This is a genomic window from Winslowiella iniecta, from assembly GCF_001267535.1.
Classification (GTDB): domain Bacteria; phylum Pseudomonadota; class Gammaproteobacteria; order Enterobacterales; family Enterobacteriaceae; genus Erwinia; species Erwinia iniecta.
Genome location: NZ_JRXE01000017.1, coordinates 1 through 57,671, shown reverse-complemented (window position 1 = coordinate 57,671; position 57,671 = coordinate 1). Strand labels below are relative to the sequence as shown.

Here is a 57,671-nt window from a genome sequence, read left to right as displayed (position 1 = left end):
ATCAGGCCGGTGCGGGCAGCGCAATGCTGTCCACCGTACAACAATCCGCGCTGGGGCTTGGCCCCTTGCTGATGGGAACGCTATTTAGTCAGCTGTTACAACATCAGGCGAATTATCAGCAGGCGATTATTGCCACCCTGGCCGTGGAATGGCTGGTAATGTTGCTGCTGGTGGCGACCGCCATCGCCACGCGCCGCCAGCTTCAGCCCCAGGCAGACGGCTGACGGCATCACGGGCCGCTGTCGCGGCCCTGTTTACCCTTTGTAAACAGAGAATAAAAAAATATCGATTTTGATGATTTTTAGGTTTATCTCATCGCATAAATAAAACACAATACCCGCCTAAATGTGATGGGCGTCACTTTTTTTCGCCCCTGTGGATTTCGCTGCGTCGAAATAATCTTTCCTTTCACTATTCTGTTAACTTCATGCAATCAACCACAGTTTCACGCAAAACGGCCTGGCTACGCGTCGTTCTGCTCTCTGTCGCGGCGTTTATCTTTAACACCACCGAGTTTGTGCCGGTTGGTTTGCTGTCCGATATTGCCAGCAGTTTCTCGATGAAAACCGCTGACGTCGGCATTATGTTAACCATCTATGCCTGGGTGGTGGCGCTGATGTCTCTGCCGCTGATGCTGGCTACCCGGCAGGTGGAACGGCGCTTACTGCTGATGGCGATTTTTGCCCTGTTTGTCCTCAGCCATGTGATGTCGGTACTGGCATGGGATTTTTGGTCGCTGGTGGCGTCACGCATCGGCATCGCGCTGTCGCATGCCATTTTCTGGTCGATTACCGCCTCGCTGGCTATCCGTGTTGCTCCGGCCGGTAAAAAAACTCAGGCGCTGAGTATGCTGGCGACCGGGACTGCGCTGGCGATGGTTCTGGGTGTACCGATTGGCCGCATTATTGGTCAGTATCTTGGCTGGCGTATGACCTTCGGCATGATTGCCGCTTCCGCCCTGGTTTTACTGCTGATGCTGGCAAAACTGTTACCTAAACTGCCAAGCGAACATACCGGTTCACTGAGCAGCGTACCGGTGCTGTTTAAACGCCCGGCGCTGGTCGGCCTCTATCTGCTGACCACCTTAGTGGTGACCGCGCACTATACCGCCTACAGCTATATTGAGCCGTTTATGCAGAGCGTGGCATCCATGGGCGAGAACTTCACCACCTTCTTGCTGCTGATTTTTGGCGCGGCGGGCATTCTGGGCAGTATCATTTTCAGCGTGTTTGGCAACAAATTCCCTTCCAGCCTGCTGATCAGCGCCATCAGTCTGATCACCCTGTGCATGGGATTATTGCTGTTTGCCGCCATTCATCCACAGGCAATTTCCGTGCTGTGCATCGTCTGGGGGATGGCGATGATGATGATTGGTCTTGCAATGCAGGTGCGCGTACTGTCGCTGGCACCGGATGCAACCGATGTGGCGATGTCGCTGTTTTCCGGGATTTATAATATCGGTATTGGCGCGGGCGCGCTGCTGGGTAACCAGGTCAGCAGCCATTTGAAGATGGCCGATGTGGGGAATGCGGGCGCAATACTCGGACTGGTCGCACTGTTGTGGTGTCTGTATATCTTCCGCCGCTACCCTCAGTTGCGTAGCAACGGTTAAAACAGAAAAGGCTTCGTCAGTCATTGGTGACTGGCGAAGCCCTCGTTCTGCGCGATAACTAATTAGTTATAGATGACTGCGGTGCCATGCAACTTGTTCTGACCAGAGGTCGAAGTGATGCGGAATGACTTTGCGCCCGCGGCTTCCGCTTTCTCTGCTAACTGGTTTTCCAGCGAGGTCAGATTGGAACTTCCGCTCGCGCTAATCACACCCATCTGCTGCTGATCGGCCGGGGTGACATCCACCTGCTGAGCGGCAAAACCGGCAAATGAAACGGTGCTAAGCATCAGGGCAGCCAGGGTAATTTTTACGTTTTTCATTATCATCTCTCTTAAAATCAGTTGAAGTTTTCGGCTGGTCGTTAATTAGTTAACGATCGATAACTAAATGCTAAACCTTCACCCCGCCTCTCGTCAAATCTATTTTTTAATGATCGTTAACTTAATTGACATGCGATTGATATCTAATGAATTAAACTTTTTATGTTCATGATGATCGTGCGCATTAAGCTGCGGTTACATGATTCACGCCCTGCGCCCTTGCATAATTTTTTAATGATCGGTAATTTAATTTGTAAGGTTTAAGAGTGTTAAGCGAGGAACCATGACTATCAATCAGGACGTCTGTGCCAAGAAAGGTCGCGGCAGGCCGAAACTTTTCGATCGTGAAACAGCACTGGATAAAGCGCTGGAGCTGTTCTGGGCGCATGGTTATGAAGCGACGTCGTTAGCCGATCTGGTGGCAGCCACCGGCGCTAAAGCGCCTACGCTGTATGCAGAATTCGAGAATAAAGAAGGGTTATTCCGCGCGGCAATGGATCGTTATATCGAGAAGTTTGCTGAGCAGCGTAAAGCCGCGCTCGCCTGCCCCGAACGCACGGTCGCTCAGGGTATTGAGAACTACTTCCGCTCGACTGCCGCCTGTTTTACCGACCGCACCAAACCGGCTGGCTGCTTCTTTATCTGTACTTCCACGGCGCTCTCTGCGGCGTCGGGTGAAGTGGCAGAAATGCTGCGCACACGTCATAACGCGCAAGAAGCGACGCTGCTGGAATTTCTGCAACAGCGCCAGCAGCAAGGTGAGATTGCCCGCGCGACCGATACCGATGGCGTGGCGAAATATCTCTCCTGTGTACTGCAAGGGATGTCAGTTCGTGCACGCGAAGGCGCATCTCGTGAAGAGCTGGAAGGAATTATCGATACCGTGATGCGGTTATGGCCGACGCTGGTGATGCCCGCCTGAAACTAACAGCTTATTGCTGGCTGCCGCTGCCAAAATCAGAGCGATGACGGGTTCAGCCGATGAGGCTGTCGGCAAGCGTGCATAACCCGAAAAACAGCCACATTCGTGGCTGTTTTTATTTCCAGGACGGGTCGTTTTCACCCGTCGTGCAATCTTTACGCCAGATGAAATACTTCGCATAAAGCATCGCTGACCGGACTACTGTCTGCATTCGACGGCATCAGTTCACGCATTGACTGCCACCAGCGCTGACAAACTTCGGTTTGCGCCACGGCATCCCAGCGCTCCTGTGACTCAATTTCCACATAAGCAAACAGCAGATTGCGCCCGGCATCGAGGAAAATGCTGTAGTTATGTGCACCATGCTGCCTCAGCGTCTGCTCCAGCTCTGGCCAGATCGGGGTATGCCGCTGCTGATAAGCCGCATGCGCCTCTGGGTAAACCTGCATCACAAAAGCTTTACGCAACATTGCGCTTACCGATGTCGAGTGCGGCTTGCCAAGGATGCACGCCAAAGCGCTCGCCCAGCGCCACCAGTTCATCCGTGCTGATAGTCTGCTTCATACCGCCCATTGAGATCACTTTGACCAGTACTTCAGAGGATTTTTCGGCAGTATCAATCAGACCAAAAGTCTCATCCAGCGTGGGGCCTGCGCCGAAGATCCCGTGGAATGGCCACAGTACCAGGCTATGTGATTTCATCTGTTCCGCGGTAGCTGCGCCAATGCCGTCGGTACCCGGCACCATCCACGGCACAATACCCACGCCATCCGGGAACACCACCAGACATTCGGTGCTGCCTTCCCATAACTGGCGGGTAAAGCTGGCGGCATCCAGTTCCAGCACATAGCTTAGCGCGATAAAATGAGTGGCGTGGCAGTGCATAATCACGCGGTCGCTACCGTTAGTCAGCTGCTTGCGCACTGAATGGGACTGGAAATGCGACGCCAGTTCCGAGGTCGGCACCCCGCCATTGACCAGTCCCCAATGGATGCGGAACGACAGGCCATCTGCGCTGACCTGCAATAACACCAGACTATCAGCGGGATCAAGCTGCACATTACGGAAAAACTTACCGGAACCGGTGACCAGGAACCAGCAGTTGGCCAGCGCCGGAGCCGGCTGGCTCAGTTCAAGGTGGCGCGGCTCAGCGTAAAAATCAGCGGCAAACGGTTTGACCTCTTCTTCCAGCAGTCGCAGGCTAATATTTCCGCCGTTGCGCTCATCCCAGCCTTTCAGCCACATATCACTGGTGGCTTTTACCATTCCCTGTACAAACCATGAAGAAAGAATGCTTTGCATAATAAATCCTTAGCGTTGACTGAGTATTTGTTGTTCGTAGTTGCGCACATCGCCCAGCCAGCTGGCATCAGCAGGTACATCATGGCGTAAGCAGTAGCTTTCCCATACCGCCTGCCACGGCAGCGATTTCTGCTCTTCCAGCAGCGCCAGACGCGCGGTGTAATCCCCTGCCAGCTCCAGTTCACGCAACTGATCGGATGGCTCGAGTAACGCACGCAGCAAGGCTTTCTTGGCATTACGCGTTCCGATAACCCAGGCGGCAATACGGTTTATTGAGGCATCGAAGAAATCCAGCCCGATATGAACTTTATCGAACAGACGCTGACGCACGATTTCACTGGCAATCGCCTGAGTTTCGTCATCCAGCAGCACCACATGGTCGCTGTCCCAGCGCACCGGGCGGCTGACGTGCAGCAGCAGGCGTGGCACATACAGCATGGCGGTAGAGATCTTGTCGGAAATCACTTCGGTCGGATGGAAATGGCCGGCGTCCAGCGTCAATGCGGTCTGGCGGCTGGCAGCATAGCCAAGGCAGAACTCATTGGAGCCGACGGTGTAACTTTCTGCACCAATACCAAACAGCTTGCTTTCAACCGCATCAATATGGTGTTCAGGGTTAAGTTTCTCTTTGATAATCTCATCAAGGGAATTCAGCAGGCGCTGACGCGGAGCAAGGCGATCCACCGTCAGATCCTTCATGCCGTCCGGCACCCAGATATTCATTACCGATGGTGTGCCCAGTTGCTCACCAAACCACGCGGAGACTTTGCGACTGGCCTGACAGTGCTCAATCCAGAACTGGCGGATTTCCGGGTTGCTGTGCGCCAGGGTAAAGCCGTCAGCACTTAATGGATGTGAGAAACAGGTCGGGTTAAAATCCAGCCCCAGCTTGTTGCGCTTCGCCCACTCCACCCAATTGGCAAAATGTTTTGGCTCGATGGCATTACGCTCCACCGGGCTGTCGCTTTCCAGGTAGATAGCATGCAGATTCAGCCGTTTAGGCCCCGGAATCAGTGACATCGCCTGATCGAGATCGGCACGTAACTCTGCCGCGCTGCGCGCCTTGCCCGGATAGTTACCGGTGGCCTGAATACCGCCGGTTAAGGCACCCTGCGGATTTTCAAAACCGCGTACATCATCACCCTGCCAGCAATGCATAGAGATCGGCAGTTGATCCAGTTGCGCCATGGCGGCATCGACATCCACGCCGATGGCTGAAAAACGCTGTTTCGCCAGTTCGAAAGCCTGTTCGATTAACCGGGTCATAGGCAAAGCTCCTTCGTAGGTTGACTGAGCGCCTGAAAACGCGGCCAGCAGGCCGTGAAAGCACTCTCGTGATAAGGTTTAACACTGTGCTGCGGGAAATTTTGCACCACCCGCTGACGGAACTGACCGACATCCGCCAGTTCGCCAAGCGCAATCAGCTGACAGCCGATATTTCCCAGCGTCGAAGCTTCGACCGGCCCGGCGCTGACCGGCAAATTGCAGGCATTGGCGCAGAGTTGATTCAGAAAATGGTTCTGACTGCCACCGCCGACAATGTGCAGCTGGCTGAAGCTTTTGCCGCGCAGCTGTGTCAGCTCGCCCATCACCTGGCGATACAGCAGCGCCAGGCTGTCAAAAATGCAGCGCGCCAGTTCGCAGGCGGTTTGTGGAATCGCCATCGACTGACCGGCGCAGGCATCCTGAATTTCACGCACCATACTGGCGGGGTTGATAAAGCGCTCATCGTTCGGGTTGATAATGGATTTGCAGGCCGGCAACTGCGCCGCCTCTTCAATCAGCTGGCAGAGATCGGCAATCCGCAACTCGTCACACACCCGCTGTAACAACCACAGTCCCATAATATTTTTCAGCACCCGGTAGCGCCCTTCTGCACCACCTTCATTGGTAATATTGGCCTGCATCGCGCTGCTGCCGGTGCACGGCTGGCGGCTTTCAAAACCCATTAATGACCAGGTGCCTGAGCTGAGATAGGCGCTATCGTCACCACTTAAGGGTGTGGCGAGAATTGCGCTGGCGGTATCGTGGCTGGCCACCGCAATCACCGGCACCTGGATGCCCTGAGCATTCTGCCACTCGCCCACTCTTTTTCCGGGCTGTGAAGCGCTGCCGAACCAGTCACGCCTGGCGCCAGCCCACTGCAACAGCTTTTCATCCCACTCACCGCTGTCGATATTCAGCAACTGCGTGGTAGTGGCATTGGTGTATTCCCAGTTCAGCTGACCGGTCAGCCGCCAGGACAAATAATCGGGGATCAGCAAGGCATGGGCGACACGTTCAGCCTGCTCAGGGTGCGCATCGCTAAAGGCGCGCAGCTGATAGAGGGTATTGAACGGTAAAAACTGAATACCGGTGCGCTGATAGATCGCCTGACGCCCCAGCTCACGTTCGGCTTTTGCCATCAGGCCGTGAGTGCGTTTGTCGCGATAGGAAACCGGCAAACCGACGCGGTTACCCTCGTCGTCAATCATCACCAGATCAACCCCCCAGGTATCGATACCGATGCTGTCCGGCACAATGCCTTCACTATCCAGTAGCGCCAGTCCGGCACGGATTTCAGCTTCCAGTGCATCGACATCCCAGCAATCGTAGCCTTCCACCATCAGCCGCTGATTGGCAAAACGACTGACTTCACGCAGCGTCAGACCGCCGTCTTCCGACTGATAACGCCCCAGCATCACACGCCCACTTGAGGCGCCAAGATCGATGGCTACAATATTGCGAATGGTCATGGATTTAGCTTCCTGGTGATTCAATGCCCCCAGTGTAAAATCCACCACGTTTGCCACCTTCCTGACACTGCCAGTGACCCGAGCTCGCTGGCAATCGCACAAAGATGAACGTGAATCAGCTCACAGTTTCGCTTTTCCGCCACCACATCAGCAGATGTGACGCATTACGCATTTCTGATTTTTTCCCAATGATTCTTGAAAAATTAGCGCGTTAAGCGAGTTTCCTCGTGCAAAATTCAAGGTAAGGTTGAACGGCGCTGATTTAGTATCGGTTACAGTCTTGTTAACAGAGGGCAAACCATGACCGTATTGCACAGCGCTGATTTTTTCCCCAGCGGAGGATTTCCGGTTGCCATTGAACCGCGCGCGCCGCAGGGCGCTTTTCCTGAACATCATCATGACTTCCATGAAATCGTGCTGGTGGAGCAAGGTTCTGGCATCCATGTGTTTAATGGCCAGCCACAAACGTTGTGCGGCGGCTGCGTCTGTTTTGTACGCGATCATGACCGTCATTTGTATGAGCAGACAGAAAACCTGCATCTGACCAATGTGCTCTATCGCGGGCCTGATGCTTTTCGTTTTCTTACCGGGCTGCGTGATTTGCTGCCGCAGGAGCAGGATGGACGTTATCCGTCACACTGGCGCATCAGTAATAAACTGATGACTCAGGCCAAAACGGTGATCGATCAGCTGGAAACACTGCCTGCAAATTACTCGCTGGAACAACAGGCTGAGCAAGAGCTGCGCTTTATGCAGTTGCTGATGCTGTTACGCCAGGGTTGCCGCGAACAACACAGTGACGATCAGGATGGTCGCTTGCGTCGCTTACTTGACTGGCTTAACGACAATTACAGCGATGATATCGACTGGGACACGCTGGCAGACAGATTCTCATTGTCGCTGCGCACCCTGCACCGCCAGATGAAACAACAAACCGGCAATACGCCGCAGCGCTATCTGAACCGACTACGTCTGTTACAGGCACGCCATCTGTTGCGACATAGCGATCACCGCATTACCGATATCGCATTTCAGTGCGGTTTCGGCGACAGTAACCACTTTTCGACGCTGTTTAAACGCGAGTTTGGCTGTGCCCCGCGTGCCGAACGTCAGCAATCACTGTAAGAGGAAGTTGCATGAGCCTTGTGCTGGCCAGAGCGGATTATTTACCTTCGGATGCCATGCCGGTGGCGGTTGCTGACCGCGCGCCGCAGCCGTCGTTTCCGCCGCACCGTCACGAGTTTTATGAAATCGTTATCGTCTGGCGCGGAAATGGTCTGCATGTGCTGAATGACCGCCCGTGGCCGGTCACCTGTGGCGATATTTTTTATATTAAAGACAGCGATTGCCACAGTTATGAGTCGGTCAACGACCTGGTGCTCGACAATATCATTTACTGTCCGGAGCGCTTTAAGCTCGGCCTGGACTGGTCACAACTGCTGCCGATGGATGACCCTGATCATCCCGCCTGCTGGCGGCTGACCACCCGTGGTATGGCCATGGCGCGCAATGTTATTGCGCAACTTGAACAGGAGAGTCGTAAAAGCGACCTGCTGTCGTTGCAACTGACCGAAGCTCTTTTTCTGCAACTGGCGCTGATTCTGCGGCGCTATCGTTATGCCGTCGATCGCGCTTATGAACAGCCGGAAGGAGAACAGCTGGACCTGCTGATGGCGGCGATTCAGGCCGACAGCGAAGCGCCTTTCGATCTGACGCAATTTTGTCAGCACAGCAATCTGTCTGAACGGGCACTTAAACAACTGTTTCGACAGCAAACCGGCATGACCATCAGCCACTATGTGCGGCAGCTACAGTTGTGCCGGGCAAAATATCTGCTGCGCTGTAGTGACTGCCTGATCGGTCAGGTGGCCGCACGCTGCGGCTTTGATGACAGCAACTATTTCTCTGTAGTATTTACCCGCGAAACCGGGATGACGCCCAGCGCCTGGCGTCAGCGATTCGAACAGGCGGGGAAAGCGGCGATGAAAACGGCATGATTCGTTAATCACATGCAGATATCATCGACTGATGCGCCAGATGACATCTCAATGCGCGGCTATATTAATGACTCTTTCCGCCGACGCAATCGTTGAAGGGCGATGAGCGATAATAATTCGCGTAATCGCCAATCCATTAATCGCCTGATTAATCAGCGCTTCATTTTCTTCATCCAGATGACTGGTGGCCTCGTCCATAAACAGAATACCGGGACGCCGATACAACGCCCGCGCAATAAATATTCGCTGACGCTGCCCACCGGATAATCCTTCGCCAAGCTCACCTGTCAGAGTTTCATAACCCATTGGCAGAGCCATAATATCATCGTGAATATGGCTGAGTCGGGCGCAGCTTTCGAGCCAGGGTTCATCGACTTCATCATTAAAGCCAGCGATATTATCGCGTAGAGAACCGGCAAATAATCGGTCCTCTTGCAGAATACAGGCCACCGCACGTCGATAATTACTGACGCCAGCAACGTGGATATCCCGCCCGTCCACCAATACTCGCCCTTCCTCTGGTGCAGTCAGACCACAGAGAACTTTCATCAGCGTGCTTTTTCCACATCCCGAGGGGCCGGTGACCGCGACGCTTTCCCCGGCAGCAATACTGAGATTCAGACCGTGAAATACCGGTGATGACTGGCTGTCATAGCGAAAACTGAGACTATGAACCTTAAGAGAGAGAGCTTTGCCGGGTGGGAACAGCTCTTTCTCTGGCACATCCGGTTCCGGCGTGGTTAGCGCAATATCAGCAATGCGTTCGTTATGCAGGGATAACATGCGCAAGCGCAGCAGCATATGCGTTAAACTCAGTGCCCGATCGGTAAAAAGCTCACGAAATACGGTGAAAGCAACAAAAGCACCGATAGTCATTTGATGACCAATAATGGCGCTGATACCCAGCCACAGAATCACAACATTATCACAGGCTTTAATCAGTACACTGATGCTGTTGAAGAGCATATCGAAGCGCCGCTTAGTGACTGAAGCGTTGGCAGCATCAACAGTCAACGTTAACCAGTTACGACGTCGCTGACCCGCGAGGCCTTGAGCTCGTAAGGTCGCGATGCCGTACAAGCTCTCAGTGAAATGTGAGCTGGCGGTGGCACTTTTTATCAATTGTTCCTCGGCAAGCTGCCGATAACGGGCAAAGGTTCCCAACCGCAATATTACGTACAACAGCGTGAACACCACAACCACCGCCGACAGCATGCCACCATAAAGAATCAGTAGCACCAGTGCACCGGCCATCATGATGCTGTCAATTACCGTACCGGTAATATCATGAATCAGCGTGTCACGCAGCACGTCCAGCGAGCCAAACCGCGACTGTACATCCCCCAGCTTACGTTTTTCAAACCACGGTAAAGGCAGGCGCAGCAGATGGCGGAGTAGTCCGTCCTTCCACTGAATATCCGTCAGCGTATCCGTGATCATCACTGACCATGATCGAACCAGATTGAGCGCGGCCTGCAGCAAGATCAAACCCAACAGCGCAAAGCAGACCAGTTCCAGCAAGCCATGATCGGCAGCCGGGATAACATGATCCATCACGACCTGGGTGCTGACCGGTAACAGCAGACTGATAAATTCAGTCATCAGCGAAAAACAAAAGACCTTTATTAACGCGCGACGAAATCCACTGATGCCTGCCATTAATTCGCTGATTCGCAATGTCTTGCGACGAACTTCGGCGACAAATCCGCTGTCGGGCCACAGTTCAAGCGCCACACCAGTGAAATGCTGAGACAGCATTTTGCGACTGATAATTCGCTGGCCGGTGGCCGGGTCATGAATCACAAAACGGTCGGAAGTCGCGCGCACCAGCACGACAAAGTGGTTGAAGCCCCAATGCAAAATACAGGGAAGCCGCAGTTTACTGAGTTCATCCAGTTCCAGTGACAGCGCCCGGCTGGCAAGTCCGTTGCCTGTGGCAATATTATGTAACATACCCAGGGTGGCTCCACGCGAAGAGACGCCAAATTCCGCGCGCAGTGAAATAATATCGGTATAACGGCCATACCATCCCCCCACCATTGCAATACAGGCCAGCCCGCACTCAGTCGCTTCGGTCTGCAAAATCAACGGTACACGTCGCCGCAGCGAAAAATTAAGCCGCGATCTCAGCCATTCCAGGTTGCCGTTATCCATCGGTTATCCCTCCCACACTGTCGCGAATGTCGTATAGCGGAGACAATATCCATTGATAGAGCTTTCGCTGTTCAAGAAAAAGTGTCGAGGTCGCTTTCATACCGTTTTCCGCTTCCAGTGGCCTGCCTTGCCAACTGAATGTGCTGCTGTCCGGCTGTACCGTGATTTTATACCAGGTATTTGGACCCGACTGTTCTGCATGCGGTGCTGCTGGATAGGTCGCCCTCTCTTGCCAGGAAGACGGCGTAGCGGAAATGCCCGAAATGCTACCGGGAAACTGACCAAACTTATCGGATGAAAATGCGTCGTAGCGAATATTTACCCGATCATCAATTTTTAAAAAAGGCACGGCGTTATCTGGCACCCAAAGCACTAATTCAAAACGACTGACGCTGCCGGGAAGAATCTGCGCCAGACTGTCACCACCGTTTACCATCTGGCCGGGCGTAACGCTTAAAGAGTCAACCCGGCCCTCCACCGGAGAAGTGATTAACAGCGTACCGGCCGCCTCGGCATCGGTGAGTTGTCGCTTCAGATCATTCCTTTGCATATTTAACCGATAAATTTGATTATCAAAGTCGGCAGCCTGAATACGGATATTTCCCTCAAGCGTCAGCACCTGTAGTGCATTATTCTCGTGTTGCCCACGAAGAGTCTGCAATTCGTTTTGCTGCTGATAATAAAGTGCGATTTGACTGGTAAGCTGATCTTTATTGATCAATCCACTCTGTTGGTAACGCTGATAGTTTTCCATATTCGCTTTAATAATGCTCAACCCCTCTTGCGCTTTGTTCAGAATCTCAGCAGAATTTGCCTGCGCGGCCTGATAACGGGTCTGCTGTTGCAGCAGCATATCCAGCGTGACCTGTTTACTTTCCTGTAAGCGAATAATCATGCTTCCAACCGTGCGTATCTGTTCTTCGATGTCTTTTCGCTGATGTTGACTGACGACGCCGGAAGTAGTAGTGCGGCTAACATCAATCGCGTAAATCACCTGCCCTTTTTTAACCGTATCACCCGGTTCGACCAGACGATTAATAATAAATCCGTGCTGGGGTGACATTACGTTGACGGCTCTGGGTACAGAAACCATTTCGCCGTTAACATTAATCCGCCGGGTATAACTACCCAATAACAAAAATGCTATGCACCCGCTGAAAAACAGCAAAGTAACACTACTTACAAGCCACACAGGCAACCCGGATAATAATAATGCTTTACCTGACCAGGCGTGACGTCGATAATCAAGCGCATCCGGGCGATAGAGTGACATGGGAATTCCCTTCTTATGCCTTTGATTAAGTGATTGGGTCTTATAACAATCTATTAGCAATATTAAGAAGCCCCCGGGGAGGCTTCTTAATGGTTAATTAGCGACGATGTCCGCCATCCTCTTTAGCCGGTTTTGAACTTCCCCCACTATTTGATGAACTGTCACCGCCATTATGACCAACGCCAGGCATATTAATATTACACCCACCACCGATACTAATTGATGTTGAGGTCGCACCGTTGCCATCGTTAGTATGGCTTATTGAAGCTCCGCCCTGACAATCGCCTATAGTAAAACCGCCAGCAACGTCTTCCATTTCTTTTGTATCAAGTTCACGCATAATTTAATCCTTTTTACAGTAGCTTGCGAAAATAACGCCTTTTTCTCTCATCGTGTTATGCCAGTGAGAGGGGGATTCGGAGAAAAAAATATTTTCAACTCCAAATTTCTTCATGTTCTGAATGGAGTATGAAAAACTTCCTTCAGGATAGTGTTTGCGAAAATCTTTTCTTAGTTGAGGGCAAAAGGGCATGCGATAATCGACGCCGATTTTTTGGTAAAACTGTCGTTCTTCTCGTTGAAATGATTTAAATTCCTTCAGGTTGAGGAATTCTTTTTTAGTCATTCCTCCAGAGTTTTCATTAAAACTAATCCTCTCTGCCGGGCTATTCATAGATCCATGCCATATAATGATAGAGTAGTCATGTATGATTTTATATTGACCTGCCGGGAAAATATAATTCGCACACGAGGATGCACATAAACTTCGCACCTCAACATCCATCTTTTTTTCGAAAATAACTCGGGCAATTTTTAACGCCGCTTCCACATCACCACCGGTACTGTTTATTGACAACCTTCGTATATCCTGCTGGTTAAGCAAGTCAGCGAGCTGGTCATAGGTATCGCTATTGATTTTTCCATCAAGATATACCACTCCGTCTCTTGCGGAAATTGCCGGGGGATTCAATCCTGATGTTGTATCTTTAAACTGAATGCCTTTGTAACTTCCGGAGCATCCGGATAAAAACAAAGGAAATGTAGTGAAGAGGAAAGAAAGAAATATGACCTTTAACAAGCGCAGATTTTTTATTGGGTGATCAACCAATAAAAAATGATGAGTCAACGTTGGCTTTTTCAATAATAAACGTGGCAAACCGAGGGCGAGGTTGCCCGTAAGGAAAGAATTCATCCATAAATTCATTAGACTTTTTCCAATAAACAGTTAGTAACAGGAAACTTATTGGAAAATACTATCCATTAAAAACTCACAAGTAAATAGAGATTACAAAAATAAAGTATCATTGCCCTTCCCATAAACCAGCGAAAGGGCAATATCAAATAACATGTTCCTGTATTATTGCGCCATACCCAAACCAACAATATTCGCCGCCAGAATAATCACCAGGCAACCGATACTTAATACGCCAACCGGTCGGCGCCCTACCGATTTCCACTCTTTTAGCACCAGGCCGACAATACCGCCGCACAGGACATAGAAGCTCATATGCAACATCCAGCTGACGAAGTCATACTGCGCCGGAATATTGGCGTGACCCCAGGCGTAGAAGAAGAATTGCAGATACCACATGGTGCCGCCCAGCAAAGCAAACAGCACATTGGCAATTAACAGCGGTTTTGCCACCGAGAAATCCGCTTTGATCGACAGGTTGGATTTGGTCGCTAAACGAATAAAACAGTACGCCAGGTTTACAATTGCCCCCCCGCCCATAATCACCACATAGCTGGGCAGCGCCACATACAGCGGATCAATACCCAGTGCCGCAGCCGCTTCATGCATAGGTTTCGCCGCGTCCATGGCAAATGACATACCGGCAGAGAAAATACCGCACACTACCGCCAGCATCAGCCCTTTTTTCAGATTGAACTCTTCCGCCTGAATGCCCATTGCGCGTTCTTTCAGTAAGCCTGCGCGCGCCACCACGGCCACACCGATCAGCGCCACCAGCACGCCCAGCAGCGTCAGGCGTCCACCCGGCGAGCTGAATAACTCAACAAAGCGTCCCTGTAGCAGCGGCGTCATCAGCGTGCCGACCACCAGCGTAATGCCGATGGCAATACCAATGCCCATCGACATGCCGAGATAGCGCATGGTCAGGCCGTAGTTGATATTGCCGATTCCCCACATCGCACCGAACAGAAATATCGGCAACAGGGTCGCCAGATCGAATGAGGCATAGTAGCGCCAGAATTCCGGCAGCAGAATGGCACTGACCAGCCACGGCAGAATCAGCCATGACATAATACCGCCGACCGACCACATCGTTTCCCATGACCAATTTTTGACTTTTTTTAGCGGTGCATAAAAGCACGCGGCGCTGGCGGCGCCGACCAGGTGCCACATAATACCGAGCAGGATCGCGTTATCCATTATTATTCCTTCGTAGACAGAGGCCGTCAGCAACCGTGCGGTTGGCTGAGTAACGAGGAGTCTAAAGAGTCGATGGCCTGCTCAACCTTATGCTGGCTGCCCGGCGTCCGCCAAAACTGGCAAAATTCAGTGGATGACAACGATTGCGATCACAAAATTATCCAGTGCTCCCTTGCCGCTGCTTGCTGGCTTCTGCGCGGTTAAGATCCGGCAGAAGCTGCGGTTTTTATCAATTTGTTAGCGCTGTGCGGTGAAACATAACGTTATTGCCAGTGCCGCCTTTTTCATGGCACTCAGAGAAAGGTGCCGGAGGATAAACTGCGTCACTTTTTGCTTAATCAACAGCAGTTTTGCAAAGCATTAACAAAAAACATCACCACTTGTGACGGAGACCGGAAAAATGGCAACGCCCCAGCAACGTATGTATATCAACGGACAGTTTGTTGAGAACCAGAGTGATAAATGGATCGAGGTGATCAATCCGTCTGACGAAACGGTACTTTCGCAGATCCCGGAAGGCAGTGCCGATGATGCGAAACGGGCAATTGATGCGGCACAAGCCGCCCAGCCCGGCTGGGAAGCGCTGCCGGCGGTTGAGCGCGGTGTCTGGCTGCATAAAATTGCTGACGGCATTCGTCAGCGTGCGGACGAACTGACGGATGTGATCGTCGCCGAGGGCGGGAAAACCTTCGGGCTGGCGCAAACAGAAGTGCTGTTTACCGCCGACTATCTGGATTATATGGCCGAGTGGGCACGCCGCTATGAAGGCGAGATTGTGCAAAGCGATCGTCCAAACGAAAATATTCTGGTGTTCAAAAAAGCCATCGGCGTGACCACCGGGATTCTGCCATGGAATTTCCCGTTCTTTTTGATTGCGCGTAAAGCCGCACCGGCATTGATCACCGGTAACACCATCGTGATTAAACCGAGTGAATTAACCCCGAACAACGCGGTGATCTTCGCCGAAATCGTCGACAGCATTGGCCTGCCAAAAGGGGTATTCAATATTGTCTTTGGCTATGGCCCCACCGTGGGTCAGGAGCTGGCGGCCAACCCGAAAGTGGGCATGGTCAGTTTAACCGGCAGTGTTATCGCCGGGATTGAAACCATGAAAGCCGCCGCGCCAAACGTCACGAAAGTGTCGCTGGAACTTGGCGGTAAAGCACCGGCTATTGTGATGAATGATGCTGACCTTGATATCGCCGTTAAGGCCATCGTCAGCTCACGCGTGATTAATAGCGGACAGGTGTGTAACTGTGCCGAACGTGTCTATGTGCAGGAAGAGATCTACGACAGCTTTATCACCCGCCTGACCGCCGCCTTCGAACAGGTGACCTTTGGCGATCCGGCGCAGCAGAAGGAGCTGGATATGGGGCCGCTGATTAATGCTGCGGCATTGCAGCGCGTTGAAGAGAAAGTGGCTAAAGCGGTGGAACAAGGGGCGCAGGTGCTTATCGGGGGCAAACGTGCCGGTAACAAGGGTTTCTTCTTCCAGCCGACGATCCTGACCAACGTCAACCAGCAGATGCCCATTATGCGCGAAGAAATTTTCGGGCCGGTACTGCCGGTGGCTACGTTCCGCACGCTGGATGAGGCCATTGCGCTGGCTAATGACAGTGAATATGGCCTGACGTCCTCAATTTTTACCAGCAATATCAATACCGCAATGATTGCGCTGCGCAAATTAAAGTTTGGTGAAACCTATATCAACCGCGAAAACTTTGAAGCAATGCAGGGTTTCCACGCCGGATGGCGTAAGTCCGGGGTCGGTGGTGCCGATGGTCGTCATGGACTGGAAGAGTATCTGCAAACTCACGTGGCTTATCTGCAATTTCAGTAAACCCGCGTCCGGATACGGGCCAGTCTGACTGGCCCGTTATTTACCAGGGCGTCAGTAAACTGCCACGCAGCGGTGGAAAATCCCGCTCGCTGCCGACAATCAACTTGATCGCCCGCTGTGCCAGCGTCTCCAGCGGTAAACTAATCAGCGGCAGCAACGGTTCACTAAAGGCGGCTGCCGATCCATCAAGACTGAATACCATCACCTGCTGCGGCACCGCCAGTTGATAACGTTTCAGCAGCTCGACCACCTCCAGCCCCTGGTAATAATCCGTCACCAGCACCGCATCAAACGCCACCCGACGGTTGATCAGCCCCTGCAAAGCCACACTAACCGACTGTTCTTCATCCATAATTAACTGCCGGTTAAACGGCATCGCCATGGTTTCCAGCGCACAGCGATAGCCCTGTAACACCTGCTCCGCGGCTTCCCCCGGATTAAAATTCAGCAGGGCGATTTTGCGCCGCTGTTGTGTAAACAGGTAGTGACTGGCGGTCTGGCTGGCAAATTCATAATCAATGCCTATCTGCTGTTCACCCGAGGCATTCAGGCAGTCAATCAGTACCGCCTGCTGCGCGCCAGGCGGCAGCGCAAAACGTGCGCCGACCACCATCATTGCGTCACATAAGCCGGTGCTGAGTTCAGAAATCGCCTGCTCAACCGCGGCGGTAGTGTTGGCAAAGCGCAACAGCAGATGCTTTTGATGCAAACTCAGTTGCTTTTCCAGCGCCTGCAAATACGCGGTGGCCTGCTGGATATGCTCCGTGGCGCAAATCACCCCAATACAGTGGGTGGTCTGGCTGGTCAGTGATTGCGCGATGGCATTCGGTTTATAGTTGAGAATGTCTACTGCACGGAGAACCGCATCGCGGCTCTCCTCTTTAACGCCACGGCTGCCACTCAGCACCCGTGACACTGTCGCTTTAGAGACCTGCGCCAGACGCGATACATCATTAATACTCGCCATCATTGCTCTCTGTTATTGCTACTACTACTGGCCGGAAAAACCGTTCTCGCTGGCGGTGCGGGCAAACCATTCACCGCTTTTTTTCACGCTGCGCTGCTGCGTTTGCAGATCCAGCTGGACAAAACCATAACGGTTTTTATAGGCATTACACCATGACCAGTTGTCGATAAAAGTCCACATATGGTAGCCGAGGCAGTTGCTGCCTTCCGCAATACCGCGGTGTACCCACTGCAAATGTTCACGAACGAAATCAATACGGTAATCATCCTGGATCTGACCAGCTTGTGCAAAGCGCCCTTCATTTTCAACGCCCATACCGTTTTCCGAGATAAAGCAGCGCGGATTGCCATAATTTTGCCGCAGGTTGGTCAGGATGTCATAGATCCCCGGCTCATAAATCTCCCAGCCGCGATAAGGATTCATTTTTCTACCCGGCATTTCATAGTGATCAAAAAACCACTCCGGCATAAACGGGCTGTCGGGATTCACCAGCGAGTCACGACATTTAATGCGGCGCGGCTGGTAGTAATTGATTCCCAGCAGATCGACGATGCCAGCTTCCAGCAGTTCGCTATCGCCCGGCTGGCATTCGGGTAGCTGTCCATGCTGTGCCAGTAATTCCACCAGCTGTTGCGGATATTCACCGCGCAGCGCCGGATCGAGAAAACTGCGATTAAACATCAGGTCGGCAATATTCGCCGCCTGCTGATCTGCCGGATTCCCGGAGCGGGCATACGATGGTGTCAGATTGAGGATAATCCCAATTTCACCGCCCTGCTGACGTCGACGATATTTTTTAACCGCCAGCGCATGAGCCAGCATGGTGTGATACGCCACCGTCGCGGCGCGTTTGAAATCCACCACATTCGGATAGTGAAAGTCATATAAATAACCGCCCTCAACCGGCACAATCGGCTCATTAAAAGTGAACCAGTGCTGAACCCGATCGCCAAACAGCTGAAAACATTTATCGGCATATTCAGCATACGCCTCAACCACTTCACGATTTTCCCAGCCGCCCTGCTGCTGCATCACCAGTGGCATATCAAAATGGAACAGGTTAATAAACGGCGTAATGCCCTGCGCCAGCATCTCATCGATCATCTGCTGATAAAAATCCACCGCCTGCGGATTCAGCTCACCACGTCCTTGCGGGATTAATCGTGCCCATGAAATCGAGGTGCGAAAAGTGTTGTGATTCAGTTGCTTCAGCAAGGCGATATCATCACGCCAGTGCTGATAAAAACCCGAGGTCTCTGCCGGCCCAACCTGCTGGTGGAAACGCGACGGCTGTCGGGCAAACCAGTGATCCCAGATCGTGGCGCTTTTACCGCCGCTCAGGCTGTGACCTTCGGTTTGTGGTGCCGAACTGGCACTACCCCACCAGAAATTGTCAGGAAACTGATATTGCATGGAAATTTCTCCTCAGGTACGGGCGGGAAGATCGTTACTCTGCGCAGCAGCGTCAGCCTGTTGTTTTTCGGCGTCCTGTTGCAGCAAAGTGCGCTCATAAACGCGCAGGAAAGGCAGATACATCAGCGCCGACATCAGCATACAGAACAGGCACATAAATACCGGACTTAGCGCCCAGTTGGCAGCCCATGAAGCGCCAATGGGGCCCGGCGTGGTCCACGGCGCCATCGACACCACCTGCGCCACCCAGCCCAGCTTAGTCGCCGTCCAGGCAAACACCGCGTTAATCATCGGCACACAGATAAACGGCAGGAAAAACAGCGGATTCATAATAATCGGCATACCGAACAGAATCGGTTCGTTGATATTAAAGAAACTCGGCACCACCCCCATCTTACCGATAGTGCGCAGATGCACGGCGCGACTGCGTAACAGCAGAAAGGCCAGCGGCAGGGTTGAGCCGACGCCGCCAATCAGCAGATAAAAATCCCAGAATCCCATCAGATAGGTATGCGGCAACAGGCTGCCCGCTTCCAGCGCTGCCTGGTTCGCCGCAAGGTTGGTTAACCAGAAAGGATTCATAATTCCGGTCACAATCAGCGCGCCATGGATGCCGGCGAACCACAGCACTTGACAGACCAGCACCGAGATCAGCACTGCCGGCAGAGAGTCGGAGGCCGATACCAGCGGAGCCAGCAGATGCATTATCGCCTGCGGGATAATCATTCCGGTCCAGGATTCAATCAGCAGATTCAGCGGATGCAGCGTAGCGACAATCACAATCACCGGAATCAGTATTTCAAACGAACGCGCGACGCCGGTCGGCACCTCTTTCGGTAAGCGAATGGTAATATTGTGGCGTTTCAGCCAGGCATACACTTCACTGGTATACAGTGCGGTAATAATGGCGGTGAAAATTCCCTGACCGGAGAAGTAGTCGGTGGCGATTTTGCCATCCTGATAAGGCGCCGCCACCAACAGAAAGCCCATAAAAGCCAGTAAACCGGTCATCACCGGATCAAGTTTATGATGCTTACCAATACTGGCACCGATGCCAACTGAAATAAAAAAGGTCATCACCCCCATGCTGAGGTGATAAGGCAGCATCAGCTGTTGACGATGGTTCACCGAGAAGTCCAGCCATGCGCGGGCGAACCCCCATGTTGTGTCCGGTGAGAACGGCGGAAAGATAAACACCAGCATAAATGAGCCAATGATCATAAACGGCAGTGCGGCAACAAAGCCATCGCGAATCGCGATAACATGGCGTTGCTGACCCACCGCTCCGGCCATCGGCGTGATTTTACGCTCGATGATAGTGATTAACACCTGATAGACCGAGCTCATCAGGCTGCTCCTTTTTCGGCGATCAGCTCAAGGGCAAAATCCAGCACCTTATCGCCACGCTGCATACCGTAATCCATCATATTAATCGGTGCCACCGGGATACCAGACGCGGCGGTCTTCTCTGCCAGACTCTCCAGCATATATTTTATCTGTGGCCCCAGCAGCACCACCTGGTAATCCGCAAAACGGTCGTCAAATTCTGTGGCACTGTAAGCGGCGATATCAACATCCAGCCCGCGCTTATCGGCTTCTTCCAGCATTTTTCGCACCAGTAAACTGGTAGACATCCCGGCGGAACAACAAAGCATAATCTTGTGCATAACGTGTACTCCCTGTCGGTGATTGACAGTGAGTGGAAACGATATGGAAACCGGTTTCCAGACAAATTAAGCAATAATGAGAGCTGACTCAAGAAACCCGTCTCACTTCACCTGCGGGATGTGAAATACATCACGCGGCTTTAAGTGACGGGTACAGTAAGAGATCCTGAACAGGCTGTTTTCAGGATCCCTCAGTGCTGATGACGGTCGGTTAGGTCAATATTCCCGTGGCACGCCAGTAATTAAGATAACGCATTAACAGCGGGTGATTCATCGGTATAAATGGCGGAAAGGACATCTCTTCTGTTGCCAGTTTCATATTCCTCGCATCATATACCGGCATATTTTCATACAGTTCCCAGCGGGTTTTTTGCCGATACACCGCTTCGGACAACATCGGTAACAGCGGCGTTAACGGATTTTCTGCGGATTGATCCGCTTCCAGCCGTGCCAGCCATTCGGTATAGCTCAGCGGCTGTAACGGATAACCACACTGATTTAACAATTCGAAGAAAGCATTAAAATCGACCGACTGTTCTGGATCGGGTGGCACCAGATGATAGGCTTTAGCCAGATTTGCATGATTGCGTGAAATATGTAACAGCGCAGCACTGACATAATCAACCGGAACAAACTCATCACGCTGGTTAAATAACAGTGGCGATGCGCCGAGTTTAATACAGCCTTTTATCAAACGGGCGATAAAATCGGATGGATTCCCTGCCCCGCTCTCGCTGTCTCCGGTGATAAACCCAGGCCGGTAAACGGCCAGCGGAATACCGCGCTCTTTTGCCTGCCAGATTAATTGTTCAACTACCCACTGACTTTGTGAATAACCGGAAGCATATTGCATTCCCGCGAGGAACGGGGCCAGATCGTCGCCTTCATAAATACGCGTTACCGGTGAAAGCAAACTTGCCGGACCAAATACCGCAATCGTTGAAACATAGTGCAACGGCTTGGTTTTTCCCTTTACCGCAAAACGTAAAACATTCAGCGTGCCGAGCACATTGGCAGCATAATGTGCCGAATAAGGCTGAATATAATTAACATGCGCAGCCAGGTGATATATCAGATCGCACTGCTGTGCCAGATGTTCGTAGCTCACTTTATCCAGAGCCAGATGCGGCTGTGCGATATCGCTGACCAGTGCTTCAATGCGCCCGTCAAATGCCGGCTGCCACAAGCCATACTGTTGCAAATTTTGCTTAAGCCGCAGCCGTGCCTCGGCATTGCTGGCAGCCCTTACCAGACAAATCACCCGCTCAGTATCATGCTGTAGCAGCAGGTCACGCAGGAAAAACGCTCCGAGAAAACCGCTGGCTCCGGTCAGTAACACCACGTTGCGACTGGCGGTCAGCGGGCTGGCATGGGGCTGAATATCGGGAGGTAACCGACTGTCATTGCGCATTATCGCGCAGGGATCCTGAGGTTTTCCCGCTTCATCGTGTTGCAGGCTGAGCGCCATCCAGCGCGGCGAGGGTGCGTCGTAAAGATTTTGCACCGACACTCGCCGCCCCAGGCTTCGGCCTACCTCGGTCACCACTCTGGCCGCCTGCAAGGAGTTCCCCCCCCACTGGAAGAAATCGTCATCAAGGGTTAACTCAGGTGCATCAAGCACCTCTTGCCAGATGCGCAGGATAACTGACTCGTTATGCTGCGTGTCAAAATCCGCAGGTGTCAGGCAATTCTTTTGCTGGAATTCGGCCAGCAGCCGCCGTCGATCAATCTTGCCGCTGGCGGTCATCGGCAGACTGTTGACCACCATCATGCGCGGCAGCATATAGCCGGGCAGACGCTGTTTAAGCCACAGCTCAATTTCGCTCTTGGCAAATCTGTTGGGTAAAACCGGCACGATAAAGCCGATCAGATATGGTTCTGCGCGGCTACTTTTAATCACACAGACGGCAGCGGCCTGCAACAGTTCGCTCTCCAGTAGCTGATGCTCAATCTCTTCAAGTTCTACCCGGTGCCCGCGGATCTTAATCTGGTTATCCAGCCGACCGGCAAACATAAACATTCCGTCATCGCGCTGCCAGGCTAAATCGCCGGTGAAATAAAGGCGTTGTGGCTGGCTTTCGCCCTCGGTCTGGAACGTGCTGAAGTGCCGGTGATTCAGCTCCGGCTGATTCCAGTAGCCCCGCGCAACGCCTTCGCCGCCAATATAGAGGTTGCCGATCACCCCGGCGGCAACCGGCTGTTGTTGGTTATCCAGCACCCAGGCGCAGGTATTATCAATCGGCAGGCCAAGCGGGACATCTTCGCTGACCTCTTCTGCCGAATGCAGTTCACAGCTCAGCGCAAACACCGTGCACTCAGTCGGGCCATATACCGCAATTAAATGACGCGGCGGCGCGCTGTTTAACACTTTGATCAGGGTCGCGCGGTTGGCCACTTCCCCGCCAACCAGTAGAGTATTGAGATAACGAAAAGCCTGCGGGCAAGTGGTGGCCACCAGATTAAAGAGTGCCGTGGTAATAAACATGACACTGACTGAATATTGCTGCAGTGCGCTGGCAAATAACCAGGGGTCGACCACCGTTTCCTTCGGGATAATGACCACCGCGGCACCGTTAAGCAACGCTCCCCAAACCTCAAACAGTGAGGCATCAAATGTCGGATTGGCAATTGCTGCCACGCGATCGGTAGTGGAAAAACTCACATAATGCGTATTCAATACCAGACGAATAATACCTCTGGCTTCAATCTCCACCGCTTTCGGACGACCAACTGAACCCGAGGTAAATAAGATATGACTGCGGTGATGCTGCTGTAGTTTATAATGGGAGATTGGCTGTTTTGCACCAGCCGGTGGCGTGATGTTCTCCAGCAGTATCTGCCGACCGGGCAAATCATCGCGGCGCGCACTCTTATTTGTCAGAATCACATCAACCGCTAAATTTTGCAGCATGTAACTCAGCCGGGTATCAGGCAGCCCAGGATCAAGGGGAACACAACTGCCTCCTGACCATAATATTGCCAGCTGACAGATAATATTTTCAATACCCGGCGGCAGCAAGATGGCCACCGGCATTTCATAATCGATATCCCTCTCTTGCAGGCAGATTGCCAGTGCGCTGGCTCGCTGGGCCAGCTCCGCATAATTAACCGTATGCTCCGGCGTAATAATCGCGGGATGTTGCGGGGAGGCGTTAACGTGCTTCAGAAATAAATCGATTAAGCCACTTTCATTTGCCGGGGCAGATTTTTGACCAATGTTATGTCCATTACTGCGGAGAAAAAACTGTTCCATAGTCGTTCACCTTAACGATCCTGTCAGAATAAGCAGTATAAGGTAATTTTATTTTAGCAAAAGCACTGGCTGGACAATTTTTACTCAGCAGGAATATCAGTTTGAATAGTAAGTATTTCTTAATTTTAACCGTGGCAAAAATGAGCAGGGACGGCGGAAGCGCGTGGTGGCTTCCGCCGCTTTCAAACTGTCAGTTACGCCAGTCGTCGCTGGCTGCGCAACAACGCCCAGCCACTCAGCAGCGCCAGCAGCATCAGGTAATAGCTCGGTGCCAGACTGGTGCCGGTCGCCGTGATCAGCAAGCTGCAAATCAGCGGCGCGAAACCACCAAACACCGTGACGGCGACGTTGTAACTGATCGCCATACCACTGGCACGGGTTTCCACCGGAAACAGATCGGCCATTAACGACGGAACGGTAGAGAAATAGACCGATTTCAGCAATGCCATCCAGCCAACCAACAGTATCAGGGTAAGCGGTGTGGTGTGGTTAACCACCATGCTGAACGCCGGATAAATGGTTATCACTAACAGAATCAAGGAGCCCCACATCAGCGGCATACGCCCTATCTTTTCAGCCCACAGCCCCATCAATGGCGTGACCACCGTCAGAATCACCCCGGCTATCAGTGTGGCGGTAAAGGCCACCGATCCCGGCAGATACAGGTTTTTCGTGGCCCAGGTGGGTACATAGTTGAGCATATAGTTGATTGCAGTGGAGATAACCATCAGGCCAATCGCCAGCAACAACAGCTCTTTCTGCCGACCGGCCAGGGTTTTCAGCGGTGTGCGCGGGTTATCCCGCTGCGGCTTAAAGCTGGCAGGTTCATGCAGATGACGGCGAATATACAGACCAACCGGGCCAATAATCAGCCCGAAGGCAAACGGAATGCGCCAGCCCCACTCCTGAATCTGCGCCTCGCTTAACCAGTACGTCAGGCCAAGGCCAAAAGCCGAGGCCATCAGGGTACTCGCCCCCTGGGTGGCAAACTGCCAGCTGGCAATAAAGGCTTTACGCTCAGGGAAATGCTCGACTAAAAACGCGGTGGAACTGCCGAACTCGCCGCCAGCAGAAAAGCCCTGAATCAGTCGCGCCAGCAAAATCAGTAGCGGTGCGGCCAGCCCGATAGTGGCGTAAGTCGGCATAAAGGTAATGATCGCACCGCCAAGCAGCATCAGCGAGATCGACACCAACAACGCTTTTTTACGTCCTTCACGGTCGGCATAGGCTCCGAGTACCACCGCACCCAGCGGTCGGATAAGAAACGACACGCCAAAACTTCCCAGCGCCAGTAACAGCGAAACCGAAGCATCCTCGGTCGGGAAGAAAGCGTGGGCAATATAGTTAGCAAAGAAGCCATAAACCGCAATATCAAACCACTCCAGCGCATTGCCGATACAGGTTGCAAACAGCGTTTTATGCAGATTGGGTTTTGCCGGGCTGTAAACATGCTGCTGTTCCACGACGTCACTCATCATGCTGTCCCCTTCGATGCTTTATGTGCCTGATGCTGCGCAATCAACGCTGCACCCTGTTCCCCCAGATCCCAGAACAGCGCGGTCATCATCTGCAAACCCTCACGCGCAATGGATTTCAGCATATGTTCGTCGACCGCGTGCTGACCGCAGGCGGGATAGGAGTGCGGAATCCACAAAGTGGGTAAGCCAAGAATATCGGAGAATACGTCGTTTGGCAGTGAGCCGCCGAGATTAGGTAACAGCGCCGGTTTCTTGCCGCTGGTTTTATCCATTATCCCCAGCGCCCAGCCCACCAACGGATCGGTCGGATCGAGGCGGGTCGCGGGTGAACCGCGAAGAACCTCCACCTCGACGTTGCTGAACCCATGCAGCCGCAGATGCTCACTGACGTGATGCGCCAGATGCTGCCAGTCGGTTTCGACGACAAAACGTAGCTGACAAACGGCAGTGGCCTTGCCGGGAATGGCATTCATTGGCCGCGCCGGGTTGCCGGTGAGAAAAGAGAGCACTTCGAGGGTATTCCAGCCATACAGACGCTCGGCAGGCGACAGCCCCTCTGCACCCCAGCGGCTATCGATCTCAGGGTCGGTTTCACTGCCCGCCGGATCGATATCGCTGAGGATCTCGCACACCGCCGCACTGATTGCCGGGGGGTTCAGTGCTGCAACCTGCAACTGTCCTTTTTCATTGACCAGGCAGGCGACAGCGTTCGCCAGCTGCGTGCCGGGATTACTCAGCAGGCCGCCCCAGTTGCCGGAGTGATAATCTTTTGCCCGCGCGTTGATGCTTAGACGAAAATTAATGCAGCCGCGAGAACCGAGAAACAGAGTCGGACGCACAGCGTTAAGACGTGGGCCGTCAGAGGCAATAAACAGATCCGCTTTCAGCAGTTGCTGTTGCTGCTGACAAATTTCCGCCAGCCCCGGTGAACTGATCTCTTCTCCCATCTCAAACAGGAAAGTGCAGTTGAAACCCAGCTGACCACCACGTGCTTTATAAACCTGCTCCAGCGCGGCAATATTAATGCTGTGCTGTCCTTTATTGTCCGCACTGCCACGTGCATACCAGCGGTCGCCCTCTTCCACCAGCTGCCACGGCGTCAACCCGCTGCGCCAGTTTTCATCATCGCCGAACACCACATCGCCATGTCCGTAGCAGAGCATGGTGGGTAACTGCGGATTCTCGACGCGCGTGGCAATCAGAAACGGGCGGTTTTCAGCCTGCGGATTAGCAAACTGATGTAGTTTAAAACCTAATTCGCTGAGCGCCGGGGCAATCTCGTGATCAAGATAGCGCTGTAATTCGGCATCACGATCGTCGCGCTGACTTTCAGTGACCATCGCTACACGCCGTGCCAGTACTGATTTAAATTCCCCACTGTCGAAATACGCCGTTGCCAGCGCGACTGCTTGTTCACCTGTCATATTTTGCCTGTTGTGTTTGTCTGTTTTGTTATTGGAATCATCTAAGCTAAAATCACGCTTTGCCACAATTATAAATTTTTGAAACAATCGTTGCTTTAAAGGCAAAGCTCCGCTGCCCGATAACAAGGCATGCACCGTTATGAGGCAGGTCAATGCACAGCAGTGAAATTCGTTATTTTCTGGCAGTCGCTAACACCGGTTCGTTAAGTGCGGCCAGTGAGCAACTTTATGTCGCGGTCTCAGCGATAAGCCGCCAGATCCAGCGGCTGGAAGCGCGAATCGGCGTACCTTTGTTTGAACGTCATGCGCGCGGTATGATCCTGAATGAAGCCGGGCAGATTTTCGAAAATCACGTGCGCAAAAGTTTGCTGGATATGGAACATGCTATCGCTGAAATCAAAGGGCTGACCGCCGTGCGCCGCACGTTGATTCGCGTGGCCTGTACCGACGGTATGGCGTTTTATCTGTTACCCACCCTGTTCGCCCTGTTTCGCCAGCAGAATCCGGCGGTGACTTTCAGCCTGCAAGTGGGGAGCGGCAAACAAGTCGCAGACAGCGTTCGCGATGGCGAATGTGATGTGGCGTTCCAGTTCAGTTTACACCCGGAGCGCGGTGTCGATGTGATTGCCTCTTACGCCGCGCCGGTGCTGATTGTGATGAAACAGCAGCATCCGCTGGCACAGCAACAGGTGACGCTAAGCGATTTGGTCCATTATCCGGTCGCCTTGCCGGAATCAGGCACCACGGTGCGGCAGCTGTTCGATCTCGCCTGCCAGATGAGTGGGACCTTTATTGAGCCGGTGCTCACCTGCAACTACTTTTCCAGCCATTACAATTTTGTGCTCAATTCGCCACAGGCAATCACCCTGTGCAGTCATTTCACCGTCATGTATCAACCACAAGAACACGACCTGATACTGAAAAAATTTGGTGTCGAACAGCTTAGCCAGCGAACCTTACAGATTCAGACCCCGCCAGGTCGCCAGCACAGTGCGGCACTGCGCTTGTTTTTACAATTTGCCAGCAGCGAGTTGAAACAACAAAGCGAAGTGGCACAGCGCCAGTTCGGCTTTTGATCGCCGAAAGCAAAGCCGTGCGGACTGCAACAGACAGTTAATGACGCCAATACATTGCGCTGAAGAAGTTAATCAGACTAAAAACTGCCAGCGGCAATCATCGGCGACGATGGTTAATTTCCGTTGTTATTGACCAACAATCATTAAGTAATCAATTAACTCACCAGTGCCAATCATCAGGGGGTGAAAACCGATCAAAGTTTCAACTGTTAATGCCACAAAATATTAATAAAATTATAATATTCATCCTTAACTAAAGCAGCTATTCACTTTCGCTTACTTACCTCAGGTAATTTTTACCCGACCTCGCACGTGACCAATGCCGCTAACTGCCTGATTCAGAATGATCTTATCCGCTGACAGAGTTGAAAACTTGTTGACCTATCAATATCTTAGCCTGCCATAACATAAGTTTTATAAAACAATCCGTACAAAAACAAACACATTGCGACATAAAAATGCCCGCTGATTCTGAAAAATAAATCAAAACGCTGAGTTTGCTCAAAGATTATGTAATCAAACGTACACCAGGGCTTATCGAATTATTTACTTGCCTCCCCCTTAATGATAAAGTTCTTTTAAGGGTATGTAAAAATGCTGCAGGAAATAATTAACTTAGGAACTATCAAAATGTTAAAAATATTCGATGTAAACTACAACTTGCTGTCCGACAACAGGTCCGAGGAGTTATTTACACTAAGAAAGAAAACATTCAAGGATCGCCTGGACTGGATAGTTAATTGCGAAAACAACATGGAGTTCGATGAATATGACAATAGTCATACCACCTATTTATTTGGTGTTTATCAAAACCTGGTAATTTGTAGCATCCGGTTTATTGAAACCAAATACCACAACATGATAACCGGTACATTTAAATCCTACTTTAATAATATAGAACTTCCACAGGGAAACTATGTTGATGCCAGCAGGCTGTTTATCGATAAAGAACGCGCCAGAACACTGGGTATCAGCCAGCAACCTATCAGTACTATACTTTTTTTATCGATGATCAATTACAGTCGGCATGCTGGTCATGAAGGGATTTTTGCCATTGTCAGCCACCCGATGTTTATTATTTTTAAACGCTCCGGATGGCTTATTTCAGTGGTCGAGCAGGGCTTATCAGAAAAGAATGAGAAAATTTACTTAATTTTTATGCCGGTAGATGACCATAATCAGCGCATCCTCATCGAACGGATAAAGAAAGAAAACTCTTTATCAGACAATCAGTTAGCTTCATGGCCATTATCGTTTGGCGTCAGGCAGCACCGGTCTGATAAGCTGCAGCTCAATGCCCAGCCTTATGGCATGCTTGGCGTTAGTAACACCTAATTTTTTTACAGCATTGCCGATATGGAACTTCACTGTGCTCAGTTTTATCCCAAGGATAAGGGCGATTTCCTGATAGGTTTTCCCCATGCTTGCCCAGTAGATAATTTCATTTTCACGCTTAGAAAATATCTCTTTATCTATTTTTTCATTTTCGGCAATGCTGTTAACTTCTTGATAGAGTAATAGCAGTTTTTCATGTGCTGTGATCAACAGCATCTGAAGTTCTGATTTGCTTTTTACAATTTTCTCTTCCATATTATCACCGCTGTGCTTATCGATAATAATAGAGAGCACAACCAGGTTATGGTTCTGGTCGTGAAGCACAAAGGTATAACCGTTGATAAAATCATAATTACGTGCCATATCGAAAATCTTGGGGATTTTCAGACCGGATTTGATGGCAATGTTTTCATCCCAGGAAAATGGCGACACTCTGTGTGAGGCGGTGATAAGAACCGGGTCGATAAACTGGTAATTATTTTCCGTATAAATCTGGAACCATTCCATACGGTTTGAGATGATGGTGAACTGTGCCGGGTTCTTCTTATTCATTATGGCATAGGCATACTCGATGTTCTGATAACCATCCAGTTTCCTTTCCAGATAATCCTTTATCGTATTGTTAATAAATTCATTATTGAAGAATAGATTAGACACTCACTCCTCCGCTTATCGCCCATGACAGTCCTTAACAAGGAGGTGAAGTATAACATAAACAAAACTTTAGTATATTAAAAAAATTCCTATAATTTTTTATGCAATACTTTTTACAATAATAATATTTTAATAATTTATTATCTCTCGATATTAATTATCTCTCGCCGCCGGAAAGAAATTTGCAAGCCCCCACGGTTTGCCATTGGGTTAATCAGATATTTCCTTTTATAACTTTTAACGGTGAAATTTGTAAAAAATCTTTTCGCTATCAGTAAAATCAGCCAATGTTAATCTTACCCACTGAGGTTTACGCGTGCCCGCGCATGCTTTACCCTGGCGAAACAGCCTGTATCCCCCTTTAAAAACCTTCGATTTGACAGGCATCCGCAGATGATTAATCCGACACATTGACAGCGCATTTAATGAAAATCGACAATAAAGAAATTTATCACTTTATTGGCGTAAACGGTGTGATGAAAAATGACCACCCCTCTGACATCATCAGTGTTTTACCTTAAATTTCATGAGGTTATGATAATAGCCCCTTATCAACTTCATATTCACCGAAGATAATCCTTACTTTCTCCCGGCGGAAGTATCCGTGCAATTTTCGATCTCCCTCTCTTCACATGGACAGCTTTTATTACCTGACTAATTGTTTCCCCATAAATTAAAAATAACCGCCTTTCCTGTTTACAGCTGGCACAACTTATTAGTTCATCACCGTGCATAAATAAAAGTACAGTGCTTACCTATACCTAAGTCCAACTAGTTTTAATCGATAAGATCATTTAAAGTCTTTTCCATAGACAGCCAGACAGTTAATAAAGCTGCAGATAATCACCATTGAAAATCTGTTCTTGCTGAAACAGATTGACGGACAATCCTGCACCAGGGAAACTTTTGTCCATTGTTATATTTGTCGCTGGTCTGGAGCTGCTGATATAAAGCGTTAACGCTTAAAAAATAAAAGCTCCGGACTAACGACCTCTTCTGCTGTTGCCTTTATCATCGATTTACTTACCATTCTAAATCTGAATAACTCGTGATTCGCCACCCACTCCAGATTTCCCGTACAGGAAACCGGCCCTTCCCGTTGCGGAAAGAGCCATTTCGCTTACTTTAACTCCACCTGCCAGAAGATATGCTTACCAAAGGGGTCGACCTCGTAGCCTGATACCTCTTTGCGTACCGGTTCGAAGATGGTTGAATGTGCAATCATTACTGCCGGTGCCTGCTCATGCATAATTTTCTGTGCCTGCAGGTACAGCGCCGTACGTTTGTTCTGATCCTGTTCTGCCCGCGCTTCGGTAATCAGCTGCTCAAACGGCTGGTAGCACCATTTCGCCGAGTTGGAACCGCCCTTCGCTGATGTGCAGCTAAACAGCGGACCAAAGAAGTTATCCGGGTCACCGGTTGCGGTTGTCCAGCCCATCAGTGCCGCCTGATGTTCACCATTTTTTACCCTTTTCAGGTACTCGCCCCACTCAAAGCTGACGATATTGGCCTTGATACCCACTTTTGCCCAGTCAGCCTGAATCATTTCCGCCATTCTGCGCGCATTCGGGTTATAGGGACGCTGCACCGGCATCGCCCAGAGATCGATAGTCGTTCCCTCAGGCAGGCCAGCGGCTTTCAGCAGCGCTTTAGCTTGCTCAGGATCGTAATCGTAATCTTTGAGATCTTTGTCTGCACTCCAGACGCCTGGCGGCAGCAGATTTTTTGCTACCGTGCCGGTTCCCTGGAATACCGCCGCAATAATTGCAGGCTTATTGATCGCCATCGTCAGCGCCTGACGGACTTTGACGTTATCGAGTGGGGCTTTCTGAGTGTTAAATGACAGGAAACCGGTGTTCAGTCCCGCCTTCTGCATCAGCGCGATATCTTTATTTTGCTCCATGCGCTTCAGATCTGCCGGATTAGGGAAAGGCATGACCTGACACTCATTTTTTTCCAGTTTGGCGTAGCGCACCGACGCGTCTGGCGTGATGGAGAACACGATGCGATCCAGCTTCGCTTTACCCTGCCAGTATTCCGGGAAGGCTTTATATAAAATGCGCGAATCTTTCTGATATTGCACCAGCTGGAACGGCCCGGTGCCGATTGGCTCCATATCTACTTTCTCTGGCGTACCAGCCTTTTGCATCACATCAGCATATTCCGCTGAGTGAATCGAGGCAAAGTACCACGCCAGATCCGCGAGGAATGGCGCTTCAGCATGTGACAAGCTAAAGCGCACAGTGTGGTCGTCCACTTTATCAATCGCGGTAATCAATGAACCAAACTCGAGACTTTCAAAGTTGGTATATGCGCCGCCGGATATTTTGTGATAGGGGTTGTTGGGATCCTTCTGGCGCATGAAAGAAAAAATCACATCATCGGCATTGAAATCACGCGTGGGGGTAAAACTTTTATTGCTGTGGAACTTCACGCCCTGGCGCAGATGAAAGGTATACACTTTTCCGTCCGGGCTAATATCCCAGCGTTCTGCCAGGCTCGGAGTCAGCTCAGTGGTACCGACTTTAAAATCAACCAGCCGGTTAAATACCGGTACCGCGCTGGCATCAACGCTGGTGCCGGAAGTGTAAATTTGTGGATTAAAGTTTTCAGGCGAACCTTCCGAGCAAAATACCAATGTTTTTGCCGAAACCGTTGATGCTAGCGCCAGCGTCAGTGCCGCCACAGCAAACCGTGTAACCGTTTTTTTCATCTCCATCCTCGCTTTTTATTGACTTCAACACGACCTGGTGAGTAAAACAAATTTACATCTGTTTAATAAATAACATGATTTGGCATCTTACAGAACAACTCATCGGTTTCACTAATAAGGAAGCGTTATGCATCAGCATCTGGCCAGCCAGTTAACCCAACGTTTTTATCGCTATCTGGCGGTCACCAGCCAGAGCGACGCCTCGGCAACGGTACTCCCCAGCACGCCACAACAGCATGATATGGCGAAACTGCTGGCCGAAGAGCTGCGTGCGCTGGGTTTGCAGCAGGTGGTCATTGACGACTACGCCACCGTGACTGCGGTGAAACCGGGCAATTGCCCTGCCGCAGCGCGCATCGGTTTTATCACCCATATTGATACAGTTGATGTCGGATTATCACCGGATATTCATCCGCAAACGCTGCGATTTGAGGGTAACGATCTGTGCCTGAATGCAGAGCAGGACATCTGGCTGCGCACCGCCGAACACCCGGAAATTCTCGCTTACCGCGATCAGGATATTATTTTCAGCGACGGTACCAGCGTGCTGGGTGCGGATAACAAAGCGGCAGTCACGGTGGTAATGACGCTGATGGAAAATCTTACCGGCGACCATGGCGATATTGTGGTGGCTTTTGTACCAGACGAAGAGATTGGTTTGCGTGGCGCAAAAGCGCTGGATCTGAAAAGCCGCTTTGACGTCGATTTTGCTTATACCATCGACTGCTGCGAACTGGGTGAAGTAGTTTATGAAAACTTCAACGCCGCAGCAGCTGAGATTCGGCTGACTGGCGTCACCGCCCATCCAATGTCCGGCAAAGGGGTGCTGGTCAACCCGCTGTTGATGGCGCAAGACTTTATCAGCCATTTCGACCGGCGGGAGACACCGGAGCATACTGAAGGCCGCGAGGGATACGTCTGGTTTAACGATCTGATCGCCAATGCCAATGATGCGCGTCTGAAAGCTTCCATCCGCGATTTCGACCTGGCAAGTTTTGCCCAGCGTAAGCAGAAAATAGCCGAGGTGGCAGCGATAATTGCCGAACAGTATCCGACCGGTAAAGTGGAATTCAGCATCACTGATACTTACAGCAATATTAGTAATGCCATTACTGACGATCGCCGGGCAATTGATCTGATCTTTGCGGCGCTGAAGCAGCTGGATATTGAACCGAAGGTGATTCCAATGCGCGGCGGGACCGATGGTGCGGCGCTGTCAGCAAAAGGATTACTGACGCCAAATTTCTTTACCGGCGCGCATAATTTTCACTCGAAGTTTGAGTTCTTGCCGGTGCCGTCGTTTGTGAAGTCGTATCTGGTCGCCGAAAAGATCTGCCTGCTGGCGGCGAAATAATTTGATAAGCGGCGGTGAGAATACCGCCGTCGTACCGGGGATGAGCACCCTGCGTACCATCTAAACGGGAGCCGAAAACGGCTCCCCAGGGGATATCAGAAAGAAACCCATTGGTCGCTGTTTTTGCCTGCAACAGCAGGTTTTACACTGGCAGCCTGAGTCACGGATGGCTTACTGACGGCTGACGTGGTGGTGTGACTGTCTGACAGACGGAATTTCGCTACCGAGCTTTGCAGTGCTTCGGTCTGACGTTCGAGCGCGCTGGCGGCGGCAGAAACCTGCTCAACCAGTGAAGCGTTTTGCTGGGTCACACTGTCCATTTCAGAAATCGCGCTGCCCACCTGCGAAATACCCTTGCTCTGCTCTGCCGAGGCAGCAGCAATCTGCTTCATGATTTCAGTGACGTCAGTTACTGCTTTCAGGATTTCGCTCATGGTGGCACCGGCTTCATTCACCAGCCGCGAACCGCTGTCGACCCGCTGCACCGAATCTGCAATCAGCCCTTCAATCTCTTTTGCCGCTCCGGCGCTGCGCTGCGCCAGATTACGTACTTCACTGGCGACCACCGCAAAGCCGCGCCCCTGTTCTCCGGCGCGCGCCGCTTCTACCGCCGCATTTAGCGCCAGAATATTGGTCTGGAAGGCAATGCTGTTAATCACATGGGTGATTTCAGCGATTTTATGGGAACTGCCGGATATACCCTGCATGGTGGTGACCACCTCGTTGACCAGCTTGCCGCCTTTTCCGGCAGTGGCCGAAGCATTATCCGCCAGCTCGCTGGCCTGACGCGCATTATCAGCATTCAATTTCACCGTCGCGGTCAGTTGCTCCATGCTGGCGGCGGTTTGTTCCAGTGCTGCCGCCTGCTCTTCGGTACGCGAAGAGAGATCGTTGTTACCGGAGGAGATTTCTGCCGCGCCACGCCAGATATTCTCAGTTCCGCCACGAATCGCCCCCACCGCATCGCGCAGGCTATCCTGCATCGTCCGTAATAACGGCACCAGTTTGCCAACGCAGTTACGCCCCATATCGCTCACCGGCTGGCTGAGATCGCCTTCCGCAATGGTGCGAAAATGTTCACGAATACGATCCAGCGGGCGCACCAGCATATTGACCAGATAGCGATCGGTAAACAGCAAAATCATCAGCCCGACAATCACGGCAATAACAATAATGATTTTGGTCATCAACGTCAGATGATCGACGTTCACCCGGGTGTTATCGAGCATCTCTCCTGCCGCAAGATTAAACTTTTCGGCTCTGGCACCAAAGGCACGACTCAGTGCGGGTGTGATATTACGCGACTGCTGACGATAAGCATCCAGCGTCGGTTGCTGTGCCGCCTGCATTTGCGGCACCACACCCTGTTCCAGCAGTTTTTGCCAGCTGTCGATCACGCCATTTACCACGCCAGAATCGATTGGCCCCGGAGCCAGTTGCCGAAAATCACTCAGTAGCGCGCGCATATTATCGAGCGATTTTTGCACTGACGCCAGATCGCCAGGGTTCTCTGCTGCGCCATTCTGCCTGGCCTCAATCAGTCGCGACAGGCGCGTAACAAAGCGGAAATATTGATCGTTGCCCTTACTCAGCACATTCATCTGGCTGACAATATGACGATCGACTTCATTACCTTTTCCCAGTGCGTTCAGCGAGTAAACGCTGTACATGCCGACTCCGATCCATAACAAACAGAACAGACCCAGGATCCACAGCATCACTGCGCGGATTGTGAAATTTTTTAAAAAGTTCATAACTGCTCCAAATCGGTTATCACCGGTTATCCCGGCCCTATAAGTACCGGACTTCAGTAACCGTTATCGGCAGTTGCAGCGGAAAATTTTAGGGGGATTAGCACGAAAAATTCTTGTGTATCAAAACCTTAATTTCAATGCGGAGTTAAATAACTTGTTGCTGTACAACAACTTTTTACTGATCAGCGCTGACAACTGATTGGCCGAACTAATCAGTTCAGCCAGTCAGCACCGTTTAACGGCTGCCCGGCTAATTTAGTCGCACCAGCGTACGCATCATCAGTCGAAAAATCTGCATTCTGCGCTTCATAAAGCGCTTTTCAATGCGGATCTCTGGCCGATGAAAGTCACCAAAGCGCAGCGTACTGTCGTCGGCGGGATGCCAGGCGGGCCATGGCACTGCGCCAGCGATATGGCGCGAGTGCGGCGTGATGTCCCGCGCAAAATTCAGCCAGTATTCACTCACCTGCCAGGCAAACTGACGGTCGTTATCGGTAAATGGCCGATCGCTGCCAGCATCCATATTACTCAGGGTATCCAGCACATAAGGCACCTCATTACCATGCCATGTGCCATTGAGGTAAAGATCGCGCGCATTTTCCGAGACATAATCAAAGTAGTAGCGCCAGCCAGGCACCCCGGCGCGGTGCTGCGCCAGTACCGCCACATAGCCCATGGTGGTAAACGCAATATCACGCGCCACCTGGCGGCCAAGCGACTCATCGTCAGCAGCGGTATACAGCCATTTCATCAGCCGATAAGCCAGCTTATGTTGACGGCGAATACCGGCGATGGACTGTGCGGCATCCACACCAAAAAACGCCAGCACACTGGCTTCATCACTGTTGCTGCCAATCATCAATGGATATTTGTGCTGGCGCGCGCGGTTAAACACCTCCAGCGACGCGACCGGCAGTACCCGATCGCCCGTAATCGGCACCGGCCCCTGAGCCAGCGGATTTTCCAGCGGCCAGAAATCTTCCGCAGGCAGTGCGCGCAGCTGCTCCGCCGTTGCGGCGGTCAGACTGAAATGGCGGCCAATCGCCTCGCCCATTTTCAGCGCCTTGTGGCGCGGCATATCCGGCAAGGAATAGGCGCTCTGCACAATGCCTTTATGGAACAACCCTTCAGCCAGCGGAGAACAGAACAGCGACAGCACGCTGCGCCCGCCGGAAGATTCGCCCATAATTGTTACATTGGCGCAATCGCCGCCGAAAGCAGCAATATTACGCTGAACCCACTGAAGTGCAGCTATCTGATCCAGCAGCGCAAAATTATTGACTACCTCACCCGCCGGGTATTCCGCATCCAGCGCCGGGTGCGCAAAAAAGCCAAGATGGCCGAGGCGATAATTCAGTGTGACCAGCACCACACCGCGCGAAGCCAGCGGCGCGCCATGATAGGGTGCCAGCCCGCCCGCACCAATCGTAAAGCCGCCGCCGTGGATCCACACCATCACTGGCAGCGGCTGCGACGGCTGGACGTCAGGAGTCCAGACATTCAGATACAGACAATCTTCACTAAACTCTCCCGGATCGCCGCCGCCCGCCATCAGGCAATATTCCCGGTTCTGCCAGCTTGAGTTTCCCCACTGGGTCGCATCGCGAGACTGCTGCCAGGGTTCTACCGCGGCCGGTGCGCGCCAGCGTAATGGCCCGACTGGCGGTGCCGCGTAAGGGATCCCTTTGAACACCAAAATGTCATCTTCCTGCGTGCCGCGCAGCTCACCCTCGGCGGTTTTTATCGTTAATCGTGGATCATTATTCATTAATTTTTCCGTGGTCCATTGCGCTTCTGATAGCGGCAGCTAACGGATCATTCTCCATATTTCAGCGCTGCACGCGAATAAAAATGCCGCATCAATCAATTTTCTGAATGAGTTCATCAAGTAAATTGAATATTATCCTGGCGTTAAATTGCCTACATTCTTAACAACACGAAAAAAGGAATAAATCATGTTTAGCGCGATCAATAACGGTTTTACCCGCATTTTTGATCATCCGGACTTCGGCAAACTGCTTCTGCGCCTGACTTTTGGCATCTTATTGCTGTTTCATGGCGCAGCGAAGATTCAACACGGTGTCGGCTGGATTGCCAGTATGCTGGCTGCTCATGGTTTACCTGGATTCATTGCCTACGGTGCCTGGATCGGGGAAATAGTTGCGCCAGTCATGGTGATTATCGGTCTGATGACGCGCCCTGCGGCGTTTGTTATCGCGGTAAACATGGTGGTTGCAACGTTGCTGGTGAAGACAGGCGCTTTCTGGTCACGTACTGATGTTGGTGCGTGGGCTCTGGAAACGGAAGCGCTCTATTTCTTCGGTGGCGTGATTATCATGCTGCTCGGAGCCGGGAAATATACGTTAATTCGTAACCCGCGCCTGCAATAGTCATTATAAAAATAGCCAAGGGTCAGTGAATAACTGACCCTTTTTTTATGTCGCTCTACAGCAAACCGCAGCGTAGTTTGCTGGAACGTTCGCGCTGCGCATAAAGCTCAATTTCATCATACACCTGCGCGCCCAGCGCCTGCTCAAACTGCTGACGGCTGGCCTGCCCCTGCGACCGCGCTTTGCTTTCGCTGCCAAGGTTAGACTGGAAAATGCCGGCGGCACTGACCGGCAGAAAGTCCTCATAAATAATCGGATCGGCCTTCAGTAGCCCCTGCGTCAGTAGGCTTTCAATATCACTGGCGGGTGTGATTTGCTGGTTTTCTCCTGCTGGCGTGCGGCGATACTCAAACCATGCCAGCTGCTGCTGGCGCAGGCTGGCTTCATCATCCGGAAAATCACTAAATACGTCGCTGAGATGCTGCTGATGTTGCTGGTTATCACTGCCACTGCCGGCCTGTGCCAGCAAACGATCATACAATTCGCGGCCTTTATGGGTCAGCGCCACGCCACGCTGTTCGATCTCGCCAAAACGTGCAGTATGCGTGCCCTGATGGCTGTCACGAAAACGTACCGGTTCATTCAGCGCCTTAAAACTGGTCTGGCGTAACAGAATCGGCACCGCACGGCGCGGCGGCCCTTCGATAATCGCTTTCGGCGTAATCCCGTGCTGCGGCATCAGCGTCTGCACGCGGTCAATGTCCAGCGTGCGCGGCGTCAGGTGATTAATATGGCAACCGGGGAAGCACACCACATCGGCAATCAGCCGATGCTGATCGCTAAGTGCCTGATAAGTGGCGCTGTCGACGGTGGTTTGCTGATGCCAGCGGAACGTTTCCAGCACCTGCTCCACAAACTCTGCCGCCTGCTGCGCATCAAATCCGCCCTGCTGCTGATGCAGCGCCACCAGCTGGCGACAGCGTGCAGTAAAAATATCGCGGGCAGCGAGGATCTCACTGGCCTGCTGCCGCAACGCCTGATCTTCAATCAGCTCCAGCCGTAGCAATGAGGTAAACAGGCGGAACGGGTTGCGGCGCAGGGCAGCATCATCAATCGGGCGAAAGGCGGTGGAATGCACCGGCACCCCTGCCTGTGATAAATCATAATAGCCAACCGGATACATACCCATAATGGCAAACAGCTGGCGCAGCATACTCAGCTCGGCGGCAGTACCGACCCGGATAGCGCCATGGCGTTCAACGCTCAGTCGCGCCAGTTCGTCGGCTTCAGTCAGGCGCTGCGCCAGCGGCGGATCGGCCTGCAATACCTGCTGATTGACCTCTGCCACCAGCCGGAGCAAGGTGCCATATTGCGGCACTTCCTGCTGATACATGGCCGACATCGCCTGCGAAAAGCGCTCACGAATGCTGTCTGCACTGACCCAACGGTTTTCCATCGTCATTATCCTGTTGCCGTATTTACCAGCAAATGTAATGGATTGGCGTCGCAGCGGGGAAAATTATGCAGAATTTGTGATCGACTACGAGAAAGTCATGGCGGGCGGCGGATGTCGCCCGCAGATCGGCGGTTATTCGCTGCGCTGGTAGCCGAAAACACTTTTGACCACCAGCATCAGTGAAGTCAGCAGTGCCGGAATCGCCAGCAGTATAAATACCTGAGTAAAACTCCAGCCTAACGACAGCATTTCAGCACCAGCAAAGGCGCTAAGAATGGCGCCAATACGCCCAACGCCGTGCATCCAGCTGGAACCCGTAGCGCGTGCATGGGTGGGATAATAGCTGGCAGAAAGCGCGTTCATCCCGGTATTGGCCCCATTCAGGCAGAAGCCGCTACAGAAGGCAATGGCACTCATCACCAGCGCATCCGCAGGTGCGAAGCCAATCGCCACGGTAAAAATGGCGCCACAGGCGTAAATCGACGCCAGCGCCAGGTTGGCGTTAAACCTGTCCATTAGCCAGCCTGCAAACAGCGAGCCGAGGGTGCCGCCCGCCTGATACATCGCGGTAACCAGCGCGGCCTGGGTCACCGTCATGCCGATATCTTTTATTAGCGACGGCAACCAGCTGCCAATCAGATAGACCAGAAACAGCCCCATAAAATAGCTGCCCCACAGCATCAGGCTACCTGTCAGGTAGTTGCGTGATACTACGGTATGCATCGCCCCCTGCTGCTTTACCTGAGTCAGTAACTGAAAACGGGCATCCGGCGGGGTAGATCCCGGCATCATCTTCTCGACAATGGCGCGGATTTTTTCCGTGGGTGCACCGCGACTGAGCAGGAAGCGCACCGACTCCGGCAAATACTTCACCAGAAATGGCACTACCATTAGCGGCAATAGCCCACCGAGCAGCAGTACCGAATGCCAGCCAAACTGCGGGATCAGCCAGGAGGCGGCAAATCCCCCTGCGGCAGCGCCAAAGGTAAAGCCGCAAAAGACCACGGTGATCAGAAAAGAGCGTTTACGTTCCGGAGAGAATTCCGCCACCAGCGTGCCGACGTTTGGCATCGCAGCGCCCAGCCCTAAGCCGGTAAGAAAGCGAAACAGCATCATTTGTTCGAGGTTTTGTGACAGTGCGGTCACCAGCGTCCACAGCCCAAAGAATAAAACGCTGGTAATAATGATGACCCGGCGACCAAAACGATCCGCCAGCGGACCGGCAAACATCGCCCCTAGTGCCAGACCGATTAATGCAGCACTGATCACGCCACCCAACTGATGATTAGTGACATTCCATGAGGCTTTCAGCGCCGGAGCAATAAAACCCATCAGCGCGATATCCATGCCATCCAGCGCCACCACAATAAAACAGAGCAGAATAATGCGCTTTTGATAGCCGCTCATTACAGCTGTATTGATAAGCTGGCGAACGTCAATCGCCTGAGTGCTGCTCACGGTATAGCTCCCTGTAACGCCGAAACCTCCCTTACAGACGTCAGAAACATCATTCGTCAGGTTTCATGGAAAAAAGTGAGCGCTATGATAGCGGATTCGCAGCGGTTTTGTCTGGTTCCGTTTTGCACTACCCGGCGTCATTCGCTCAGTGATTTTTCCAGCATCAACAGTGAGCGATAACCGTCTGCCGCCGTGCTGTGAAGCGGCGATGTCACCAGCTGTTCATTAAAGATTTCCAGCGACCATGGCCCGCGATAGCCATGCTGATGCAGCTGACGGGCAAAACGCGTCAGGTCAAAATCGCCCTGACCAGGGAAACAGCGGTAATGACGGCTCCAGGTTAATACATCGAGGTTAAGCTGCGGCGCATCGGCAAACTGCACAAAGGTGATTTTCTCCGGCGGCACTCTGTCGAGCTGATTCAGCGTATCGCCGCATGACAGGATATGAAAGCTGTCGAGCACAATGCCAAGATTAGGCTGATCAACCTCAGCCACTCGCTGCCAGGCCTGCTGCCAGCGGTTAACGTGCTTACCCCAGGCCAGCGCTTCATAGCCCACGTCAACCTGGAAGCTGGCGGCCAGTTCGGCCAGCGCATGCAGATCGTCAATCTGTTGCTGCCAGTCGCTGCTACAGCTGTCACTGGCGTTGCTGCATAACAGCAATCTTTTGCAGCCCAGCTCGCCCATCAACTCAAACTGCTGCCGCGCACGCGATAGCTGATCGCCGGTTTCACCCTCAAAATTGCGGAAAGGCTGTAATAAATCGATGCGCAAACCGCGCGTCCCGACCATCTTGCGCACTTCAGCGGCGCTGCGCTGACAGTGCTGTAAATCGGCTTCGAACAGCTCAATGCTGTCGAAACCCGCAGCGGCAATGGCATCGAGTTTTTGTTCCAGTGTGCCGCTGACAGAAATAGTGGCAATACATCGTTGCATGTTTCTTCCCCCTGATGTGACAAAAAACGGCGCGCCATAACGGGAGACAGTATGTCGCGCTGATTACCATAAGTTATCGTCATAAATAAGCGGCGCGTCAAATACTGTCACCTGACGTAACGAGTTAATTCGTGGTGATATTTTGTGCAAAAAGGGCAAATGTTAAATTAAATTTGCAATAAGGTTAACAGATTCCACTAATGGTGCTTGCTTCAGATCTTCAGACCTCACTACCCTGTGGTATGGATAAAAATTACGTTTTTAATCAGCGCATTCGCTTGCGCCATTTGCACACCTTCGTCGCAGTTGCACAGCAAGGGACGCTGGGACGTGCGGCAGAGACGCTTAGCCTTAGTCAACCGGCGTTATCTAAAACGCTGAATGAACTGGAGGAGCTGGCGGGTACGCGTCTGTTCGAGCGTGGACGGCTGGGCGCGCAGCTCACCACCATGGGCGAACAGTTCCTTACCCACGCGGTGAAAGTGCTCGATGCCCTGAATCATGCCGGTCAGTCATTTACCAGCGCCATCAGCGATCAGCCGGTGGTACTGCGGGTCGGCGCCCTGACCACGGCGGCAATGGGCATGTTGCCGTCGATTCTTGATCGTTTCCATCAACTGCAACCGCAGGCCACCGTACAAGTCGCTACCCTGCATAACAATGTGTTAATTGCCGGGTTAAAGGCCGGAGAGTTTGATATTGGCATTGGCCGCATGGCCGACAGCGATATGATGGCTGGCTTAACCTACGAACTGCTGTTTCTTGAGTCTTTACGGCTGGTAGTGCGACCTGAACACCCACTGCTAAGTGACAACGTCACGCTCTCGAAAGCATTGCAGTGGCCGGTGGTGATTTCACCTGAAGGCACTGCACCGCGGCGTATTGCGCAGGCAATGATGGATGAACAAGGCTGCACACTGCCTGCTAACTGCATTGAAACCTCCTCCACTTCGCTGGCACGTCAGCTGGCACAACGGTATGACTACGTGTGGTTTGTGCCATCCGGTGCCATTAAAGAAGATCTATTGCATCACTCTCTGGCGGCACTGCCAATTGCTTCACATGGCCCCGGCGAACCGGTGGGAATTATGACGCGTTCTGGCAGTCAGCACTGCCTGAGTGCCGAAATTTTGCTGGCCACCATTCGTAAGTGCCACTCCGGCTAATATAATTTGTCACCCGCCGGGAACGCTAATCCCGGCAGACTTACACCCTTCCGCAATATAATCGTGTAAATCACCTTCATTCAGGCTCTCTGCTTATCCGCATTTTTATTAATCAGAACGCTATTCACCCGTTTCTGTAAGATATTGACGCATAAATTTCCGCCTGGTTAAATAATCCAAAAATCAAATAACCCCAGGTAAAACCCACTTGTCGTCAAAGTAATTCCCCTGGTGATTTACAATTACACATTATTAATTATCTTACCTTACATAAACCCTCTTAAGATTTACCGATTTATTCATCGAAAAATATTACAAGATTTTATTAAAACCTACTTTTCCATTTATAAGCCTAACAAACTAAAAAACATGCCGGGGCTAGACTTAAGTCCAGTTCTTTTTTTCCATGTGACATGATAATTATTTATGAAGAAACCCATGGAGGGATTGCCTATCGAAAAAGACCTAATCAAACCCGTCAGCTTATTAAATTCATGATTTATATTACCTGTGAAATTCCCGGGCGCATTCTTACAAATGCAGCACGCTATAACGGGCACAACAATAACAAACCCTGACTTTTATTACCTTTAAGAACCTTTAGCTTTAACAGTAAAGAAAAATTAACTTTTCTTTGCCGTTACCAACTAGTGGAATACATTATGGAAAATGAAAAAATATCTAAAACACGCAGGAATTTACTTGTTGGTGGAGGTATTGTGGCCACCGGTTCATTACTGTCCGGATCTCTTTTTCCGCAGCTGGCATTGGCAGAATTAGCCAATACCTCTGCCATCACACCGCTGGCGCAATCCGTCGGTTACGCACTAAGGGGAATCAATAAGGATGAGGTTAAAGTCCCCTATGGGCAAGGAAACCAGGTCATAACATTGAAGGAGATGTCAGAAGCTGCCGCGAATGGTTTCTCCAACCTTCATGGTGCCCTCGATCAACTGTTTAAGGACGCGCCTGTTTTAGCAATGTCATCGCTGGTTGAATCACTGATACTGAAGCTGGCGGGAGGATTTCTTGGCGGCATTGCCGGTCCGCTTTTCAGCGGCGCGATAACCGGCTTATTTAGCTATTTTAATAATTTGTTTACCACCAGCAAACCTTCTATCGAAGAGGAGATAAGAAGAATAACAGGTCAGATGATAGATGATAATAACTACGGAATTCTGAAATCAAGGATGCAAGGACTGACCACTGTATGTGGTGCGTTTAACACCTCATTGAAAAAATTCCTCGATCAGCAAACGCGTAGTGATTTAAAAGGCGAGGTTCTTAATCGCTTTAGTAATCTGATTGGGCATCTTCGCATCGAGATGCCGCTTTTTCTGAACATTTCTAATGGTATCGGCTATCTTTTTTATATGCAGGCCGCCGCGCTGGGGCTTATCAGCTACACACAGTTATTAAGCAACAGAAAAACCCTGAATCTGGATGACGACTATTATGAGTTACAATTCGATGATCTGAGAAACGATGCCACGAGCTGGATGAAGGTATCGCAAGAAAACCTGATTAAACGCTATCATGACACCGGCTTCAAAACCAATGAAGTCATCAGGTTTTGCCGCAATGTTTATACTGGTGGTTACGCCATGTTGCTTTCAGCCTACAGGGCGTCATTCTCTCTCGAGGCAGGTGTTGAGCTGAATATCAGAAACACCGCTGAGTTATATTCCGATGCACCAACAGACGTCGCCAATGGTTCTTTTACTCCGGTACTTGCGAAAATCAATAAAGATATACACCTGCGCAGCTCATTACTGGCGGATATCGGCATGATGGGCCACCTGGATAACGTACTGGCAATAAACCATGGATACTTTGACGGCACAGGACAGTACCGACGAACTTATTTCGAAAGCTGCTATAACCCTTCATCACATCCAAAAGTCCGTTATGCTAACCGAGACTTTAATCTTAATCCCTTCCAGCCCGGCGGCGAGAATATTGATGGTGGCACCAATATCAACACCATGATAATCAACATGTCGACCAGCGCGAGCGGCGCAAGGCTTTATTATTTACGCATGTTAACCCCAACCGGCGCTCTGCAGCCCACCAACAATGCCAATGAATCCGGACTTTATAATATTAACATCCCCAATTACTATATCAGTGGCTTAGTGGTCGGCGGCTATCATAACGGCAAGCAGTGCACTGCCGATGCGGGCTGGGGATTGAGGGTCGACTGCGCAATCTTCAGGCATTATGACGGGCTTGAAACGAAACGTGTCCTTGAAGCAAATGAAGCAGGCGAAATAAAAAAAGGGATTGCTTATGAGTTAGACTTCAACGGCGGTTATGTCTTCAATGAGGACGGCGCACCGCATAATAATGTCTACAGTGATATCCTGATTGGTAAAAATATTATCACTTCAGGAGAAAACCATCCGATTAAAATGAATTTCACCTTAATCGCTGATGAAAGTGTCAATATGACCTGGCAAAATCATATCAAAATACTCATTTTCTCTTCTGAGTTGCAAGGCATAAGCAGATTAATGATTCGGGATGATAATGACAACCGTCTGTTCTCTACTGGAGTCACCAACTTTAAAAAATTACCCAACTTTGAAATAAAGTCTCTTGCTGGAAAGCCGTTTTACCTTTATGAACTGCAAGTCGCAACCGCAGCGTACAGCGGTCCGTTAAATCAGATTCGGATCGAATTGCAGCCACAAAACAGTGATTGTCATTTTGCCAGCATGACACTGATCACGATGTGAGATAATCCATCACAACATGTCATTACAGCCGTTTAAGCGTTCCGGATCCCCTCTCAGTTATCAGAGGGGATCTGTTTAGCGGCTGCGTTTGGCATGCCTTTCCCGATTATCCCTGCGCGCCTGCTCCGTTTTTCGCAACCCGACATACAGCGCCCCGCTGCCGCCATGCTGAGGCTGCGCCACGCAAAAAGCCTGCACATCATCAAATTGCTGTAACCAGCGCGCGATACCGCTGCGAATAACATTGCCATGGGCGCGATCGTCGCGCCCTTTACCATGGATAATCAGCAGATTGCGCAGATTTGCCTTGCGCGCTTCCAGCATGAAATTAAACAGTGACTGACGGCAGCTCTCTACCGGCTGGCGCAGCAAATTCAGACTTGCATCCAGTTGATATTTTCCCAGCCGTAGCTTATCCACCACCCCCTGCTGAATGCCTTCGGCGGCAAACTCCAGCGGCTGACTGAGCGGTATCACCTCGATAAACCCTTCGACCAGGAAATTATCCGGCGTTTCGTCGTAACGCGGGCGCTGAGTTTTCATCCCCGGCGTTTTTAACCAGTGAACAGTGGCACACTCTTTCAGTGGCGTGACATCTTCCATGGCGTGTTTAAACAGATCGTTATCGTCAAGGTTCATCGTCACTCCTCAGGCCGCGAAGGGTAGCGGCGACAGCAGCTAAAATGAAAAAATAGTCTTTCTGGCGTGATGCGACAAGCCCTTTTAAATTAAAAAGGCCACCCTGAAGGTGGCCGGAAGGATTGCAGACAGATTAACGGCGACGCGTGGCCAGATTGACCGAAGCAGACCAGTTAAAGTCGCCCACTTCACTGGCACTGAGATTTTTCGCCCGTGTTTTACGCGGCGTTTTTGCGGGCGTCGCTTTCTCTTTTGCCAGCCGCGCTTTCATCACCAGCCGTTTGGCTTCTTTCGTGAACTCCTTGAGTTGCTTATCGTCGGGCGTTTTCCCTGATTTCGCGATCAAGGTTTTAACCTGCTGATCGATTGAGACTTTTTCATTCTCAGTAAACGCATCAATCGATATTTCCTTTTCATTTTTCATCGTGCAGCTCCGCCAGAGATCACTGTTACAGGTATGGAGACTATCCATACGGGGTTGCCAGTCAAATCACCTTCAGTGGCGACGCAGACTGGCAAATCTTTGCACTGTCGCTAACATAACTCTGTTGCCGATGAGTTGCTATGACTTCTGTGACTTTTCACCGTTGTCGCACTGACCCACATGCTACAAGGAATTTGCAGCATAAATTCACCCACTATGCCCAGACGGGCATATCGCCTGGAATGGATAACCGTTCGAAAATCATGATGACATTACTGGAAGATACTATCCCGACTCCCCTGGGACAGCTGAGAATCATCAGCGATGAACAGCAAAATCTGCGCGCCGTCGAATGGGAAGAGTACAGCGATCGCATGCAGCGACTACTGAATATTCATTACGGTGCTCAGGGTTACCGGCTACGCCAGCTGGATAACGCTGGCGGCCTGAGTGCGCAGCTGACCCGCTATTTTGACGGCGACCTGACGGTGATCCGCCAGCTGTCGGTGGCGACCAATGGAACTGATTTTCAGCGCTCGGTCTGGAATATGCTGCGCGACATCCCCTGCGGCAGCGTACTGCGTTATGGCGAGATGGCGACCCTGTTGGGTCGGGCTGGCGCGGCGCGTGCCGTCGGTGCTGCTAATGGCTCCAACCCAATTAGCATTGTGGTGCCCTGCCATCGGGTTATCGGGGCTAATGGCACGCTCACCGGCTATGCCGGTGGCGTCGCGCGAAAACAGTGGTTACTGAGACACGAAGGCTATAAGCCTTTGTCGTTATGATTGCGCCAGCGCCGCTCTGGCACTGGCTTCATCAGTGACTAATCCGCTGATCCATCCCCCTTTCAGCGCCGCGCAGATGGCACGATGTTTCTCTTTGCCGCCGCAAAAAGCAATGATATTGCGCTGAGTGTGGGCGCCAAGCGTGACGCTGGTTAAGCGCGTATCCAGCTCACTGCTGACGCGCTCGCCATCTTCACCGATAAAATGCCCGAGCATTTCCGCAACCACGCGCTGCTGTTGTAATTGCGCAACCTGCTGGTCGCTGATAAAGCCATCGGCATTGAGCGGGCAACCGGCGTCAATATGGCCGATACCGAGAAACATCACGTTAGCCTGCGCCGCTTTTTCGGTTACGGTGCGGTATATACGGTGATTGCACCACAGCGTGCGGTCGTCAGGGCTGTCGGCAAACAGCGGTGCGGGCAGAATAAAATAGCGCCCCTGGGTCTTTTCTGCCATCCACAACGGCACATCGTAGCGGGTACAGGATCCGTCACTGGCAATCGCGCCGATTAACGACACGCAGCTGTGTTGCGGGCGATCGAAGGTTGGCAGCTCATCGATAGTGGCGCGTAGCATTCGCCCGGATCCGACGGCAATAATCTGCGGCGCGCTCTGTTTCAGGGTATGCGCCATCACTTCCGCACCGGCCACCGCGATCATCTGATGAATCCCGGGGCTATCGAGTCCATCAGAAGGCACCACCTGACAGACGTCCAGTCCATAACGTCGCTGTAGTGACTGCGCCAGCGACATACACTCTGCCACCGGATGGCTGATATTCACACTGACTAATCCCTGCTCTGCCGCCAGTGCCACCAGCCGTTGTGCCACCTGACGCGACACGCCCAGTTTTTCGGCAATGTCCTGCTGCGTTTCACCGGCAACATAATACATCCAGGCGGCACGCGCAGCCTGTTCGAGCTTTTTGTCGTGCTTACTCATGGTGCTTTCGATCCTCTTCAAACATCGTCACAGCTTACTCTGAATATTTGCCCTACATTTGGGCATTTATTGTTTTTTGTGATCTGCCGCGCAGACAACCCACTGAATATTGCCCAGTCTGTAACACATTTCCGGCATAAGCCCACATTAAGGGCAATTGCTCAAATCATCAGGAGCTGTCTTATGACTCAATCAACCGCTAACGTCTGGATGCATATTGGTGCCGGTTCATTCCATCGCGCCCATCAGGCATGGTATCTGCATCGCCTGTTACAACAAGGGGATGAACGCTGGCATATTGCGCTGGGCAATATTCGTCAGGATGCCGATGCCCTGCTCAACCAGCTCGCCGCGCAAAACGGCGAATATACGCTGGAAACCGTGACGCCGAAAGGTGAGCGCCGCTATGAAAGGATCACCTCGATAAAAAAGATTCTGCCCTGGGATAGCCAGCTTAGCGCACTGATTGCGCAAGGCAGCGACGCCACCACCAAAGTGATCGCCTTTACCGTAACCGAAGGCGGCTACTATCTTGATCCTGACCACCAGCTCGACCCGCGCCACCCCGATATTCAGGCAGATATCAATGGTGAAGCACGCACGCTGTACGGTGCGCTGACCCGCATTTTGCTGGCCCGCATGGCGGCGGAGGGTGAGCCGGTCACCCTGCTGAATTGTGACAACCTGCGCCATAACGGCGAGCGTTTCCGCCACGGTTTTCTCACGTTCCTGCGCCTGCGCGGCGAAGAAGCGTTGCTGAATTGGGTGACCCATCAAACCCGCTCGCCGAATACCATGGTCGACCGCATTACCCCGCGCCCGACCACGGATATCGCGCCGCGCGTTAAACAAGCCACCGGCTTTGATGACGCGGTGCCCGTGATGGCGGAAGCGTTTATCCAGTGGGTGATTGAAGACGATTTTATTGCCGGACGCCCGGCGCTGGAAAAGGTTGAAGTTGAACTGGTCGATTCGGTATTGCCGTGGGAAGAGGCAAAAATCCGCATTCTTAACGCCAGCCACAGCTGTATTGCCTGGGCGGGCACCTTGCTCGGTCAGTCATTTATTCATCAAAGCACCCGCACGCCAGCGATTAAACAACTGGCGTGGGACTACGTTACCGAGGACGTCATCCCGTCATTAAGCCCAAGTCCGCTGGATCTGCCAGCCTATCGCGATCAGGTGCTGGATCGTTTTGCTAACCCGTGGATTGAGGATACCAACCAGCGCGTCGCCGCGGATGGTCTGTCAAAAATTCCCGGCTTTATTACGCCGACGCTGGTGGAAAGCTGGCAGCGTGGCGAAATTCCCCGCGCCACCGCAGTGTTACCGGCACTGTTCTACCTGTTTTTGCAACGCTGGCATCTCGGTGAACTGCCGTACCGCTATCAGGATGGCGTGATGGATGAAATGTCGCTGCATCATTTGCTGGCCGCCGATAATGCGCTGGCAGAGTTTGCCGCCGATCCGGCGCTGTTTGGTCCGTTAGCCAGTCACGCGCAATTTGCTGCCCTGTTGCAGCAAACGGTTGACCGGTTACAGCAGTGGATTGCCCAGCCGCAGCTGGTCAGCGAGTAAGGGGATCACCATGTATCTGGGAATCGATGCAGGAACGTCCGAAATTAAAGCGCTGGTGCTCAACAGCGCCGGGGAGATTATGGCCACGGCCGGTGCGCCACTGACGCTACAGCGTCCGCATCCACACTGGTCAGAACAGGATCCGGCGCAATGGTGGCAGGCCACACAACAGGTAATCGATCAACTGCGCCAGCAACTTGGTGCCAGCTGGTGCGAAATCCGCGCTATTGGCCTTTCCGGCCAGATGCATGGCGCGGTGCTGCTCGGCCAGGATAACGAGGTGTTGCGTCCGTGCATTTTATGGAACGACACGCGCAGCGCCGCCGAGTGCCAGCAACTGAACAGCCTCGCCCCTGAGCTGCATGCGGTGGCTGGCAATCTGGCGATGCCCGGCTTTACCGCGCCGAAGCTGTTATGGCTGGCGCGCCATGAACCAACGATTTTTAATCGCATCGCCACGGTGCTGCTGCCGAAAGACTATCTGCGCTGGATGATGAGCGGCGAGAAAATCAGTGAAATGTCCGATGCTGCCGGGACTCTCTGGCTGGATGTGGCGCAGCGCCAGTGGTCAGCCAGCCTGCTGGCAGCCTGCGGGTTAACCCGCGAGCAGATGCCACGGCTGGTGGAAGGCAGCCATCCGGCAGGCAAACTGAAAGCCGAGGTGGCCCGTCAGTGGGGGTTAAGTGATGAAGTGATGATTGCCGGCGGCGGTGGTGATAATGCCGCCAGCGCGGTGGGCATCGGCGCCATCAATCCGGGTGATGCGTTTATCTCCCTCGGCACCTCGGGCGTGCTGTTTGCGGTTAACGACGGCTTTCGTCCCGATCCGCAATCGGCGCTGCACGCTTTCTGTCACGCCCTGCCGCAGCGCTGGCATCAGATGAGCGTGATGCTGTCGGCGGCCAGCGCTCTGCGGTGGTTGTGTGACCTGCTGCAAACCAGTGAAACCGCACTGTTAGCCGAGGTCGCAGCACTCAGCCATGAGGAGCAGCTGCACTCGCCGCTGTTTTTGCCGTATCTCTCCGGTGAGCGCACACCCCATAACGATCCGCAAGCCTGTGGCGCATTTCACGGCCTGACCCACGCCAGCCAGCGCGCCTCGCTGGCGTACGCGGTATTGGAAGGCGTCAGCTTTGGTATGGCCGATGGTCTGAGGGTGTTACAGCAGGCGGGAACTGAGCTGACCTGTTGCTCGCTGATTGGCGGCGGCGCTCGCAGTCCGTGGTGGGCGCAGCTGATGGCCGATGTGCTGAACCTGACGATTATCACCCATCGTGGCGGCGAAGCCGGTGGCGCACTGGGTGCCGCCCGTCTCGGCTGGCTGGCGGTGGGCGGTGATGAACAACAGGTTTGCCAGAAACCCGCAGAATTAGAACGTTATCTGCCCGATGCCTCACGCCATCAGCAGCTGCAACCGCGATTGCAGCAATTCCGTCAGCTCTATCAACAGCAGCGCGCGATGCGTCTTTAGTCACTTAACACCGGTCGCATGGCGTCCGGCCCACTTATGGTCAGAGGATTGCATTATGCACTCAGATAAAAACGGCATCGGCATGCCGAAATCCCTGTTCTGGGGCTATATCGCCATCGCAATTTTTATGAGCGGCGACGGCTTTGAAATGGCGTTTCTTTCCAAACATATTACTGATTTAGGTTTCTCTCCGTCCCAGTCGGCACTGGTCTTTACCCTTTATGGCGCCGCCGCCGCGCTGGCAGCCTGGAGTTCCGGCGTGGTAGCGGAAATCATCACCCCGCAGCGGGCGATGCGTATTGGCTTTATCCTCTGGGTGGTAATGCATGTGCTGTTCCTGACGCTCGGATTGGGAATGCGCAACTATCCGCTGATGCTGCTGTTTTACGGGATTCGTGGCCTTGCCTATCCGCTGTTTATCTACTCGTTTGTGATGCTGGTGGTGCAGACCGTGCCAAAACATCAGTTGTCATCGGCGATGGGCTGGTTCTGGGCGATGTACTCGGTCGGCATCGGCTGTGTCGGTAGCTATCTGCCAAGCTTTACCATTCCATTTATGGGTGAAACCGGCACGCTCTGGTTTGCCATTGCCTGGGTGGTTGCGGGCGGTCTGATGGCGATGATCCTGCTGCGCAACGTGGGCGGTGAAAGTGACAAAGCGCATCTCTCCACCAAAGAGAAGATGACCGAACTGTCGCGTGCGGTGACCATTCTGTTTACCAACCGCAATATCTTTCTCGCCTGCCTGATACGTATCATTAATACTCTGTCGCTGTTTGGCTTTGCGGTGGTGATGCCGATGCTGTTTGTCGGGCGTCTCGGCTTCAGCATGTCCGAATGGCTGCAAATCTGGGCGGTATTCTTCTTTGTGACTATCTTTACCAATGTGATGTGGGGAATTCTCGGCGAATATATTGGCTGGATCCGTCAGGTACGCTGGTTCGGCTGCCTGGGGTGTGCGATTTCCAGCCTGGCGTTCTACTATCTGCCGGTCACTTTTGGTCACAACTACTGGGTGGCGATGATTCCGGCGGTGATGCTGGGTATCACCGTGGCCGCGTTTGTCCCGATGACTGCGGTATTTCCGGTGCTGGAGCCGAAGCACAAAGGGGCAGCGATCTCGATTTATAACCTGTCGGCGGGCTTAAGTAACTTTCTCGCTCCGGCAATTGCTTCGCTGGTACTGCCGTTTTTTGATGTTAAAGGGGTGGTCTGGACTTATACCGCGCTGTATCTGTTTGCCGGGGTATTGACACTGATCATCAAAGTTGAACAACCTGCCAGAGTCAGTAATAAAGACAGAAAGAAAGGCTATCAGAGTGTTGTAACGCTGGATAAACAGCCGTAGAACGAATTTCAGGCAGTTTTTCAATGGGATGCGGTTTGTTCAACACATCCCTAATGTTTATGTGCCTTATACTGCTCAGATGAGTTTCTTTTTGTAACTTAAGAATGTTAAAATTGACCACAGTCAATTATCGTCAGAGCGTATATTATGATCCCAGAAAAACGCGTTATTCGTCGTATTCAATCTGGTGGCTGTGCGATTCACTGTCAGGATTGTAGCATCAGCCAGCTTTGTATCCCGTTCACGCTCAATGAACACGAGCTGGATCAGTTAGACAACATTATTGAACGTAAAAAGCCCATTCAGAAAGGCCAGACGCTGTTTAAAGCGGGCGATGAACTGAAATCTCTCTATGCCATTCGTTCCGGCACCATCAAAAGCTACACCATTACTGAACAAGGCGATGAGCAGATTACCGGTTTCCACCTCGCCGGCGATTTAGTGGGCTTTGACGCCATCAGTTCTGCCTCTCACCCCAGCTTTGCCCAGGCGCTGGAAACCGCGATGGTGTGTGAGATTCCATTTGAAACCCTTGACGATCTCTCCGGCAAAATGCCCAGCCTGCGTCAACAGATGATGCGCCTGATGAGCGGCGAGATTAAAGGCGATCAGGATATGATCCTGCTGCTGTCGAAGAAAAATGCCGAAGAGCGCCTGGCGGCGTTTATCTGGAATCTGGCACGTCGTTTTGGCCAGCGCGGTTTCTCACAGCGTGAATTTCGTCTGACCATGACCCGTGGCGATATCGGTAACTATCTCGGTTTAACCGTTGAAACCATTAGCCGTTTGCTTGGCCGCTTCCAGAAAAGCGGGATGCTGGCTGTAAAAGGCAAATACATTACCATCGAGAATCACGACATCCTTTCAGAGCTGGCCGGACAGAGCCACTGATTGCTGAGAGGCTACGCCGGGTTAATATTTGTTATTTTATTGATCCGGCAACAACTTTTTCGCTTCTTCCCTGAGCGCTATTGGGCTATCTTTAAGCAGACACCTCGTCGTGTAAGGAGACCCCAGTATGGTTAAGTATCAAAACATCCTTGTGGCGATCGATCCTCAACAGGATGACCAGCCGGCGCTGCGCCGGGCGGTGTATCTCAATCAACGGATTGGCGGCAAAATCAAAGCTTTCCTGCCTATTTATGATTTCTCCTATGAAATGACTACCCTGCTGTCGCCGGATGAGCGCACCAATATGCGCAAAGGCGTCATCAGCCAGCGTACCGAATGGATTCGCGAACAGGCTCACGCTTATCTTGAAGCTGGCGTCGATATCGAGATTAAAGTGGTCTGGCATAATCGCCCATTTGAAGCGATTATTCAGGAAGTGCTGACTGGCAACCACGATCTGGTACTGAAAATGGCCCATCAGCACGATCGGCTGGAAGCGGTAATTTTCACTCCAACCGACTGGCATCTGTTACGCAAATGTCCAAGTCCGGTCTGGATGGTAAAAGATCAGCCGTGGCCGGAAGGAGGTAAAGCGTTGGTGGCGGTTAATCTGGCCAGCGAGGAACCGCATCACGATCTGCTCAATCAAAAACTGGTCAAATTGACACGCGAACTGGCAGATATGGTGAACCATACCGAGGTTCATCTGGTAGGAGCCTATCCGATTACCCCGATTAATATCGCCATCGAACTGCCCGATTTTGACCCCAGCGTTTATAACGACGCGATTCGCGGCCAGCATCTGGTGGCAATGAAAGCCCTGCGGCAAAAGTTTGCTATGGATGAGAAATTCACCCATGTTGAAAAAGGCTTACCGGAAGAAGTGATCCCCGACCTGGCGGAACATCTGGATGCCGGTATTGTGGTGCTGGGTACCATTGGCCGCACCGGCATCTCTGCGGCGTTTTTAGGGAATACTGCGGAACAGGTTATTGACCATCTGCGCTGTGACCTGCTGGTGATTAAACCGGATGGTTTTGCGACTCCGGTTGAGCTGGATGATGATGAGGATGACTAAGGCGAAAGCGGCCTGAATCACTCCTGATATAGCGTGAACGGCGGAACAAAAAACCGGTAATGACGAGCCTGTCAGCCGGTTTTTTTATCGCGTTCAAAAAGTAACAAACCTATTTCCTTCGGATATTTCGCTACCTTTCCCGCCGATCGACAGTGGCATTTTTTTGCTGCACCTTCTCTCTTCCTCCCTGATTTATAATCCTTTTTTTAATTCATCCGCGCAATAATTAAATTAATTGCATATTTATTGGTGCATTCAGCTTTGTAAGACTAATCTTACAAGGCTGATGAAAGGTCAGATTAAAAAGTGACTGAGTAAAGCGTGCAAGACGACGCATTCTTTACGTTGTGGTTAAAAGTAAACTTTGGCGATAAATGGAGATATCCTTATGAATGAAAACTCAGCTACTGCGACTGGAAATTACAATGATAATTTAGTCGCGCCGGTCAGAAGCACGCCATTAAAACGTATTTCGTGGAGCGCCATTTTTGCTGGTGTCATTATTTCGATGGTGGTTTATCTTTTACTGGCGATACTGGGAACGGCCATTGGTGCCAGTACCATTGATCCGTTGAAAGAGCAAAACCCTCTTGATGGCATCGGTACCGGTGCAGCAATCTGGACCGGCGCCAGCATGCTGATTTCTATCGCCGCCGGTGCTTATGCCAGCGGGCGTCTGGCCCAGCGCGAAGGCGCGTTGCATGGCCTGCTAATGTTTGGCGTCAACACGCTAATTTGCACCTGGTTCCTGATTGTGGTGGTCAACAATACCCTGACCGGCGCAGGTAATATTATCGGTTCAGGTTTACAGACATTGGGTAGCGGAATATCCGCCATTGCGCCACCGGCCACCCGGATGGTTAAAGATAAACTGGCTGAAAATAACATTAATCTCGACAGCTTGCAGAATGAGCTGGAAACCACGCTACGCCAGAGTGGTAAAGCAGAATTACAGCCGGAAAATCTGGAAAATAAAGCGCAGAATGAAGTTAACAATGCGCAAAATCAGGCATCCGCTACGGCCAATGCACCGCAAAATGCCGATACCGACCTGGCTGGCTTTATTCAGGGTCTGATCGAACGCAATGAAAGTACATTCCAGGCTGCCGACCGTGATGCGTTAAAAAATATTATCAAGGCACGTACCGGCAAGAGTGATGAAGAAGTTGATCAGATGGTCAACCAGGCTGAAAAAAGTTATCAGCAGGCGCGGGCTAAATACGAAGAACTGAAACAGCAAGCTGAGCAAAAAGCGCGTGAGGCCGGTGAGAAAGCCGCCGCTGCTACCGCGAAAGCCAGCTGGTTCGCCTTCTTTATGTTAATTGTTGAAGCCGTACTGGCGGGCGCAATGGGGATGCTGGGTCGTCGCACACAGCCTCGTCCGTTAGCTCACCATCAACGTCTGTAGCAGATAACGCTGACGGGCCCACAGCATGCTGCGGGCCCTTATTTACTCTCTGGCGGTTCAGACCGGCAATGGCGGCAATTCCAGACTGCTGCGAAAATCTTATCTCTGATAATCCTCGTCCAGTAAACCGCATTTTCGCAGCTCCGGCAGCAAACCAAAATCGTCGTTATCTTTAAACCCCGCCGCGTCGTTACCGGAAATCCCCTCAATCGCCTCCACCTGACCAGAGAGCAATGTACCGGTGCCCAACGGTACTGCGGCTTTTTCACAAAGGTCACTTGCTGACCTTTCTCATAATTTTGCAAAATAAACGGACCGGTACCGGCAATCTCTTTGCCGCCCGCTTTCAGTTGTGACGATGAGCATGCAGATGATTTGCTTTCATACTGTCCTTACTAATCATCATATGTGGTGGTGTTTAAGCCGGGGCTGGTATTCAGGCGCTGTGGAACTGCGGCGTACTGAAACTACAACAGGAGGATGGCAGCAGATCTTTTTTCAGATAAATAAGCTCTTCGCCTGGTGGATTGACCCGGCGATGAAAAGGCCGATAGCCGCGCTTCTGATATATCTGGGTAAGCCACGGATGTTTAATGGCGGTGGCTAAATAGACCGCCGGCGCTTTCAGCTTATCCGCCAGCAGCGTGCTTTCCGCCCAGCTTAATATCTGATCGCCAAATCCCTGACGTTTATATTCCGGCGCAACCGCAAACCAGTGAATAAAAGGCAGTGCCGGCAGTTCAGCGGGATGATTTTCCTGCGGCAGACGAACGGTCACGGTGGCGATGGCCTGCCCCTGCTGACGCAGCACCAGTACCGTCTCTTCCTGAATCGCCTGTTGCACCACATCAACACTGGCGCGGGTAATGGTGAAATTGACATTCAGATCTGACAACGCAGCATAGGCGCGTTGCAACAGATTATATATTTCTTGCGCGTCTTCGGGTCTGGCAATCTGAATTGTGCTGTTCATCACGGCTGTCCGTGTTAATTATCCGAACCAAATTATTAGAACAGCACCGCTGGCTTGTAAAACGACAATATTGAGAATCATTTCTCTGAAAGTGGGAATATAAGGCGACAGGGCGGGAGATCGTGACAGGATATTGCCCCTCTCAAACCGCGAGAGGGGCCAGACAATTACAGCGCTTTCAGAATGGCTTCAACGCTGGCTTTTGCATCACCAAATAACATCTGGGTGTTATCTTTAAAGAACAGCGGGTTCTGCACCCCGGCGTAACCGGTGTTCATGGAACGCTTAAACACCACTACATTCTGCGCTTTCCACACTTCCAGCACCGGCATACCGGCGATTGGGCTGCGGGGATCTTCCTGCGCTGCCGGGTTCACGGTGTCATTGGCACCAATCACCAGTACAGTGTC

Annotated in this window: 48 protein-coding genes and 1 pseudogene (1 of these 49 running past the window's edge); 19 read left to right on the top strand and 30 right to left on the bottom strand. The window is 51.8% G+C overall.

Translation table 11 applies throughout. The annotated features are described in order from the left end of the window. Together NG42_RS13165 and NG42_RS13160 are read left to right on the top strand one after the other, a co-directional pair. Window positions 1-224: part of an MFS transporter coding region (locus tag NG42_RS13165; RefSeq protein ID WP_052899970.1), annotated on the top strand (this coding region is incomplete at its 5' end). Its footprint begins 1,005 nt before the window's first position; the window shows 224 of its 1,229 annotated nt. 203 nt (window positions 225-427) lie between these two features. Further along, window positions 428-1,612: a sugar transporter gene (locus NG42_RS13160; protein ID WP_052899917.1), complete on the top strand. Its 1,185-nt coding sequence runs from the start codon at window positions 428-430 to the stop codon at window positions 1,610-1,612. A gap of 62 nt (window positions 1,613-1,674) precedes the next feature. On the opposite strand, the gene bhsA is transcribed toward NG42_RS13160, so the two are convergent. After that, complete coding sequence (bhsA, locus tag NG42_RS13155; protein ID WP_052899916.1) at window positions 1,675-1,932, bottom strand: multiple stress resistance protein BhsA; 258 nt, start codon at window positions 1,930-1,932, stop codon at window positions 1,675-1,677. A gap of 283 nt (window positions 1,933-2,215) precedes the next feature. Here bhsA and NG42_RS13150 point away from each other — a divergent pair, with 283 nt between their 5' ends. Continuing rightward, window positions 2,216-2,854 (top strand): TetR/AcrR family transcriptional regulator, encoded by a 639-nt coding sequence (locus NG42_RS13150; RefSeq protein ID WP_052899915.1) that lies wholly within the window; start codon window positions 2,216-2,218, stop codon window positions 2,852-2,854. A gap of 155 nt (window positions 2,855-3,009) precedes the next feature. Here NG42_RS13150 and rhaM read toward each other — a convergent pair whose 3' ends face one another. Genes rhaM through rhaB form a run of 4 tightly spaced genes read right to left on the bottom strand, consistent with a single transcriptional unit; the run spans window position 3,010 to window position 6,891 of the window. Continuing rightward, on the bottom strand, window positions 3,010-3,324 hold the full coding sequence (rhaM, locus tag NG42_RS13145; protein WP_052899914.1) for an L-rhamnose mutarotase: 315 nt from the start codon (window positions 3,322-3,324) through the stop codon (window positions 3,010-3,012). Continuing rightward, on the bottom strand, window positions 3,314-4,156 hold the full coding sequence (gene rhaD / locus NG42_RS13140) for a rhamnulose-1-phosphate aldolase (RefSeq protein ID WP_052899913.1): 843 nt from the start codon (window positions 4,154-4,156) through the stop codon (window positions 3,314-3,316). The genes rhaM and rhaD overlap by 11 nt, the downstream gene beginning before the upstream one ends. A gap of 9 nt (window positions 4,157-4,165) precedes the next feature. After that, on the bottom strand, window positions 4,166-5,422 hold the full coding sequence (locus tag NG42_RS13135) for an L-rhamnose isomerase (protein ID WP_052899912.1): 1,257 nt from the start codon (window positions 5,420-5,422) through the stop codon (window positions 4,166-4,168). After that, complete coding sequence (rhaB, locus tag NG42_RS13130) at window positions 5,419-6,891, bottom strand: rhamnulokinase (protein WP_052899911.1); 1,473 nt, start codon at window positions 6,889-6,891, stop codon at window positions 5,419-5,421. The genes NG42_RS13135 and rhaB overlap by 4 nt, the downstream gene beginning before the upstream one ends. A 300-nt stretch (window positions 6,892-7,191) precedes the next feature. Here rhaB and rhaS point away from each other — a divergent pair, with 300 nt between their 5' ends. Beyond that, a complete protein-coding gene (gene rhaS / locus NG42_RS13125; protein WP_052899910.1) occupies window positions 7,192-8,016 on the top strand; it encodes an HTH-type transcriptional activator RhaS in 825 nt (274 codons plus the stop codon). Between the two features lie 11 nt (window positions 8,017-8,027). After that, the gene (gene rhaR / locus NG42_RS13120; RefSeq protein WP_052899909.1) at window positions 8,028-8,888 is read left to right on the top strand and encodes an HTH-type transcriptional activator RhaR; all 861 of its coding nucleotides are present in this window, start codon (window positions 8,028-8,030) and stop codon (window positions 8,886-8,888) included. A 48-nt stretch (window positions 8,889-8,936) separates the two neighbouring features. On the opposite strand, the gene NG42_RS13115 is transcribed toward rhaR, so the two are convergent. The 5 genes from NG42_RS13115 to rhaT form a co-directional block, all read right to left on the bottom strand. Beyond that, on the bottom strand, window positions 8,937-11,042 hold the full coding sequence (locus NG42_RS13115) for a peptidase domain-containing ABC transporter (RefSeq protein ID WP_052899908.1): 2,106 nt from the start codon (window positions 11,040-11,042) through the stop codon (window positions 8,937-8,939). Next, complete coding sequence (locus NG42_RS13110; RefSeq protein WP_241488354.1) at window positions 11,035-12,375, bottom strand: HlyD family secretion protein; 1,341 nt, start codon at window positions 12,373-12,375, stop codon at window positions 11,035-11,037. Before NG42_RS13110 ends, NG42_RS13115 begins: the two co-directional genes overlap by 8 nt. 37 nt (window positions 12,376-12,412) lie before the next feature. Beyond that, entirely contained in the window at window positions 12,413-12,655 is a 243-nt protein-coding gene (locus NG42_RS22685) for a hypothetical protein (protein WP_156322013.1), read from the bottom strand. Window positions 12,656-12,658: 3 nt separating this feature from the next. Continuing rightward, the gene (locus tag NG42_RS13105; protein WP_156322012.1) at window positions 12,659-13,519 is read right to left on the bottom strand and encodes a Clp protease/crotonase-like domain-containing protein; all 861 of its coding nucleotides are present in this window, start codon (window positions 13,517-13,519) and stop codon (window positions 12,659-12,661) included. A gap of 153 nt (window positions 13,520-13,672) precedes the next feature. Then, window positions 13,673-14,707, bottom strand: coding sequence for an L-rhamnose/proton symporter RhaT (gene rhaT / locus NG42_RS13100; RefSeq protein WP_052899905.1), 1,035 nt, complete (start codon window positions 14,705-14,707; stop codon window positions 13,673-13,675). A 400-nt stretch (window positions 14,708-15,107) separates the two neighbouring features. On the opposite strand from rhaT, the gene aldA reads away from it, so the two are divergent. Continuing rightward, window positions 15,108-16,547 (top strand): aldehyde dehydrogenase, encoded by a 1,440-nt coding sequence (gene aldA / locus NG42_RS13095; protein WP_052899904.1) that lies wholly within the window; start codon window positions 15,108-15,110, stop codon window positions 16,545-16,547. Window positions 16,548-16,587: 40 nt separating this feature from the next. Here the strand turns inward: aldA and NG42_RS13090 are convergent, their stop codons facing one another. The 7 genes from NG42_RS13090 to NG42_RS13060 form a co-directional block, all read right to left on the bottom strand. Next, window positions 16,588-17,514: a LacI family DNA-binding transcriptional regulator gene (locus tag NG42_RS13090; protein ID WP_052899903.1), complete on the bottom strand. Its 927-nt coding sequence runs from the start codon at window positions 17,512-17,514 to the stop codon at window positions 16,588-16,590. A gap of 24 nt (window positions 17,515-17,538) precedes the next feature. Continuing rightward, entirely contained in the window at window positions 17,539-18,927 is a 1,389-nt protein-coding gene (locus NG42_RS13085) for a glycoside hydrolase family 1 protein (protein ID WP_052899902.1), read from the bottom strand. A 12-nt stretch (window positions 18,928-18,939) separates the two neighbouring features. Further along, complete coding sequence (locus NG42_RS13080) at window positions 18,940-20,274, bottom strand: PTS sugar transporter subunit IIC (RefSeq protein WP_052899901.1); 1,335 nt, start codon at window positions 20,272-20,274, stop codon at window positions 18,940-18,942. Next, window positions 20,274-20,594: a PTS sugar transporter subunit IIB gene (locus NG42_RS13075; RefSeq protein ID WP_052899900.1), complete on the bottom strand. Its 321-nt coding sequence runs from the start codon at window positions 20,592-20,594 to the stop codon at window positions 20,274-20,276. Before NG42_RS13075 ends, NG42_RS13080 begins: the two co-directional genes overlap by 1 nt. Window positions 20,595-20,805: 211 nt before the next feature. After that, window positions 20,806-23,847 (bottom strand): non-ribosomal peptide synthetase, encoded by a 3,042-nt coding sequence (locus NG42_RS13070; protein WP_052899899.1) that lies wholly within the window; start codon window positions 23,845-23,847, stop codon window positions 20,806-20,808. Between the two features lie 194 nt (window positions 23,848-24,041). Further along, complete coding sequence (locus NG42_RS13065; protein WP_052899960.1) at window positions 24,042-25,322, bottom strand: MFS transporter; 1,281 nt, start codon at window positions 25,320-25,322, stop codon at window positions 24,042-24,044. Further along, entirely contained in the window at window positions 25,322-26,749 is a 1,428-nt protein-coding gene (locus tag NG42_RS13060; RefSeq protein ID WP_052899898.1) for a M20 family metallopeptidase, read from the bottom strand. Before NG42_RS13060 ends, NG42_RS13065 begins: the two co-directional genes overlap by 1 nt. Window positions 26,750-26,901: 152 nt before the next feature. Here NG42_RS13060 and NG42_RS13055 point away from each other — a divergent pair, with 152 nt between their 5' ends. After that, window positions 26,902-27,825, top strand: coding sequence for a LysR family transcriptional regulator (locus NG42_RS13055; RefSeq protein WP_052899897.1), 924 nt, complete (start codon window positions 26,902-26,904; stop codon window positions 27,823-27,825). Between the two features lie 630 nt (window positions 27,826-28,455). Next, complete coding sequence (locus NG42_RS13050) at window positions 28,456-29,160, top strand: acyl-homoserine-lactone synthase (RefSeq protein ID WP_053115655.1); 705 nt, start codon at window positions 28,456-28,458, stop codon at window positions 29,158-29,160. Here NG42_RS13050 and NG42_RS13045 read toward each other — a convergent pair. Further along, the gene (locus NG42_RS13045; RefSeq protein WP_052899896.1) at window positions 29,074-29,817 is read right to left on the bottom strand and encodes a helix-turn-helix transcriptional regulator; all 744 of its coding nucleotides are present in this window, start codon (window positions 29,815-29,817) and stop codon (window positions 29,074-29,076) included. The two genes, NG42_RS13050 and NG42_RS13045, sit on opposite strands and share 87 nt — an antisense overlap. Window positions 29,818-30,934: 1,117 nt before the next feature. After that, the gene (locus tag NG42_RS13040; protein WP_052899895.1) at window positions 30,935-32,527 is read right to left on the bottom strand and encodes an ABC transporter substrate-binding protein; all 1,593 of its coding nucleotides are present in this window, start codon (window positions 32,525-32,527) and stop codon (window positions 30,935-30,937) included. A gap of 127 nt (window positions 32,528-32,654) precedes the next feature. Between NG42_RS13040 and pepT the strand changes: the two genes are divergently transcribed. Then, window positions 32,655-33,881, top strand: coding sequence for a peptidase T (pepT, locus tag NG42_RS13035; protein WP_052899894.1), 1,227 nt, complete (start codon window positions 32,655-32,657; stop codon window positions 33,879-33,881). 95 nt (window positions 33,882-33,976) lie between these two features. Here pepT and NG42_RS13030 read toward each other — a convergent pair whose 3' ends face one another. Continuing rightward, window positions 33,977-35,635: a methyl-accepting chemotaxis protein gene (locus tag NG42_RS13030; protein WP_052899893.1), complete on the bottom strand. Its 1,659-nt coding sequence runs from the start codon at window positions 35,633-35,635 to the stop codon at window positions 33,977-33,979. A 250-nt stretch (window positions 35,636-35,885) separates the two neighbouring features. Continuing rightward, complete coding sequence (locus NG42_RS13025; RefSeq protein WP_052899892.1) at window positions 35,886-37,403, bottom strand: carboxylesterase/lipase family protein; 1,518 nt, start codon at window positions 37,401-37,403, stop codon at window positions 35,886-35,888. A gap of 187 nt (window positions 37,404-37,590) precedes the next feature. Between NG42_RS13025 and NG42_RS13020 the strand changes: the two genes are divergently transcribed. Continuing rightward, a complete protein-coding gene (locus tag NG42_RS13020; RefSeq protein ID WP_052899890.1) occupies window positions 37,591-38,025 on the top strand; it encodes a DoxX family protein in 435 nt (144 codons plus the stop codon). Between the two features lie 55 nt (window positions 38,026-38,080). On the opposite strand, the gene hglS is transcribed toward NG42_RS13020, so the two are convergent. From hglS to NG42_RS13005, 3 genes are all read right to left on the bottom strand, one after another. Next, window positions 38,081-39,421 (bottom strand): 2-oxoadipate dioxygenase/decarboxylase HglS, encoded by a 1,341-nt coding sequence (gene hglS / locus NG42_RS13015; protein WP_052899888.1) that lies wholly within the window; start codon window positions 39,419-39,421, stop codon window positions 38,081-38,083. A gap of 132 nt (window positions 39,422-39,553) precedes the next feature. Next, entirely contained in the window at window positions 39,554-40,879 is a 1,326-nt protein-coding gene (locus NG42_RS13010; RefSeq protein ID WP_052899886.1) for an MFS transporter, read from the bottom strand. Window positions 40,880-41,016: 137 nt separating this feature from the next. Then, window positions 41,017-41,817: a sugar phosphate isomerase/epimerase family protein gene (locus NG42_RS13005; RefSeq protein WP_052899884.1), complete on the bottom strand. Its 801-nt coding sequence runs from the start codon at window positions 41,815-41,817 to the stop codon at window positions 41,017-41,019. Between the two features lie 242 nt (window positions 41,818-42,059). Between NG42_RS13005 and NG42_RS13000 the strand changes: the two genes are divergently transcribed. Both NG42_RS13000 and NG42_RS12995 read left to right on the top strand, forming a co-directional pair. Beyond that, entirely contained in the window at window positions 42,060-42,983 is a 924-nt protein-coding gene (locus tag NG42_RS13000; protein WP_052899959.1) for a LysR substrate-binding domain-containing protein, read from the top strand. A gap of 662 nt (window positions 42,984-43,645) precedes the next feature. After that, a complete protein-coding gene (locus NG42_RS12995) occupies window positions 43,646-45,721 on the top strand; it encodes a hypothetical protein (protein ID WP_156322011.1) in 2,076 nt (691 codons plus the stop codon). A 75-nt stretch (window positions 45,722-45,796) separates the two neighbouring features. Here the strand turns inward: NG42_RS12995 and smrA are convergent, their stop codons facing one another. Further along, window positions 45,797-46,360, bottom strand: a complete 564-nt coding sequence (smrA, locus tag NG42_RS12990) for a DNA endonuclease SmrA (protein WP_052899879.1) — start codon at window positions 46,358-46,360, stop codon at window positions 45,797-45,799. A 133-nt stretch (window positions 46,361-46,493) separates the two neighbouring features. Then, window positions 46,494-46,784, bottom strand: a complete 291-nt coding sequence (locus NG42_RS12985) for a hypothetical protein (protein WP_052899877.1) — start codon at window positions 46,782-46,784, stop codon at window positions 46,494-46,496. Between the two features lie 263 nt (window positions 46,785-47,047). Here NG42_RS12985 and ogt point away from each other — a divergent pair, with 263 nt between their 5' ends. Then, on the top strand, window positions 47,048-47,569 hold the full coding sequence (gene ogt, locus NG42_RS12980; protein ID WP_052899958.1) for a methylated-DNA--[protein]-cysteine S-methyltransferase: 522 nt from the start codon (window positions 47,048-47,050) through the stop codon (window positions 47,567-47,569). Here the strand turns inward: ogt and NG42_RS12975 are convergent. Further along, entirely contained in the window at window positions 47,564-48,514 is a 951-nt protein-coding gene (locus tag NG42_RS12975; RefSeq protein ID WP_052899875.1) for a sugar-binding transcriptional regulator, read from the bottom strand. The two genes, ogt and NG42_RS12975, sit on opposite strands and share 6 nt — an antisense overlap. A gap of 183 nt (window positions 48,515-48,697) precedes the next feature. Here NG42_RS12975 and dalD point away from each other — a divergent pair, with 183 nt between their 5' ends. From dalD to NG42_RS12945, 6 genes are all read left to right on the top strand, one after another. After that, on the top strand, window positions 48,698-50,092 hold the full coding sequence (gene dalD / locus NG42_RS12970) for a D-arabinitol 4-dehydrogenase (RefSeq protein ID WP_052899873.1): 1,395 nt from the start codon (window positions 48,698-48,700) through the stop codon (window positions 50,090-50,092). Window positions 50,093-50,102: 10 nt separating this feature from the next. Continuing rightward, a complete protein-coding gene (gene xylB / locus NG42_RS12965) occupies window positions 50,103-51,563 on the top strand; it encodes a xylulokinase (protein ID WP_052899871.1) in 1,461 nt (486 codons plus the stop codon). A gap of 55 nt (window positions 51,564-51,618) precedes the next feature. Continuing rightward, entirely contained in the window at window positions 51,619-52,911 is a 1,293-nt protein-coding gene (locus NG42_RS12960) for an MFS transporter (protein ID WP_053116367.1), read from the top strand. A gap of 147 nt (window positions 52,912-53,058) precedes the next feature. Continuing rightward, complete coding sequence (locus NG42_RS12955; RefSeq protein WP_052899868.1) at window positions 53,059-53,802, top strand: FNR family transcription factor; 744 nt, start codon at window positions 53,059-53,061, stop codon at window positions 53,800-53,802. A gap of 127 nt (window positions 53,803-53,929) precedes the next feature. Further along, the gene (gene uspE / locus NG42_RS12950; protein WP_052899866.1) at window positions 53,930-54,880 is read left to right on the top strand and encodes a universal stress protein UspE; all 951 of its coding nucleotides are present in this window, start codon (window positions 53,930-53,932) and stop codon (window positions 54,878-54,880) included. A gap of 388 nt (window positions 54,881-55,268) precedes the next feature. Further along, window positions 55,269-56,288 carry a membrane protein, TIGR04086 family gene (locus tag NG42_RS12945; RefSeq protein WP_052899864.1) on the top strand — a complete coding sequence of 340 codons (1,020 nt, stop codon included), beginning with the start codon at window positions 55,269-55,271 and terminating at the stop codon, window positions 56,286-56,288. 156 nt (window positions 56,289-56,444) lie between these two features. On the opposite strand, the pseudogene NG42_RS22465 reads toward NG42_RS12945, so the two are convergent. The 3 genes and pseudogenes from NG42_RS22465 to NG42_RS12935 all read right to left on the bottom strand — a co-directional run. Further along, window positions 56,445-56,647: pseudogene (locus NG42_RS22465) on the bottom strand (ABC transporter substrate-binding protein); the annotation flags it as partial. A gap of 77 nt (window positions 56,648-56,724) precedes the next feature. Beyond that, window positions 56,725-57,261 carry a GNAT family N-acetyltransferase gene (locus NG42_RS12940; protein ID WP_053115643.1) on the bottom strand — a complete coding sequence of 179 codons (537 nt, stop codon included), beginning with the start codon at window positions 57,259-57,261 and terminating at the stop codon, window positions 56,725-56,727. A 167-nt stretch (window positions 57,262-57,428) separates the two neighbouring features. Next, window positions 57,429-57,671, bottom strand: a 243-nt coding sequence (locus NG42_RS12935; RefSeq protein WP_052899862.1) for an NAD(P)(+) transhydrogenase (Re/Si-specific) subunit beta, incomplete at its 5' end; no start/stop codon positions are given.

Excerpts from the sequence above, each read along its gene's own strand:
- NG42_RS13070 (WP_052899899.1), bottom strand. The coding sequence starts at position 23,847 with ATGGAACAGTTTTTTCTCCGCAGTAATGGACATAACATTGGTCAAAAA.
- NG42_RS13075 (WP_052899900.1), bottom strand. The coding sequence starts at position 20,594 with ATGCACAAGATTATGCTTTGTTGTTCCGCCGGGATGTCTACCAGTTTA.
- NG42_RS13040 (WP_052899895.1), bottom strand. The coding sequence starts at position 32,527 with ATGAAAAAAACGGTTACACGGTTTGCTGTGGCGGCACTGACGCTGGCG.
- rhaB (WP_052899911.1), bottom strand. The coding sequence starts at position 6,891 with ATGACCATTCGCAATATTGTAGCCATCGATCTTGGCGCCTCAAGTGGG.
- NG42_RS13020 (WP_052899890.1), top strand. The coding sequence starts at position 37,591 with ATGTTTAGCGCGATCAATAACGGTTTTACCCGCATTTTTGATCATCCG.
- rhaT (WP_052899905.1), bottom strand. The coding sequence starts at position 14,707 with ATGGATAACGCGATCCTGCTCGGTATTATGTGGCACCTGGTCGGCGCC.
- ogt (WP_052899958.1), top strand. The coding sequence starts at position 47,048 with ATGATGACATTACTGGAAGATACTATCCCGACTCCCCTGGGACAGCTG.
- NG42_RS13030 (WP_052899893.1), bottom strand. The coding sequence starts at position 35,635 with ATGAACTTTTTAAAAAATTTCACAATCCGCGCAGTGATGCTGTGGATC.
- NG42_RS13105 (WP_156322012.1), bottom strand. The coding sequence starts at position 13,519 with ATGAATTTATGGATGAATTCTTTCCTTACGGGCAACCTCGCCCTCGGT.
- NG42_RS12940 (WP_053115643.1), bottom strand. The coding sequence starts at position 57,261 with ATGAACAGCACAATTCAGATTGCCAGACCCGAAGACGCGCAAGAAATA.
- NG42_RS13060 (WP_052899898.1), bottom strand. The coding sequence starts at position 26,749 with ATGACAGGTGAACAAGCAGTCGCGCTGGCAACGGCGTATTTCGACAGT.
- NG42_RS12975 (WP_052899875.1), bottom strand. The coding sequence starts at position 48,514 with ATGAGTAAGCACGACAAAAAGCTCGAACAGGCTGCGCGTGCCGCCTGG.
- NG42_RS13055 (WP_052899897.1), top strand. The coding sequence starts at position 26,902 with ATGCACAGCAGTGAAATTCGTTATTTTCTGGCAGTCGCTAACACCGGT.
- NG42_RS12955 (WP_052899868.1), top strand. The coding sequence starts at position 53,059 with ATGATCCCAGAAAAACGCGTTATTCGTCGTATTCAATCTGGTGGCTGT.
- NG42_RS12995 (WP_156322011.1), top strand. The coding sequence starts at position 43,646 with ATGGAAAATGAAAAAATATCTAAAACACGCAGGAATTTACTTGTTGGT.
- NG42_RS13150 (WP_052899915.1), top strand. The coding sequence starts at position 2,216 with ATGACTATCAATCAGGACGTCTGTGCCAAGAAAGGTCGCGGCAGGCCG.
- NG42_RS13115 (WP_052899908.1), bottom strand. The coding sequence starts at position 11,042 with ATGGATAACGGCAACCTGGAATGGCTGAGATCGCGGCTTAATTTTTCG.
- NG42_RS12945 (WP_052899864.1), top strand. The coding sequence starts at position 55,269 with ATGAATGAAAACTCAGCTACTGCGACTGGAAATTACAATGATAATTTA.
- xylB (WP_052899871.1), top strand. The coding sequence starts at position 50,103 with ATGTATCTGGGAATCGATGCAGGAACGTCCGAAATTAAAGCGCTGGTG.
- uspE (WP_052899866.1), top strand. The coding sequence starts at position 53,930 with ATGGTTAAGTATCAAAACATCCTTGTGGCGATCGATCCTCAACAGGAT.
- rhaS (WP_052899910.1), top strand. The coding sequence starts at position 7,192 with ATGACCGTATTGCACAGCGCTGATTTTTTCCCCAGCGGAGGATTTCCG.
- NG42_RS12985 (WP_052899877.1), bottom strand. The coding sequence starts at position 46,784 with ATGAAAAATGAAAAGGAAATATCGATTGATGCGTTTACTGAGAATGAA.
- NG42_RS13135 (WP_052899912.1), bottom strand. The coding sequence starts at position 5,422 with ATGACCCGGTTAATCGAACAGGCTTTCGAACTGGCGAAACAGCGTTTT.
- NG42_RS13065 (WP_052899960.1), bottom strand. The coding sequence starts at position 25,322 with ATGAGTGACGTCGTGGAACAGCAGCATGTTTACAGCCCGGCAAAACCC.
- smrA (WP_052899879.1), bottom strand. The coding sequence starts at position 46,360 with ATGAACCTTGACGATAACGATCTGTTTAAACACGCCATGGAAGATGTC.
- NG42_RS22685 (WP_156322013.1), bottom strand. The coding sequence starts at position 12,655 with ATGCGTGAACTTGATACAAAAGAAATGGAAGACGTTGCTGGCGGTTTT.
- NG42_RS13005 (WP_052899884.1), bottom strand. The coding sequence starts at position 41,817 with ATGCAACGATGTATTGCCACTATTTCTGTCAGCGGCACACTGGAACAA.
- rhaD (WP_052899913.1), bottom strand. The coding sequence starts at position 4,156 with ATGCAAAGCATTCTTTCTTCATGGTTTGTACAGGGAATGGTAAAAGCC.
- NG42_RS13085 (WP_052899902.1), bottom strand. The coding sequence starts at position 18,927 with ATGCAATATCAGTTTCCTGACAATTTCTGGTGGGGTAGTGCCAGTTCG.
- hglS (WP_052899888.1), bottom strand. The coding sequence starts at position 39,421 with ATGGAAAACCGTTGGGTCAGTGCAGACAGCATTCGTGAGCGCTTTTCG.
- dalD (WP_052899873.1), top strand. The coding sequence starts at position 48,698 with ATGACTCAATCAACCGCTAACGTCTGGATGCATATTGGTGCCGGTTCA.
- NG42_RS12960 (WP_053116367.1), top strand. The coding sequence starts at position 51,619 with ATGCACTCAGATAAAAACGGCATCGGCATGCCGAAATCCCTGTTCTGG.
- NG42_RS13050 (WP_053115655.1), top strand. The coding sequence starts at position 28,456 with ATGTTAAAAATATTCGATGTAAACTACAACTTGCTGTCCGACAACAGG.
- NG42_RS13080 (WP_052899901.1), bottom strand. The coding sequence starts at position 20,274 with ATGAGCTCGGTCTATCAGGTGTTAATCACTATCATCGAGCGTAAAATC.
- pepT (WP_052899894.1), top strand. The coding sequence starts at position 32,655 with ATGCATCAGCATCTGGCCAGCCAGTTAACCCAACGTTTTTATCGCTAT.
- bhsA (WP_052899916.1), bottom strand. The coding sequence starts at position 1,932 with ATGAAAAACGTAAAAATTACCCTGGCTGCCCTGATGCTTAGCACCGTT.
- NG42_RS13090 (WP_052899903.1), bottom strand. The coding sequence starts at position 17,514 with ATGGCGAGTATTAATGATGTATCGCGTCTGGCGCAGGTCTCTAAAGCG.
- rhaM (WP_052899914.1), bottom strand. The coding sequence starts at position 3,324 with ATGTTGCGTAAAGCTTTTGTGATGCAGGTTTACCCAGAGGCGCATGCG.
- aldA (WP_052899904.1), top strand. The coding sequence starts at position 15,108 with ATGGCAACGCCCCAGCAACGTATGTATATCAACGGACAGTTTGTTGAG.
- rhaR (WP_052899909.1), top strand. The coding sequence starts at position 8,028 with ATGAGCCTTGTGCTGGCCAGAGCGGATTATTTACCTTCGGATGCCATG.
- NG42_RS13025 (WP_052899892.1), bottom strand. The coding sequence starts at position 37,403 with ATGAATAATGATCCACGATTAACGATAAAAACCGCCGAGGGTGAGCTG.
- NG42_RS13160 (WP_052899917.1), top strand. The coding sequence starts at position 428 with ATGCAATCAACCACAGTTTCACGCAAAACGGCCTGGCTACGCGTCGTT.
- NG42_RS13000 (WP_052899959.1), top strand. The coding sequence starts at position 42,060 with ATGGATAAAAATTACGTTTTTAATCAGCGCATTCGCTTGCGCCATTTG.